This window comes from Amycolatopsis xylanica (assembly GCF_900107045.1).
GTDB lineage: Bacteria > Actinomycetota > Actinomycetes > Mycobacteriales > Pseudonocardiaceae > Amycolatopsis > Amycolatopsis xylanica.
Window position 1 is genome coordinate 457,711 of the sequence record NZ_FNON01000004.1, and the last position, 57,671, is coordinate 515,381.

45 protein-coding genes and 1 pseudogene (2 of these 46 only partly in view) are annotated in these 57,671 nt (G+C 69.8%); 15 read left to right on the forward strand and 31 right to left on the reverse strand.

The annotated features are described in order from the left end of the window. Nucleotides 1-889 carry the final stretch of an ATP-binding protein gene (locus BLV57_RS21040; protein WP_091291954.1) on the forward strand. The gene continues 1,673 nt to the left of window position 1, outside the view, so 889 of the gene's 2,562 nt are visible here — the last part of the coding sequence; its start codon lies beyond the left edge, outside the window; its stop codon occupies nucleotides 887-889. Nucleotides 890-960: 71 nt separating this feature from the next. On the opposite strand, the gene BLV57_RS21045 is transcribed toward BLV57_RS21040, so the two are convergent. The 4 genes from BLV57_RS21045 to BLV57_RS21060 all read right to left on the reverse strand — a co-directional run bounded on the left by BLV57_RS21045 (nucleotide 961) and on the right by BLV57_RS21060 (nucleotide 4,143). Next, nucleotides 961-1,461, reverse strand: a complete 501-nt coding sequence (locus tag BLV57_RS21045; protein WP_091291287.1) for a type VII secretion system-associated protein — start codon at nucleotides 1,459-1,461, stop codon at nucleotides 961-963. Next, complete coding sequence (locus BLV57_RS21050) at nucleotides 1,458-3,107, reverse strand: hypothetical protein (protein WP_091291288.1); 1,650 nt, start codon at nucleotides 3,105-3,107, stop codon at nucleotides 1,458-1,460. The genes BLV57_RS21045 and BLV57_RS21050 overlap by 4 nt, the downstream gene beginning before the upstream one ends. Before the next feature lie 8 nt (nucleotides 3,108-3,115). Beyond that, nucleotides 3,116-3,742, reverse strand: a complete 627-nt coding sequence (locus tag BLV57_RS21055; protein ID WP_091291290.1) for a helix-turn-helix transcriptional regulator — start codon at nucleotides 3,740-3,742, stop codon at nucleotides 3,116-3,118. A gap of 83 nt (nucleotides 3,743-3,825) precedes the next feature. Next, nucleotides 3,826-4,143, reverse strand: a complete 318-nt coding sequence (locus BLV57_RS21060; protein ID WP_091291292.1) for a hypothetical protein — start codon at nucleotides 4,141-4,143, stop codon at nucleotides 3,826-3,828. Nucleotides 4,144-4,521: 378 nt separating this feature from the next. On the opposite strand from BLV57_RS21060, the gene BLV57_RS21065 reads away from it, so the two are divergent. From BLV57_RS21065 to BLV57_RS21085, 5 genes are all read left to right on the forward strand, one after another. Beyond that, the gene (locus BLV57_RS21065) at nucleotides 4,522-6,606 is read left to right on the forward strand and encodes an ATP-binding protein (RefSeq protein WP_245757438.1); all 2,085 of its coding nucleotides are present in this window, start codon (nucleotides 4,522-4,524) and stop codon (nucleotides 6,604-6,606) included. Nucleotides 6,607-6,638: 32 nt separating this feature from the next. Further along, nucleotides 6,639-7,400: a DeoR/GlpR family DNA-binding transcription regulator gene (locus tag BLV57_RS21070; RefSeq protein ID WP_091291294.1), complete on the forward strand. Its 762-nt coding sequence runs from the start codon at nucleotides 6,639-6,641 to the stop codon at nucleotides 7,398-7,400. A gap of 133 nt (nucleotides 7,401-7,533) precedes the next feature. After that, nucleotides 7,534-11,187, forward strand: a complete 3,654-nt coding sequence (locus tag BLV57_RS21075) for an ATP-binding protein (RefSeq protein WP_091291296.1) — start codon at nucleotides 7,534-7,536, stop codon at nucleotides 11,185-11,187. Nucleotides 11,188-11,321: 134 nt separating this feature from the next. Continuing rightward, nucleotides 11,322-12,599 carry an ABC transporter substrate-binding protein gene (locus BLV57_RS21080; protein ID WP_091291299.1) on the forward strand — a complete coding sequence of 426 codons (1,278 nt, stop codon included), beginning with the start codon at nucleotides 11,322-11,324 and terminating at the stop codon, nucleotides 12,597-12,599. 14 nt (nucleotides 12,600-12,613) lie between these two features. Next, on the forward strand, nucleotides 12,614-14,038 hold the full coding sequence (locus tag BLV57_RS21085; protein ID WP_091291301.1) for a GH1 family beta-glucosidase: 1,425 nt from the start codon (nucleotides 12,614-12,616) through the stop codon (nucleotides 14,036-14,038). Here the strand turns inward: BLV57_RS21085 and BLV57_RS21090 are convergent. The 12 genes from BLV57_RS21090 to BLV57_RS21145 form a co-directional block, all read right to left on the reverse strand. Beyond that, nucleotides 13,958-14,785, reverse strand: coding sequence for a carbohydrate ABC transporter permease (locus tag BLV57_RS21090; RefSeq protein WP_176968733.1), 828 nt, complete (start codon nucleotides 14,783-14,785; stop codon nucleotides 13,958-13,960). The genes BLV57_RS21085 and BLV57_RS21090 overlap by 81 nt on opposite strands. 2 nt (nucleotides 14,786-14,787) lie before the next feature. Then, nucleotides 14,788-15,645: a carbohydrate ABC transporter permease gene (locus BLV57_RS21095; RefSeq protein WP_091291958.1), complete on the reverse strand. Its 858-nt coding sequence runs from the start codon at nucleotides 15,643-15,645 to the stop codon at nucleotides 14,788-14,790. Nucleotides 15,646-15,677: 32 nt separating this feature from the next. Beyond that, complete coding sequence (locus BLV57_RS21100) at nucleotides 15,678-16,439, reverse strand: DeoR/GlpR family DNA-binding transcription regulator (RefSeq protein ID WP_091291306.1); 762 nt, start codon at nucleotides 16,437-16,439, stop codon at nucleotides 15,678-15,680. 75 nt (nucleotides 16,440-16,514) lie between these two features. Further along, nucleotides 16,515-16,781, reverse strand: a complete 267-nt coding sequence (locus BLV57_RS21105) for an HPr family phosphocarrier protein (protein WP_091291308.1) — start codon at nucleotides 16,779-16,781, stop codon at nucleotides 16,515-16,517. A 90-nt stretch (nucleotides 16,782-16,871) separates the two neighbouring features. Then, nucleotides 16,872-18,470, reverse strand: coding sequence for a phosphoenolpyruvate--protein phosphotransferase (ptsP, locus tag BLV57_RS21110; RefSeq protein ID WP_091291310.1), 1,599 nt, complete (start codon nucleotides 18,468-18,470; stop codon nucleotides 16,872-16,874). Next, the gene (locus tag BLV57_RS21115) at nucleotides 18,470-19,519 is read right to left on the reverse strand and encodes a zinc-dependent dehydrogenase (RefSeq protein WP_091291312.1); all 1,050 of its coding nucleotides are present in this window, start codon (nucleotides 19,517-19,519) and stop codon (nucleotides 18,470-18,472) included. The genes ptsP and BLV57_RS21115 overlap by 1 nt, the downstream gene beginning before the upstream one ends. Beyond that, nucleotides 19,516-19,965: a PTS mannitol transporter subunit IIA gene (locus BLV57_RS21120; RefSeq protein ID WP_091291314.1), complete on the reverse strand. Its 450-nt coding sequence runs from the start codon at nucleotides 19,963-19,965 to the stop codon at nucleotides 19,516-19,518. Before BLV57_RS21120 ends, BLV57_RS21115 begins: the two co-directional genes overlap by 4 nt. Next, nucleotides 19,955-20,263 carry a PTS lactose transporter subunit IIB gene (locus BLV57_RS21125; protein ID WP_091291316.1) on the reverse strand — a complete coding sequence of 103 codons (309 nt, stop codon included), beginning with the start codon at nucleotides 20,261-20,263 and terminating at the stop codon, nucleotides 19,955-19,957. The genes BLV57_RS21120 and BLV57_RS21125 overlap by 11 nt, the downstream gene beginning before the upstream one ends. Before the next feature lie 14 nt (nucleotides 20,264-20,277). Next, complete coding sequence (gene mtlA, locus BLV57_RS21130; protein WP_091291318.1) at nucleotides 20,278-21,375, reverse strand: mannitol-specific PTS transporter subunit IIC; 1,098 nt, start codon at nucleotides 21,373-21,375, stop codon at nucleotides 20,278-20,280. Nucleotides 21,376-21,406: 31 nt separating this feature from the next. After that, on the reverse strand, nucleotides 21,407-22,321 hold the full coding sequence (gene pfkB / locus BLV57_RS21135) for a 1-phosphofructokinase (protein WP_091291320.1): 915 nt from the start codon (nucleotides 22,319-22,321) through the stop codon (nucleotides 21,407-21,409). Nucleotides 22,322-22,692: 371 nt separating this feature from the next. Then, nucleotides 22,693-24,516, reverse strand: a complete 1,824-nt coding sequence (gene glmS, locus BLV57_RS21140; protein WP_091291321.1) for a glutamine--fructose-6-phosphate transaminase (isomerizing) — start codon at nucleotides 24,514-24,516, stop codon at nucleotides 22,693-22,695. Nucleotides 24,517-24,531: 15 nt separating this feature from the next. Next, nucleotides 24,532-24,801, reverse strand: coding sequence for a hypothetical protein (locus tag BLV57_RS21145; protein WP_091291323.1), 270 nt, complete (start codon nucleotides 24,799-24,801; stop codon nucleotides 24,532-24,534). A 145-nt stretch (nucleotides 24,802-24,946) separates the two neighbouring features. Between BLV57_RS21145 and BLV57_RS21150 the strand changes: the two genes are divergently transcribed. Continuing rightward, on the forward strand, nucleotides 24,947-25,711 hold the full coding sequence (locus BLV57_RS21150; RefSeq protein ID WP_091291960.1) for a DeoR/GlpR family DNA-binding transcription regulator: 765 nt from the start codon (nucleotides 24,947-24,949) through the stop codon (nucleotides 25,709-25,711). 42 nt (nucleotides 25,712-25,753) lie between these two features. Here BLV57_RS21150 and BLV57_RS21155 read toward each other — a convergent pair whose 3' ends face one another. Together BLV57_RS21155 and BLV57_RS21160 are read right to left on the reverse strand one after the other, a co-directional pair. Next, a complete protein-coding gene (locus tag BLV57_RS21155) occupies nucleotides 25,754-26,938 on the reverse strand; it encodes an NAD(P)/FAD-dependent oxidoreductase (protein ID WP_091291325.1) in 1,185 nt (394 codons plus the stop codon). Continuing rightward, a complete protein-coding gene (locus BLV57_RS21160; RefSeq protein WP_091291327.1) occupies nucleotides 26,931-28,058 on the reverse strand; it encodes an MFS transporter in 1,128 nt (375 codons plus the stop codon). Before BLV57_RS21160 ends, BLV57_RS21155 begins: the two co-directional genes overlap by 8 nt. Nucleotides 28,059-28,112: 54 nt before the next feature. On the opposite strand from BLV57_RS21160, the gene BLV57_RS21165 reads away from it, so the two are divergent. Next, the gene (locus tag BLV57_RS21165) at nucleotides 28,113-28,850 is read left to right on the forward strand and encodes an AraC family transcriptional regulator (protein WP_091291329.1); all 738 of its coding nucleotides are present in this window, start codon (nucleotides 28,113-28,115) and stop codon (nucleotides 28,848-28,850) included. Here BLV57_RS21165 and BLV57_RS21170 read toward each other — a convergent pair. Both BLV57_RS21170 and BLV57_RS21175 read right to left on the reverse strand, forming a co-directional pair. Continuing rightward, nucleotides 28,847-30,193, reverse strand: coding sequence for a lamin tail domain-containing protein (locus BLV57_RS21170; RefSeq protein WP_245757439.1), 1,347 nt, complete (start codon nucleotides 30,191-30,193; stop codon nucleotides 28,847-28,849). The two genes, BLV57_RS21165 and BLV57_RS21170, sit on opposite strands and share 4 nt — an antisense overlap. 369 nt (nucleotides 30,194-30,562) lie before the next feature. Continuing rightward, on the reverse strand, nucleotides 30,563-32,074 hold the full coding sequence (locus BLV57_RS21175) for a catalase (protein ID WP_091291331.1): 1,512 nt from the start codon (nucleotides 32,072-32,074) through the stop codon (nucleotides 30,563-30,565). Between the two features lie 189 nt (nucleotides 32,075-32,263). Here BLV57_RS21175 and BLV57_RS21180 point away from each other — a divergent pair, with 189 nt between their 5' ends. The 5 genes from BLV57_RS21180 (at nucleotide 32,264) to BLV57_RS21200 (ending at nucleotide 38,585) form a co-directional block, all read left to right on the forward strand. Then, the gene (locus BLV57_RS21180; RefSeq protein ID WP_091291332.1) at nucleotides 32,264-32,695 is read left to right on the forward strand and encodes a Fur family transcriptional regulator; all 432 of its coding nucleotides are present in this window, start codon (nucleotides 32,264-32,266) and stop codon (nucleotides 32,693-32,695) included. A 26-nt stretch (nucleotides 32,696-32,721) separates the two neighbouring features. After that, nucleotides 32,722-34,935: a catalase/peroxidase HPI gene (katG, locus tag BLV57_RS21185; protein WP_091291334.1), complete on the forward strand. Its 2,214-nt coding sequence runs from the start codon at nucleotides 32,722-32,724 to the stop codon at nucleotides 34,933-34,935. A gap of 526 nt (nucleotides 34,936-35,461) precedes the next feature. After that, the gene (locus BLV57_RS21190; RefSeq protein WP_091291335.1) at nucleotides 35,462-36,217 is read left to right on the forward strand and encodes a flavodoxin-dependent (E)-4-hydroxy-3-methylbut-2-enyl-diphosphate synthase; all 756 of its coding nucleotides are present in this window, start codon (nucleotides 35,462-35,464) and stop codon (nucleotides 36,215-36,217) included. A gap of 47 nt (nucleotides 36,218-36,264) precedes the next feature. Then, complete coding sequence (locus tag BLV57_RS21195) at nucleotides 36,265-37,827, forward strand: molybdopterin-dependent oxidoreductase (RefSeq protein WP_176968734.1); 1,563 nt, start codon at nucleotides 36,265-36,267, stop codon at nucleotides 37,825-37,827. A gap of 86 nt (nucleotides 37,828-37,913) precedes the next feature. Next, nucleotides 37,914-38,585, forward strand: a complete 672-nt coding sequence (locus BLV57_RS21200) for a fasciclin domain-containing protein (protein ID WP_091291337.1) — start codon at nucleotides 37,914-37,916, stop codon at nucleotides 38,583-38,585. Between the two features lie 608 nt (nucleotides 38,586-39,193). On the opposite strand, the gene BLV57_RS21205 is transcribed toward BLV57_RS21200, so the two are convergent. Further along, nucleotides 39,194-40,165 (reverse strand): hypothetical protein, encoded by a 972-nt coding sequence (locus tag BLV57_RS21205; RefSeq protein WP_091291338.1) that lies wholly within the window; start codon nucleotides 40,163-40,165, stop codon nucleotides 39,194-39,196. Between the two features lie 308 nt (nucleotides 40,166-40,473). Between BLV57_RS21205 and BLV57_RS21210 the strand changes: the two genes are divergently transcribed. After that, nucleotides 40,474-41,286, forward strand: coding sequence for a GNAT family N-acetyltransferase (locus BLV57_RS21210; protein ID WP_218134850.1), 813 nt, complete (start codon nucleotides 40,474-40,476; stop codon nucleotides 41,284-41,286). Here BLV57_RS21210 and BLV57_RS21215 read toward each other — a convergent pair. Next, nucleotides 41,283-42,173 (reverse strand): LysR family transcriptional regulator, encoded by an 891-nt coding sequence (locus tag BLV57_RS21215; RefSeq protein ID WP_091291339.1) that lies wholly within the window; start codon nucleotides 42,171-42,173, stop codon nucleotides 41,283-41,285. The two genes, BLV57_RS21210 and BLV57_RS21215, sit on opposite strands and share 4 nt — an antisense overlap. An 81-nt stretch (nucleotides 42,174-42,254) precedes the next feature. Between BLV57_RS21215 and BLV57_RS21220 the strand changes: the two genes are divergently transcribed. Then, entirely contained in the window at nucleotides 42,255-43,235 is a 981-nt protein-coding gene (locus BLV57_RS21220) for a YncE family protein (protein WP_091291340.1), read from the forward strand. Between the two features lie 335 nt (nucleotides 43,236-43,570). Here the strand turns inward: BLV57_RS21220 and BLV57_RS21225 are convergent, their stop codons facing one another. The 9 genes and pseudogenes from BLV57_RS21225 to BLV57_RS21265 all read right to left on the reverse strand — a co-directional run. After that, nucleotides 43,571-46,099: an FtsX-like permease family protein gene (locus tag BLV57_RS21225; RefSeq protein WP_091291341.1), complete on the reverse strand. Its 2,529-nt coding sequence runs from the start codon at nucleotides 46,097-46,099 to the stop codon at nucleotides 43,571-43,573. Beyond that, complete coding sequence (locus BLV57_RS21230) at nucleotides 46,093-46,824, reverse strand: ABC transporter ATP-binding protein (protein ID WP_218134865.1); 732 nt, start codon at nucleotides 46,822-46,824, stop codon at nucleotides 46,093-46,095. The genes BLV57_RS21225 and BLV57_RS21230 overlap by 7 nt, the downstream gene beginning before the upstream one ends. Nucleotides 46,825-46,938: 114 nt before the next feature. Continuing rightward, nucleotides 46,939-48,297, reverse strand: coding sequence for a zinc metalloprotease (locus tag BLV57_RS21235; RefSeq protein WP_091291345.1), 1,359 nt, complete (start codon nucleotides 48,295-48,297; stop codon nucleotides 46,939-46,941). Nucleotides 48,298-48,434: 137 nt separating this feature from the next. Continuing rightward, on the reverse strand, nucleotides 48,435-51,752 hold the full coding sequence (locus BLV57_RS21240; RefSeq protein ID WP_091291347.1) for a serine hydrolase: 3,318 nt from the start codon (nucleotides 51,750-51,752) through the stop codon (nucleotides 48,435-48,437). Nucleotides 51,753-51,791: 39 nt separating this feature from the next. Beyond that, nucleotides 51,792-52,490, reverse strand: a pseudogene (locus BLV57_RS21245) (ABC transporter ATP-binding protein); the annotation flags it as partial. Further along, a complete protein-coding gene (locus tag BLV57_RS21250) occupies nucleotides 52,487-54,328 on the reverse strand; it encodes a dipeptide/oligopeptide/nickel ABC transporter permease/ATP-binding protein (protein WP_091291349.1) in 1,842 nt (613 codons plus the stop codon). The pseudogene BLV57_RS21245 and the gene BLV57_RS21250, both read right to left, overlap by 4 nt. Before the next feature lies 1 nt (nucleotide 54,329). Beyond that, on the reverse strand, nucleotides 54,330-55,277 hold the full coding sequence (locus BLV57_RS21255; RefSeq protein ID WP_091291351.1) for an ABC transporter permease: 948 nt from the start codon (nucleotides 55,275-55,277) through the stop codon (nucleotides 54,330-54,332). Further along, the gene (locus BLV57_RS21260) at nucleotides 55,274-56,851 is read right to left on the reverse strand and encodes an ABC transporter substrate-binding protein (RefSeq protein WP_091291353.1); all 1,578 of its coding nucleotides are present in this window, start codon (nucleotides 56,849-56,851) and stop codon (nucleotides 55,274-55,276) included. The genes BLV57_RS21255 and BLV57_RS21260 overlap by 4 nt, the downstream gene beginning before the upstream one ends. Beyond that, nucleotides 56,848-57,671 carry the 3' portion of a serine hydrolase gene (locus BLV57_RS21265; protein ID WP_091291356.1) on the reverse strand. The gene runs 67 nt beyond the window's last position, so 824 of the gene's 891 nt are visible here — the last part of the coding sequence; its start codon lies beyond the right edge, outside the window; the stop codon is at nucleotides 56,848-56,850. Before BLV57_RS21265 ends, BLV57_RS21260 begins: the two co-directional genes overlap by 4 nt.

The following is a 57,671-nucleotide window of genomic DNA, read 5'->3' on the forward strand; positions in this document are numbered from 1 at the left end:
CGAAGAAGACCTGCGCGATGGCGAACGGTCCATGCTCGCGGCCATGCGCGGCGAATTCCCCCGCGCCGTGGATTTCGCGCGGCGCAGCGTCGCGCATCGCGGTGACGACGCCGGTTCGTCGGCGATGCACCTGTCGACGGTCTCGGTGCTGGTGGCACAAGGCAGGCTGACGGCTGCGCGCGAGCTGCTGACCGCCGCTCGCGCCACCAAGCCGATGCTGGTGCACCTGCTCGACATCGCCGACGCCCGCGTCGACCGCGCGCTCGGCGACCACACCGGCGCCGCAGAACGCCTGCACAGCGCCATTGCGCACGGCCTGGCCGTCGGCACGGACATCGCCTGGTCCGAACTCGCCGACCTGGCACTCGACCGCGGCGACCACGACACGGCCGCCCGCTGTCTCGCCGAACTCGACAAGCTCGCCTCGACCATGCCGACCGGCCGCGTGCTCCTGCACCGTTCGCTGGTGCGCGCCTGCCTCCTGCGCGGCGGAACCGAATGCCTGCGCCGCGCGCACGACCGCGCTCAGCCGTTCGAGACCGCGCTCGTCGTGGAACGCCTGGTCCGCCACGGCGCCGCCGACCCCCGCCTGCTGACGCCGACCTACGAAACCCTCGGCGCGCTGGACGCCCTGCTCTACCGCGCGTGGCTGCGCAACCTGATGCGGGAACACGGCATCGCCGTCCCCGGCCGCCAGGAAACCGTAGCCGAGAACGAACACCTCCTCGCCCTCCTCGCCGCCGAGGGCTTGACCAACAAGCAACTCGCGACCGCGCTGAAGACCAGCGAGAAGAGCGTCGAAGGCCGGCTGAGCAGGTTGTTCTCGCGCACGGGCTACCGCTCACGCATCGAGCTCGCCACCGCCATGCTCAACGGCGACCACATCTAACCCAGGGGCGGGATAAAGCGGGCTTTATCCCGGGACGCTTTTCCCCGGGATAAAGCCCGCTTTATCCCGGTCTACCCAGGCGTATGGGCGGCGGTGCGGAGGGCTTCGGGATTCAGGCGCATTGAGGCGGCGGAGCCTGGGTTGAGGAGGACGTGCGCGCCTGAGGAGGCCAGGTCGGCGAGGGTGACGTCGGTCCAGGCGGGAGCGTCGACGGAAGCGCGGAGCGGGGGTGAGGTGGTGACCAGGAGCGAGGGGATGCCGTCCGGGGCCGGGCGGATCAGCGGGGTGCCGCTCGCGTCGATGGCCAAGGCGAGGTCGACGTCGCGCAGGGTTTCGTAGAGCGCGTCGGTTCCCTGGGCTCCGGTGGCGAGGCGGCGGAGTTCGGCGTCGACCGGGTCGAAGGGTGAGTCCGGTGTGGACGGACGGTAGACCGGGTTCGGCTGGAAGCGGCTGCGGGTGCCGTCGGCGCGGATGAGCCAGGCGCCGATCGCCGTCTCGGCGGGCGGGTCGGGCATCTGCTCAGTCGGCCGCCAAGCCGGATCGACCAGGAGCAGCAACTCATCGGAGGTCATGACGGGACTCCCTGAAACAGGGAAGCCGAGGCAGCCGGGATGCGAGCCACCGGTGCTGAGGTGGCCCAGCGGTCGGCCGTGCGGAGCAGCGTGGCCTTGATCGTCTTGTCGAGTGCGACGCGGTTGTCGGCCACGGCGCCGTCGCGCTCGAACTCGGTCGGGGAAAGCTCGCGCAGCAGCAGCCGGTCCGCGGAAGCTTCGAGCACCTTGAAACCCGTGCCAGGCAAGAAGACCACGCGCCCGTCGACGCCGTCCGGCTCGAGCGAGGCGGTGCGGCGGCCGGTCATCGACCACACCAGCACCTCGACCGAGCCGTCCTGCGTAGCGCACGGCGCGGTCAGCACATGCCAGAAGTCGCCGGAGACGATCACCTGACCATCGCGGTACTCCTCGGCCAGGTTCACCCGCACCACGCAGGCGCCGCGGAACGTCGGCAAATCGGCGCCGCCCTCGTCCGCCAGGTACCGCTCGACCGGATCACCCAGCAACCGCGCGAGCCAGTACAGCTCGATCCCCTCGACGGCTTCGAGCACGGTGACCAGCCGGTCCGCGTAGTCGAACCGGCCGAGCACTTCCTCGGCGAGGTGCCGCAGTCCGGCTTCGTAGAACACGAGACGGCGGTCCGGGTCGACCGGCCGCGCGCGGACCGCGTCGTCGCCGACCTGGTCGGGGCGGATCCACAGCCCGGCGGGCACGACCTCGACCACCGCGTCGGGCGCGCAGCGGTACACCGCGGGCGCGATCTCGGGGAACCCGTCGACCGGGGGCCGGTAGCCGCTCACCACCGGGGTCGCTCCCGGACGGTAGATCGCTTGCTGCGCAAACGTTTTCCAGCCATGCGAACGATCTGCGCGCACGGTGAACACGTCCACCGCGCCCGGCGCGCCGACGGGCACGCCCAGGTAGCAGCAGACCTCCTCGCCGAGCAGGTCGGCCAGCGCCTGCCCGAGGCTCGTCTCCGGCGGCAGCGCGACCGGGCCGTAGCCGACGAACCGCACCTTGGGCCGGTCCGCCTCCGGCACTGCCCGCCAGAATCGCTCGACGTCGTCCAGCCGCAGCTCGTCCGTGCCTTCCTTGCCGAGCACGACCGTGAGCACCTCGGGCTGGCACGGGATCATGCGCATCAGCCGGGCGCGGCCGGGCGTCAGCCACTCCTCGGCGCCGTGCGGCCGGATCCAGACGCCGGCGGGCAACGGCTCAACCACGCCGGTCATCTCCGCGAGCGCGCGTGAATCCCAGTCAGGGCAAGGGAAACGCCTTCCGCCCCAGGAAGCGTCCTTGCCTGGCAGGTACCGCAGCCAGCCACTGCCCGACACGAACAGCCCGCCACCCGCGGTCGGCAGGACCGGGCCGCCGGGCACCAGGACCGCGCAGCCGAGCCGGTCGGCGAGCCAGCGTGCGATCTCGGGTGTGGCCATGAGGAGCCGGATGCCGCGCGGGCGCGGGCCGAGCGCGGCCGCGAGCGCTTCCCCGTCGTCGGCGAGGTCCGCCACGACGAGGTCGTGCTCGTCGTCCGCCGCGAGGGAGTTCGCCAGCGCGCGGGCCTCGGCGCTCATGCCCTCGGGAGCGTGCACGACGAGCGCGTGGCCGACGGCGTCGCAGACCAGCCTGGTCTCGGAACGTTTCTTGCGGAGCGACAGGAACATCCGCGCGCTCAGATCACGCCGGCGCGCACCGCGTAAGCCACCGCGTGGGGACGGTTGCGCAGGTTGAGCCTGCTGGTCACGCCCTGGATGATGTGCTTGACGCTGCGCTCGGAGTAACACAGCTTGTCGGCGATCTCGACGGTGTCCATCCCGTCGGCCATCAGCCGCAGCACGTCGATCTCGCGCGTGGTCAGGCCCGCGGTGTTGAGACCCATCGGGTCGAGCACCTCGCGCTGCAACCGCTCGACGTGCTTGAGCAATTCCCCCAAAAGGGACGGCGGGAGGATGCCGCCGCCGGTCGCGGCGGCGCGGACGGCGTGGGCGAGGCGGTCGGCGGTGGTCGCGGCACGCGGGAGCACGGCCACCACGCCGCATTCGATCGCGGGCAGCAGCTCGGCCTCGCCGATCTGGCTGACCACGAGCACGACCGGCTTGGCCTGCTCGGTCGACAGCCTGCGCAGCTGCAGCACGGTCTCCGGGGTGAGGCGCTCAGTGCCGAACACGAGCACGCCCGCGTCCGCGCGCTTCTCCCAGTCGGCCACGGTGAACGGCCCGAGCTGGCTGGCCAGCCCGGCCGCGGTGATCGGATCCGGCGCGTAGACCGCCACGGTGATGTCCTGCGTTTCCGTGCCCACTGGGATCCCTCCGAAACTCGAAGCGTGCAAGTACGCTGCGTCACAGTCTGGGAAGGCGTTCTTCACGAACCCTCTACGGATTCTCAGCGTGGCGTGAAGACCTGTGTCGAAACCCGCGTGGCCTGCTCGAATGCGGCGATGTACCGCGGCAGCTCGGCCAGCGCCGCACGCAGCCTGCCCGGTTCGGCGACCTCGGCGAAGCGCAGATCGACCGTTTCCTGGTCGAGGCCTGCCACCGCGCCGGGCCCGTCGAGCGCGGCCAGCCTGCCGTGGACGATCGCCTCGGTCCGGCGCAGCTCCGCGACGACGCAGTCGGCCAGCTCGGCGTCCAGTACGAGTCTGCCTTCGACGGCCAGGGCGAGCAGGACGTCCCCGTCGAACTTCTCGCGTGCTTGCTCCACTGGCCCGTCCTCACTTCGGTGTTCGGCCCAGCATTGATCACGCGCACCGGATAACGGCAGCCCAGCGCGGTATTTCTGCCCGTGAACGCGGCGGCCTTGCCCGGTCGACCACGCGCGGTCAGCCGAGCAAACCAACACAAACGGGCCGGTGACCGAAAGTATGCGCTGTCGACCAAACGCTTACCGTGAGCAGTATTCGGAATAATCGCGGAAGATTCGCAGTTCGGCCCAGCTCACGGGGTTTCCCAGGTCAAAGATGACCAATGCCCAAACCAACATGAAACGGTGCCCGATTGGTTGCGAATCCCACAGAAGCGGGTTTAGACTCCGGCGAACCCAAAAGATCCCCTTGGAGCGACGGGTAACAAGGACTGGCCGATGACGGTGAACGAGGGCGATTCCCGCACGGTCCGGCTGCTGGGCGCGGTCACGGCGTGGCACGGGTGCACCGAACTCGCACTCGGCCCGGCCCAGCGCCGCGCGGTCTTCGCCGTGCTCGCCGTGCGCGCCGGGCAGGTCGTCTCCCGCGAAGAACTCATCGAGGCCGTCTGGGGCGAGAACCCGCCGCCCAGCGCCACCGGCAGCGTCTATACCTACATCTCCGCGCTGCGCCGCGCGCTCGGCTCGGCCGACATCCTGAGCACCACTCGCGCCGGATACTGCTTGAACCTGCCCAAGCCGCAGATCGACGTCCATCTCGCCGAGCGTCACCTCGACGAGGCCCGTGCGCACCGGCTCGCCTGCGACGACCAGGCCGAGTCGAACGCGCTCAGCGCGGCTCTCGCGCTCTGGCAAGGCGAAGCGCTCACCGGAATTCCCGGCCCGTACGCCGAAACCCAGCGCGCCAGGCTCGAAGAGATGCGCATGTACGCGCTCGAACGGCACGCCGAAGTGACACTGCGCCTGGGCGGTCACCGCGAACTCGCCGGTGAGCTCGCGCCGCTCGTGCGGCAGCATCCGCTGCACGAAGGCCTGCACCGCATGCACATCACGGCGTTGTACCGATCGGGACGCCAGGCCGAAGCGGCGGAGGCGTTCAGCAACGCCCGCGAGACCATCATCGAGCAGTCCGGCCTCGAGCCGGGCGCGGGACTGCTCGCGCTGAGCCAGCGGATGCGCACCGTGGCTCCCGGTCCCCCGCGGCCGCCGGTTTTCGTCGGCAGGCAAGGGGAACTGGACCGCGTCCGCCAAGCAGACCAGGGTGCGCTGTGGATCGAAGGCGACGCGGGCAGCGGCAAGAGCGCACTGCTCGCCGAAGCACTGGCCAGCCGGGCGAACGTCCGCTGGGCCGCCGGTGACGAACTCTGCCGCCGGACGCCGTTGAGCCTGATCGCCGACTGTCTCGGCGAAACGCAGCACCCCGAGCGGACCGTGACCGACCTCTGCGCCCAAGGCCCGCTGGTACTGGTCTTCGAGGATCTGCAGTGGGCCGACGAGGAGAGTCTGTTCGTCTGGCAGCGCCTGCACCGCCTCACCGGCCACCTGCCACTCCTGCTGATCGGCTCCGCGCGGCCCCGGCCCCATCGGCGTGAGCTGGCCATGCTCCGCGAAAACGCCGAGGTCATCATCCTGTCCGGCTTGGACGAGACCGCGACCGCCGACCTCGCGGACGAGGTGCTCGGGCGGTGCCCCGCCGACGCGACACTCGCGTTCATGCGCACTCACAGCGGCGGCAACCCGGCTTACCTCAGCCATTTGCTCGACGAATACGCGCAAGGCCACGACATCACCGCGCCCGGCGCGATGGACGGCAGGCCCAAGCCCGCCGCGCTCGTCGAGGACCACCTCGCCTCGCTTTCGTTGTCCGCCAAGCGAATGCTGAACTCGGCCGCGTTGTTCGGCGACACGTTCGGCGTCGCCGACCTCACCCACGCGACCGGCATCGAGCTGGCACTGCTCATCGAGTCGGTCGAAGAAGCACTCGACGCGGGCGTGCTCGAAGCAGCCGGTGAACTGCTGCGTTTCCGTGTCCCGCTGGTCCGCGCGGTCTTCTACGCGGCGACCCCGCCCGCCATGCGGGCCATGCTGCACCAGCAGATCGCGGCGACCATGGCCACCTCGGGCGCGCACCCGGAACGGGTCGCCGAGCAGCTGTTCGCGGCGCCCGAGAGTCTTACCAGGGACTGGGTGCCCGAGTGGGTGCTGGCCAATTTGGACGAACTCTCGGCCGACCGCGCGGTCGAGCTGCTGCACCGGATTTCCCAGCAGTGGGGCCTTCCCGAGGAGCTGCGCCTCGCGCTGACCGCCGCGCTGGCCAGGCTCCTGCTGCCGGAAGCGCCGTGCACGCCCCATCGCGGCGCCCAGAATCCAGCGCAGGCAACACCTTCCGTGGTCGCGCGACCGCGCAGAGGTCGCCGCGTCAAGGTGCGGACGTACCCGTTCGGGCAGACAGGATGTCCGCCAGGGCCGGAAGCCCCGCAGCCGCCTCCGCATCGCTTCCTCACCTCGGGCGCGGCTAACTAACCTGAGCGGCACCCGCCGTGAAGGAGTGCCGAATGTACGCCGAGGAACGGCAGCGCGCCATTCTCGAGCAGGCGAGGCTCCATGGCCGCGTCGATGTCTCGTCGCTGGCCGCTTCCTTCGCCATCACGGTCGAGACCGTGCGCCGCGACCTCACGGCGCTCGAACGCGGCGGAATGCTCTGCCGGGTGCACGGCGGTGCCATCCCGATCGAGCGGCACGGGTTCGAGCCCGGCTTCGCCGACCGCGACACGGTCATGACCGCCGAGAAGGACCGCATCGCCGTCGCGGCGCTGAACCACCTGCCCGCGACCGGCGCGGTCTTCCTCGACGCGGGCACGACGACGGGCCGGATGGCCGCGGCGCTGCCCGCCGAACTCGGGCTCACGGTCGTCACGCACTCGCTGACCAACGCGCTGACGCTGGCCGGGCATCCCAACCTGACGCTGATGATCGTCGGCGGCCGGGTCCGCCAGCGCACACTGGCCACAGTGGACAGTTTCGCGCTCGACACCCTGCGCGACACCACGGTCGAGGTCGCGTTCATCGCGGCCGACGGGATTTCGCCCGCGCGCGGGCTCACCACGCCCGACCCGGCCGAGGCGATGATCAAGCGGGCGGCGATCCGTTCGGCCAGGCGGGTGATTCTCGTCGCCGACCATACGAAAGTCGGGAACGACCATTTCGCCAGGTTCGGCGACCTGGCCGACGTCGACACCCTCCTCACCGACACCGGCATCGACCCGCGCCTGGCCCGCGAAATCGCCGCCAAGGGCCCCCAAGTGGTGACGGTCTAAGGGCTTTCACGCCGGTCGCACGACCGTTCAGGCTCCCCCGTTCGAGTGACCGCAGGCCAAGTGGTGGGTGAGCAACCTTCATTCGAGGCGGACGTCCTAAACTGCGGACAAGCAGCCAGAGAATGGAGCCGGCGTGACGAACGGGTCGGACGGCCGGTTACGCGTCGAGCTGCTCGGTCCACCCCGCGCCTGGCTCGGTGACACGGAGCTGCGGCTGGGCCCGGCGAGGCAGCGCGCGGTGTTCGCGACGCTCGCCGCGCGGTGCGGCCAGCCGATCACGCTCGGGGAACTGATCTCGGACGTCTGGGGCGCCGCGGCGCCCGCCAGCGCGACGGGCAGCGTGCACACCTACATCTCGGGCCTGCGTGGCGCGATCCGCGCCGCGGCACCCGGCATCACGCCTCACGATCTGCTCTCCTCGGCCGGATCCAGCTACGCGCTTCGCCTGGACCGGACCGACCTGGACGTGCGGCTGTTCGAGCAGGAGACGGCCGAAGCAAGGCGTCTCAACGGCAAGCAGGATCCCCGGAGCGCCGCCGCGGTGCTGACCACGACGCTCGACCGGTGGCGCGGCGAGGCGTTCTCCGGGGTGCCGGGGCCGTTCGCCGAGCAGGAGCGGGCGCGGCTGGCCGAACTCCAGCTGACCGCGATCGAGCTGCGCGCGCAGCTGATGCTCGGGCTCGGCGGGCATCGCGAACTCGTCGCCGAGCTGGCCGAGCTGGTGCGCAGGCATCCGCTACGCGAGTCGCTGTACGAGCCGCTCATGCGGGCGCTGCACGGCAGCGGACGGCCGACCGAGGCGCTGGCCGTGTACCGCGACGCCCGCCAGGTGCTGGTCGAAGAGCTCGGCGTCGAACCCAGCGCCGCGCTGCGCGAGCTGCACCAGCGGATCCTGGACGGCACGGCGGACGAGCCGCTCACGCCCCGGCAGCCGCCGCTGTCCATCGTGCCGCCGCCGATCGCGAAGGCCATCGAACGCGGCGGGGCCTCCGGGGTCTTCCTCGGGCGGGACCGGGAAGTGGGGCTGCTGCGCGGTTTCGTCACCGAGGTGCTCGCCGGGCGTGGCCGTCCCGTGTGGATCGAGGGCGAGCCGGGCATCGGCAAGTCCGAGCTGCTGGCCGCCGGGCTGGCGAGCGCGGGGCAGCGGGGCTGTCAGCTGGCCTGGACGGCGGCCGATGAGCTGCAGCAACGGTTTCCGCTCAACGTGATCATGGAATGCCTGGACGTGCGGCATGGCTCGGCGGATCCGGCCAAGGCCAAGCTGGCCAGGGAACTGCACGCCGAACCGGCGCACGGCGACCCGATACTCGCCGCGGTCGACCGGCTGCTGGCGCTGGTCGACGAGACCTGCGCGGCCGGTCCGCTGGTGCTGGTGATCGACGATCTGCACTGGGCCGACGAGGCGAGTGTGCTGCTGTGGCAACGGCTCGCGGCCGCCACCCGGCAGTTGCCGTTGCTACTGGTCGCCGCATGCCGCACCGGCCATGGTCGTCACGATCTCACCCAGCTGCGCCGCGGCGTCGAAGCGAGATCCGGTGAGGTCCTCTCGATCGAATCGTTGAGCCAGACCGAGATCCGCGAGGTGTTCGAAGGGATTCTCGGCGCGAGACTGAGTGCGAGCCTGCGGCCGCTGGTGCTGCGCGCGTCCGGGAATCCGCTCTACGCCAGGGAAATCGCCCACGATCTGCTGCGGCGTGACGCCGTGCGCATCGTCGACGGGGTCGCCGAGGTCGCGCTCGACGTCACCGAGAACGCGCCGCGCTCGCTGCTCGCCGCGGTCAGCCGGACGCTGGAGTGTCTCGACCCCGCGACCACTCAAGTGTTGCGCAGCGCTTCGCTGCTCGGCGCGGAGTTCGAGGTGGAAGACGTCGCCGCGATCGCCGGGAAGTCGCCGCTGGAGCTGGTGGCCGCGCTCGAAGAGGCGACCGGCGCAGGGGTCGTCGAGTCCGCGGGCGAGAAGCTGGCGTTCCATCACCCGTTCCAGCGCCAGGCGCTCTACGACGGCATCGCCAAGCCGTTGCGCGCCGCGCTGCACCGGCGTGCGGCCGAGGCGCTGGCCGACCACGGCGCGCCGGTCAAACGGGTCGCCGAGCAGCTCGCGGCCGAGCCGGTCCCGGTCGACGCCTGGGTGGTCCGGTGGCTCGTCGCCAACCACGTCGCGGTGTCCAACCGGGCCCCGCACATCGCGGTCGAACTGCTGCGCCGCGCGCTCGACAGCGCCGTGCCCAGCGGCGCCGAGCGAGGCACGCTCACCGCCGCGCTGGTCCGGGTGCTGTTCCGGCTCGGGCAGGACCCGGAGTCCGAGGCCGTGCACGCCATCCGCGTCGTCCAGGATCCGGCGGACCGCGTCGAGATGCGCCACGTGCTCGCCGCGTTGCAATACCGCCGCGGCGACACGCCCGGCGCGCTCGACACGATGGCCGACGCGATGAACGACCCGGCGCTGCCGGAGAGCTGGCGCACCCGCAATCAGACGCTGCTCGCCAACTTCCGGCGGGGTGACCTGTCCGACCTCGACCAGACCGAGCGGACCGCACTCCGGCTGCACGAGGAGGCGACCGCCGCCGGCGAGCGTTATCCGGCCGCGCACGCGTTGCAGACGCTCTGGCTCGTCCACTCGATCCGCCGGGAACACGACCGCGCGCTGGAGTCGGTCAACGCGGCGCTGGACACCACGGGTGACAGCGCCGAGCTGGCGGCCTTGCGGCTCGACCTGCTCGACAACCGGCTCTTCACGCTGCAGAACCTCGACCGGCTCAGCGACGCGGAGTCGACCTTGCACGCCGGGTACGACCTCGCGGCCAGACATGGCCTGCCGGTCGGCCCGCAGGTGTCGGCGGCGGTGCATTACTACTGGATCGGGCATTGGGACGAGGCGCTCGCCGAGCTGGACTCGGTGACCGAGGACGGCCCCGCGATCACGTTCAACGGCGTCCGCGAGGCGGGCGCCGCCGCGCTGCTGCTGCACGGGGTCGCCGCGCTGATCGCCGGTCACCGCGACCAGCGGGCCGCGGTGCGCGCGCATCTGGAAGCCGCCGAGGCGCACTCCCCCTCGAATCCGTCCGAGCGCGAGAGCTGCGATTTCTACCTCGCGGCGATGGCCATGGCTGCCGAGCAGCGGCATCAGCCCGAGGAGGCGCTGCGCCTGTTCAGCCCGGTGCTGCGGCCCGATTTCGCCAGGATGATGCTGCGGCACCAGTGGCTGCCCGACGTCGTGCGCATCGCGCTCGCGGCCGGAAACCATTACATCGCCCATGAAGCGCTGACCGTCTGCGCCGAGGAGGCGAAGCAGGAGACCGTCCCGGCGCGCGCGGCCGCCGCGGCGGCCCGCTGCCGCGCGCTGATCGACGGTGACCCGGAAGGCGCGCTCGCCGCCGCCGACCACTACCGCACGGTCGGCAGGCCCATCGAGCTGGCGGCGGCGCTGGAGGACGCCGCCGAGCTGCTCGCCCGCGCCGGTCACCTCGACCACGCGGGCCGGTCGCTGACCGAGGCCGCGGAGGTGCTCGGCACCGTCTCGGCCGGCTGGAGCATTCGCCGCGCCGAAGCCAGGCTGCGGCCGTACGGGGTGCTGAACCAGGCGAACAGCCCGAGCACGGGATCCTTGTCGCCCTTGGAGATGCGGATCGCGCGGCTGGTCGCGGCGAAGCTGTCCAACCCGGAGATCGCGGCCGAGCTCAGCCTGCCCCGGCGTACCGTCCAGTCGCTCGTCTCCCGCGTACTGACCAAGTTGCACGCCGACTCCCGGACCATGGTCGGGGACCAGCTTCCCCGTCGTCTCGCTTGATCGTTTATAACGCGAGCGTGGCGCCGAGTGGGCGGACCGGGGTCACTCGGGCACCATCCCTGCCCGAACAGTCAAGAGCCGCTGCCGGAATACCGGGATGAATGCATAATCCGAGCATTGACCGAAGGAGAGTCATGACCCGCCCGAACGGTTTACCGGCGATCGCCGCGGTGCTGACCTGCGCATTGGTGCTCGTGGGCTGTTCAGGCACGGCGGCTGAGCCGAAAACGGACGGCCCGGTCACGCTCACGGTCGCGACATTCGGCGAGTTCGGATATGAAAAGCTTTTCAAGGAGTACGAGAAGGCGCATCCGGGAACGACCGTGGTGAGCCGGGTGGCCGATTTCGAAACACATCACAAACAACTCGCGACCAGCCTCGGCGCCGGGCGCGGTGCGGCGGACGTCGTCGCCATCGAAGAACAGTACATGCCGCAGTTCCGGCAGTCGAAGGACAAATTCGCGGACCTCGGGCAGTTCGGCGCGAAAGACCTCCGGCCGCGGTGGCGGCCGTGGAAATGGGAACAGGGCGCCGTCGGGGACTTCGTCATGGGGCTCGGCACCGATATGGGCAGCCTCGCGATGTGCTACCGCCGCGACCTCTACGAAAAGGCCGGATTGCCGACCGAACGCGACGCCGTCGCCGCGCTGTGGCCGACTTGGGAGCAGTTCGCGCAGGTCGCGGACCGGTTCGCCAGCAAAGTGACCGACGCGAAGTTCGCCGACTCGGCAGGCACTATCTACACCGCCATCATCAACCAGTCCGAAGAGAACTACTTCGCCAAGGCCAACGACTCGTTCGTCGGCGACACCAACCCGGCTATCCACTCGGCGTTCACGCTCGCGGGCGGTATCGGCGCGAAAGGCGAGACCGCGCGGGTCACCCCGTTCACCCAGCCCTGGACCGTGGCGATCAAGCAGAGCCGGTTCGCGACCATCACCTGCCCGGCGTGGATGCTGACCCAGATCCAGGAGGCGGGCGGCCCCGAGCTGGCCGGCAAATGGGACGTCACGTCGATTCCGGGCAAGGGCGGCAACTGGGGTGGCTCGTACCTGACCATCCCCGCGCAGGGCACGCACCAGAAGCAGGCCTACGACCTGGCGTCGTGGCTGACCGCGCCCGAGCAGCAGAAGCGGATCTTCCTCGACAGCGGGCTGCTGCCGAGCGCGCTCGACGCGTACCAGGACGGCGCGGTGCTCTCGCACACCAACGCGTACTTCAGCGGCGCGCCCGTCGGGAAGCTGTTCGCCGCGTCGGCGGAAGCGTTACGGCCGAACTATCGCGGCTTGCGTGACGCGCATGTGCGGCCCACGTTCGGCCATGGGCTCGGGCGGGTCGAAGAAGGCAAGCAGAGCATTGATCAAGCGTGGGATCAGTCGGTCACCGAGGCACGTGCGGCGGCATCGAACTAAGGAATGGGGTCGCGGTGACTTTTCCGCACGGGTTCATCTGGGGCACGGCGACCGCTTCGTATCAGATCGAGGGCGCCACCACGGCCGACGGGCGCGGACCGTCCATTTGGGACACTTTCGCCGCGCAGCCTGGCAAGATACTCGGTGACGCCACAGGCGAGCGGGCTTGTGAGCACTTCCACCGGTACCGCGACGACATCGAGCTGCTGCACGAACTCGGCATGCCGTATTACCGGTTTTCCACGGCCTGGTCCCGGATCATGCCGGACGGCCGCACGATCGAGCCGCGCGGTATCGCGTTCTACGACCGGCTGATCGACCGGTTGCTGGAGCGCGACATCACGCCGATGCTCACGCTCTACCACTGGGATCTCCCGCAGGCGCTGGAAGACGAAGGCGGCTGGCGCAATCGGGACGTGGCGGCGTATTTCGCCGACTACGCGCAGACCGTCCACAAAGCACTCGGCGACCGGGTCCGGCAGTGGACCACGATCAACGAGCCGTTCTGCGCGGCGTTCCTCGGCTACGGCAACGGCCAGCACGCGCCCGGGCTGAAGGACGAAGGCGCCGCGCTCGTCGCCGCGCACCACTTGTTGCTCGCGCACGGTCATGGCGCGCAGGCGTTGCGCGCGAGTGGCGCCGACGAGGTGTCCATCGTGCTCAACTTCTCCCCTGTGCTGACCGAAGTGGACGATGAGGTCCACCGTGAGGCCGCGCGCAAGTTCGACTTCCTGCACAACAGGTTCTTCCTCGACCCGGTGCTCGGCCGCGGCTATCCGCCCGAGCTGCTCGAGGACCTGGCGCACGTCGGCACGCTCGAACCGGCGATCGAGGACGGGGACCTGGAGATCATCGCCCAGCCACTCGACTGGCTGGGCGTCAACTACTACGCGCCGACCCGCTCCACGCCGCTGGCCGACCCGGCCGCCGACAGCAACTGCCCGCTGCCGGGGCTGCGCGGGATGGACGTCATGCCGCCGCAGGGTGAGCTGACCTCGTTCGGCTGGGAACAGCGCCCGGAGTCGTTCACCGACCTGCTGTTGTGGCTGACCGAGCACTGCGACGGCCTGCCGCTGATCGTCGCGGAGAACGGCGCGGCGTTCGCCGACGTGGTCGAGGACGGCCGGGTGCACGACGCCGAGCGGGTCCGGTACTTCGCGAAGCACATCGGCGCCGTGCACAACGCGGTCGCGCGGGGCGCGGACGTCCGCGGTTATCTGGCCTGGTCGCTGCTGGACAACTTCGAGTGGGCCATGGGCTACACGCAACGCTTCGGCCTGGTGCACGTCGATTTCGAGACGCAGCAACGGATCGTCAAGGACAGCGCGCGCTTCTTCGCCGCCGTGGTGGCGGGCAATTCAGCTCCGGAACGCGCCGGCGCGCATGACGCCGTTGACGATGTGCCGGGCCAGCAGGATGAACAGCGCGACGACCGGTAGCACGCCGAGTGTCGCCGCGGTGAGCATGAGCGAGTAGTCCGTGAAGTAGCCACTGGCCAATCTGGACAGTGCGACTTGGACGGTCGGGCTCTGGTTCGGGTCCAGGATGATGAGCGGCCAGAAGAAGTCGTTCCACGCGGTCATGAACGTCAGCATGGCGAGCACCGCGGCCTGCGGCCGGATCGCGGGCGCGGCGACGTGCCAGAACACCCGCAGCGTCGAACAACCGTCCACTTTGGCCGCGTCGATCAGCTCGCCCGGTATCGCCTCTTCGCAGGCTTGCCTCATCCAGAAGACGCTGAAGGCGCCGACCAGGCCCGGCATGATCACCGCCTCCAGCCGCCCGTACCAGCCCAGCTCGCCGACCACGAGGTAGAGCGGGATGACGCCCAGCTGCGCGGGCACCATCGCGGTGCCGATGACGACCAGGAACAGCGAGTCGCGGCCCCGGAATCTCAGCCGGGCGAAGGCGAACCCGGCCAGGCTGGCGAGCACCACGTTCGACACGGCGACCGTGGTCGACACGATCATCGAGTTCTCCAGCGCCAGCCAGAAGTCGACCTTGTCGAACACCTCGCGGATGTTCGCGACGAGGTTACCGCCCGGCACGAGCGGCGGCGTCGCCTCGCCGATGGCCGAGTTGTCCCGGCTGGAGACGACGAAAGACCAGTACAGCGGGAAGATCGAGCCGACGCCGATCGCGAGCAGCAGGCCGTAGACCAGGAAGCCCGGCTTGGCACGTGCCATGGTCACTCACCGCCCCGGAGGCGGCGCACCAGCAGGAAGTTGACCAGTGCGAACCCGGCGGAAAGCAGGAAGAGCACCCAGGCGATGGCGGCCGCGTACCCCGCGTCGAACAGGCCGAACCCGCGCTCGTACAGGTACATCGCCAGGGTCTGGAACTCGCGGTCCGCGCCGCCGGTGCCCGCGATGCCGGTGTCGTCGAACAGCTGCGGCTCGGCGAACAGCTGCAGTCCCCCGATGGTCGAGACCACCACGGTGAACAGGATGGTCGGCCGGATCGCGGGCACGGTGATCGACCAGAACGTCCGCCACCGCGAGGCGCCGTCGATCATCGCGGCGTCGTACCGCTCCTGCGGGACGGACTGCATCGCGGCCAGGTACAGCAGCGCGTTGTAGCCGGTCCAGCGCCACATCACCATGGTGCTGATCGCGACATGCGCGGCGAGCCGGTGCGCGCGCCAGTCGACCGGGTCGAGCCCGACGAGCCCGAGCACCCAGTTGACGACGCCGTAGTCCTTCGCGAAGAGCTGGCCGAAGACCAGCGCGACCGCGACGACCGACACGACGTTGGGCAACAGCACGCTGGCGCGCCACATCGTGCGCGCGCGGAGCGGCCGGTCGAGCAGCGCGGCGAGCCCGAGCGCGGCCAGCAGCTGCGGGACGGTGGAGAGCACGAAGATGCTCACGGTGTTGAACAGCGCGTTGTAGAAATGCGGGTCGGAGGCGAGCGTGACGAAGTTGCCGAAGCCGACGAAACCCTTGTCACCGTTGACGAGATGCCAGTCGTGCAGCGCCACCCAGGCGGTGTAGAGCATCGGGAAGAGGCCGAACACCCCGAAGATCACGAAGAACGGAGCGGTCAGCAGGTACGGGCCGAGCCGATGCCGCAAGACACTCAAACGGTGATCACTTTGATGCCGGTCTGCGCGATCTCGTCGGCCAGCTGCGGATCGACGCCGGTGTCGGTGATCATCGTGTCGATGTCGCTGAGATCGGCGAACCTGGCGAAGTGGTCGTTGCCGATCTTGGTGTGATCGGCGAGCAGCACCGTGCGCCGCGCGGCCGCGATGGCGGCCCGCTTGATCATGGCCTCGGCGGTGTCCGGGGTGGTGAGCCCGCGCTCGATCGAGATGCCGTTGGTGGCGATGAACGCGATGTCGACGTAGGTGTCCTTGAGCGCGTTGAGCGCCCAGCTGTCGACCGCGGCCATCGTGCGGGCCCGCAGCCTGCCGCCGACCAGCATCAGCGTGATGTTCGGGCGGGTGGCCAGCGTGAACGCCGTGGTGAGCGAATGCGTCACGACCGTGAGTTCCCGGTCGGCGGGAATGATCTTCGCGAGCCTGCCGACCGTGGTTCCCGCGTCGAGCAGGATGGCGCCCTCGTTCGGCACCTGTTCGAGCGCGGCCGCGACGATCCGTTCCTTCTCGGCGGTCATCACGGTGTCACGCGTGGCCAGGCCCGGCTCGAAACCCAGCCGTTCCACCGGGATCGCGCCACCGTGCACCCGCCGCAGCACGCCGCTGCGTTCGAGCGCGGTGAGGTCCCGCCGCACGGTCTCACTGGTGATCTCGAAGGTGGCGGCCAACGTCGCCACGTCGACCCGGCCATGCTGGCGAGCCTGCTTGAGAATCGCGCGCTGCCGTTCCTCGGCGTACATCGGTCACCTCCCTCGGCCTCAGGGTGTGACAATAGTTGGAATCGTGTGGCTTCGACAACACAACCGGACATTCGCTCAGGCGTCGAGGTCCTGGGCGAGCAGCGCGGCGATCTCGTTGAGCGCAGGCTCGGCCCCCTCGCCGTCCGCGGACACGACGACCTCTTCGCCGCTGCCGACCCCGAGCGCCATGACGGCCAGGATGCTGTCGGCGGGCACCGGCTTGCCCCCGTCCCGTCCGATGAGGACGGGCACGGCCTGCTTGCCAGCCGCCTCCACCAGCAGCCGGGCGGGCCGCGCGTGCAACCCGACCTTCGACCCGACCACAACACGAACACTAGCCACGACTTGGCCTTTCTTTTTGGGGCCCGGGATAAAGCGGGCTTTATCCCGGGTGCTTTCCCCGGGATAAAGCCCGCTTTATCCCGGGCCTGCTCACGACCTCTGCAAAGCTTCGGCGGCCAGGGCCTGGCACTCGGCCAGGGTGTGACCACGCAGGGCCGCGCGGACCGCCGGGACGGCAGGCGCCGACATCGACAGGCTCGTGACGCCCATGCCCGCGAAGATCGGCGCGAGCCCCGGGTCACTCGCGGCCTCGCCACAGATACCGACCGGCTTGCCCGCCCGGGTCCCCGCGGCGGCGATGCCGGACACCAGGTGCAGCAACGCCGGCTGCCACGGATCGAGCAGCGGGCCGAGTTCGCCGAGCATGCGGTCGGCCGCGAAGGTGTACTGCGACAGGTCGTTCGTGCCGATCGAGACGAAGTCGACCTCGGCCAGTATCGCGCCTGCCAGAATGGCCGCGGCCGGGATCTCGATCATCACGCCGACCCGCGAGATGCCCTGCGCACGCGCCACGCGCGCGAACTCCGCGGCCTCGGCGGGCGTCGCGATCATCGGCGCCATCACCTGGACCTGGGCGTCGTGATCCCGCGCGGCCAAAGCGATCGCCTCGAGCTGGGCTTCGAGCAACGCGGGCTTCCGCGCGCCGATCCGGTACCCGCGCACACCGAGCGCCGGGTTGGGTTCGGAGTCGTCGTTGGCGAACGGGACCGGCTTGTCCGCGCCCGCGTCCAGCGTCCTGATGACCACCGGCCGTCCGCCGAACTCGGCGAACACCTTGCCGTAGGCCGAACGCTGCTCGTCGACCGACGGCGCCTCGGTCCGGTCGAGGAACAGGAACTCCGTCCGGAACAGCCCGACGCCCTCGGCGTCGGCCGAGGGAACGGCCGCGCCGCCCACGTTCAGCAGCAGCTTGACCGGGTGCCCGTCCTTGGTCGAACCAGGCCCGGAGTGCCGCGCGAGTTCCTCGTGGGCCAGCGCGGCCTGCCGCTCGACCTCGGCCACCACCGCGGGATCCGGGTCGCGGACGACCGTGCCCGCGGCGCCGTCGACCAGCACCACGTCGCCGTCGGCGAGACCGGCCGCCGCCGCGCACGCGACCACCGCCGGGATGCCGAGCGCCCGCGCGACGATCGCCGTGTGACTGGTCGGGCCACCCTTCTCGGTGACGATCGCGAGCACCAGCGAAGCGTCCAACGTCACCGTGTCCGCGGGTGCGAGATCGGCGCTGACCAGCACGTACGGCTTGTCCGACACCGGAAGGCCCGGCGGCGCGAGCCCGAGCACCGACGCGATCGCGCGGTCACGCAGGTCGGCGAGATCCGTGGTGCGCTCGGCGAGATAACCGCCGATCGCCGCCAGCTTTTCGATCTGCGCGTCGAACGAGTCGCGCAACGCCCAAGCCGCCGGTGAACCCGCCTCGACAGCTGCCCTGACCCCGTCCTCGATGGCCGGGTCGGCCGCCATCGCCGACTGGACCTCCAGGATGTCCCGTGCCTCGCCGGTCAACGGCGCGGCACGGCGCTTGAGGTCCTCCGAGACCGCGATCAGCGCCGCGACCGCCCGTGCCAGCTCGGTCGGGGCGTCGTCGACGCCGTCCCACCGCTCCGGCAACGACGGCGGCGCGCTCATCCGCGCCACCGGCCCGGACACCGTGCCGGGACTCGCCGGGCTGCCGGTCAGCTCGTCCATCAGCTCAGTCCGGGCTCGATGGTGACCTTGATGGCGTCGCCGCTGCTGACGATGTCGATGGCCTCGAGCACGCCGTCCAGCGGGAGCCGGTGGGTGATCAGGTCGGACACCGGCACCGCGCCGGTCGCGATCAGCTCCAGCGCCTGCTTGTTGTGCGCCGGGCTGGAGCCGTTGGCGCCGTAGATGGTCAGCTCGCGGTAGTGCACGAGGTTCGAGTCGCAGGCGATGATCGGGTTGTCCTTCGGCAGGCCGCCGAAGAAGCTGATCCGGCCACGCCGCGCCGCCATCCGCAGCGCGTCCTCCTGGGTCTTGCCCGCGGCGGCCGCGGTGATGATCAGGTCGGCGCCCCGGCCCTCGGTCAGCGCGAGCACCTGCTCGACCGAGTCCACTTCGGACGCGCAGATCGCCGCGTCCGGCTTGACCAGGTCGGCGGCCATGTCGAGCCTGCCTCGGTTGAGGTCGACCAGGTACACCGCGCCTGCGCCCTTGGCACGGGCGAGCCGCACGTGCAGACACCCGATCGGCCCGGCGCCGACGACCACGACCACGTCGCCCTCTTCGACTCCGGCGAAGTTCTGTCCATTGAGGACACAGGCGAGCGGCTCGGCGACGGACGCCTCCGCGTAGCCGACGTTGTCCGGGATGCGGTTGAGGCCATCCACCTTCAGCACGTTGCGCGGCACGATCATGTACTCGGCGAACCCGCCGTCGAAGTGGTAGCCCATCGACAGCTGGTTCGGGCAGATCGTCTGGTACCCGCGCAGGCATTCGGCGCATTCACCACACGGGATCGCCGCGATGACCTGCACGCGGTCGCCGGGAGCCCAGCCACTGACCTCGGCGCCGACCTCCACGATCTCGCCGGCGATCTCGTGACCGATCACGCGCGGCGGGTCGATGTGGTGATGCCCGTGGCGGAAGATCTTCAGGTCGGTGCCACAGGTCGAGGTGTTGTGCACCCTGATCTTGATCTCTTCAGGACCGGGCACCGGTTCGGGCGCCTCCTCGATCCGGATGTCACCGGGAGCGTAGAAGCGGGCGACCTTCACTGATTTTTCTCCTCACCAAGGGAATCCAGCAGCCGGATGACCGTCTCGGCGTCGGCCGCCGAGCGGAGTTCCGCCGCTTTGTCGTCGTCCAGCAGGACGTGGGCCAGCGCCGAAAGGATGCCGACCTGTTCGGACCCGTTCGCCGCGATGCCGACGCACAGGCGGACGTCGTGCCCGCCCCAGTCGACACCGTCGGGGAACTGCAGTACCGCGAGCGAAGTGCGCTTCACGAACTCGCGCGAAGCGTCGGTGCCATGCGGGATGGCGACCTGAGCGCCGATGAACGTCGACACCGACTGCTCGCGTTCGTGCATCGCGGGCAGGTACTCCGCCGACACCGCGCCGATTTCGAGCAGCACCTGGCCGACCTGGTCGATCGCGTCCTCACGGGACGTCGCCGAGCAGCCGAGCCGGATGCCTTCCGCCGCCAGGGTTTCAGTCGGCAAGGGAACCGCCTCCGGAGATGGCCGCCTCGACGCGGTCGAACAGCGGATCGCCGAGGAAGCTCTGGAAGCCGAGCACGACGGCGTCACCGGAAGCCTTGCGAGCGCGGGAAACCAGGCCTTCCTGGCAGAGCACGAGCTGCGCGTCGGCGGGGATCTCGTCGACCGGGGTGTGCTCCACCTTGACCTTGTACGGCTTGAGCCGCTTGGCCAGCTGGGAGGCGACCATCACGCTGCTGCCCATCCCGGCGTCGCAGGCGATGATGACCTTCTTGATGTCACTGCCTTCGATGCTGCTCATCGGTGAACTCCCTTTCAGGCGACGGATCCGCCGTTGGCGACCTGCTGGTTGGTTTCCTCTTCGGCGGCGCCGCGGCCGAACTTCAGCAGCACGGCGCTGACCATGAACGACACGGCGGCGGCGATCGCCACGCCGAGGATCACCCCGAAGAAGCCGCCCTTCGGCGTCACCGCGAGCACGGCGATGATGCTGCCCGGCGACGGCGTCGCGGTGAGCCCGGCGCCGGTGATGCTGAAGACGAGCACGCCCGCCGCGCCACCGGCGATGGCCGCGAGGATCAGGCGCGGCGCGGCCAGGATGTACGGGAAGTAGATCTCGTGGATGCCGCCGAGGAACTGGATCAGCATCGCGCCGGGTGCGGTGGCCCGCGCGGTCTTGGCACCGAACAGCGTCAGCGCCAGCAGGATGCCGAAGCCGGGGCCGGGGTTCGGCTCGATCAGGAACGCGATCGACTTGCCCTGCTCCAGCGCCTGCTGCACGCCGAGCGGGCTGAGCACGCCGTGGTTGATCGCGTTGTTGAGGAACAGCACCTTCGCCGGTTCGACGATGATCGAGACCAGCGGCAGCAGGTTCGCCTCGACCAGCGTCCGCACGCCGGACCCGAGTGCCTTGGTGATGCCCTGCACCACCGGGCCGATGGCGACCATGCCGAGAATGGCCATCGCGCCGCCGATGATGCCCGCGCTGAAATTGTTGACCAGCATCTTGAAGCCGGGGTGGGCCTTCGAGCCGACCTTGTCGTCCCAGAGCTTCAGCAGATACGCGGTGAGCGGGCCGATCGCCATGGCGCCGAGGAACATCGGGATGTCCGCGCCGACCACGATGCCGATGGTGGCCACCGCGCCGACGACGCCGCCGCGATGCCCGTGCACCAGCCGCCCGCCGGTGAAGCCGATCAGCACCGGCAGCAGGATCTTGATCATCGGCTCGACCAGCAGCGCGAACTTCGCGTTCGGCAGCCAGCCCGACGGGATGAACAGCGCGGTGATCAGGCCCCACGCGATGAACGCGCCGATATTGGGCATGACCATGCCGGCGAGATGACCGCCGAAGCGCTGAACCGTGACCCTGGCCTGCTGCGCCCTGGACGGCGCGGTTTCCGATTTAGTCATCGTTGACTTCCCGCTTTTCTAGGAGTCTGTTCTAGGAATCGATGCGCGCGACGCGCACGACACGGCCCTTGATGTCTTCGACGCCCGGCATCGTGCTGCCGGGCAGTGAAACGGCGGCGGCACCCCAGGCGACGGCCTCGGAAAGCGCCTCCGGCCCTTGCCCGCCCGCGGACAGGAAACCGGCGAGCAGCGCGTCACCGGCTCCGACGGAACTGCGTACCTCGGCGGCGGCTTCGGCGTGCCAGACGCCTTCGCCGTCGACCAGCACCGCGCCTTCACCGCCGAGGCTGGCGAGCACCGCGCCGGCGCCGCGCTCGCGCAGTTCGTGCGCGGCGGCGACGACGTCGGCCATGGCGGGGAGTTCGCGCCCGACAGCCTCCTCCAGTTCGTGGAGGTTCGGCTTGATCAGCGCGGGTTGGGCGGCGACCGCCGCGACGAGCGCGGGACCGCTGGTGTCGACGGCCACGCGGACGCCTTCGCCGGTCAGCCTGGCGACCAGGTCGGCGTAGAAGTCCACCGGCGCGCCCGGCGGGAGGCTGCCCGCGAGCACGACCCAGGTGGCGTCGGCGATGTTGGCCAGCGCGGCGTCCCGGATGGCCTCGGCGTCGGCCGGGGTCAGCGACGGACCGGCCTCGTTGAGCTTCGTGACGGTACCGTCCGGCTCCACCACGCTGACGTTGCAGCGCACCGACCCCGTTGTCGGCACCCGCACCACGTCCACGCTGTCGGCGGTCAGCAGCGCGACGAGCTGGGCGCCCTCGGCTCCGCCGACCGGCACCACCGCACGCGTCTTGACGCCGTTGCGGACCAGCGCCCTGGCCACGTTGACGCCCTTGCCACCCGGGTGGACCTGCGTCCGCGACGCCCGGTGCAACTCGCCCCGCACCAGCCGGTCCACCTCGATGGTCCGGTCCACGCTGGGGTTCGCCGTCACGGTCACGAACACGCGTACACCACCTCACACTCACACCGGATGTTGGTTTGAGTGATTTTGCATGGTTCTACGTGGGTTTACAACCCCAGTTGCCCAAACGGCCGGTCCGGATGTCCCTTCGGACACACCGAACCGGCCGTTCACCTGCGGTTTAGCTGTTAAGTTGAGCAACCAGACAAAGATAAATCAACATGTTCGGACATCCAGATCACCGCTCCCGGATCCCGGGCGGGCGGGCGTTCACTCCTTGAGCCCTACCTGGTGATCTTCGCGATCGTGGGCTCGGCTTGGGCGTGGGGGTCGTGAGTGTTCCGACCGGTTCTAACCGGCCAAAACGCTCACGACCCCGGCTCACGACGAGCGACTTCGCCGGACATCGAGGCTTACTCGACGGTGACGCTCTTCGCCAGGTTCCGGGGCTTGTCGAGGTCGCGGCCGAGCTTGCGAGCGACGTGGTACGCGAACATCTGCAGCGGGACACCCAGCAGGATCGGGTCCAGCTCCGGCTCGCACGCGGGCACGCGGATGACCGCGTCCGCCAAGTTCTCGGGCAGGTCCGTGTTGGTGACCACGATGACCGGCCCGCCCCTGGCCTTGATCTGCTCGACCGTGCCGATGTTCTTGGTGACCAGGTCGTCGCCGGGCACGATCACGACCGACGGCATGGTCGCGTCGATCAGCGCGAGCGGGCCGTGCTTGAGCTCCGCGGCTTGATAAGCCTCAGCGTGGATGTACGAGATCTCCTTGAGCTTCTGAGCGCCTTCGCGCGCGACCGGCCAGGCACGGACACGGCCGATGTAGAACATGTGCTCGGCGTCGGCGTACCGGCCGGCGATCTCGGCGATCTCCGCGTCCAGCTTGAGGATCTCCATGAGCAGCGACGGCAGCTTGGCCAGCGCGTCGACGATCCGCTTGCCGTTGGCCACCGAAAGGTCGCGCACGCGGCCGAGCGCGAGTGCGAGCATCGCGAACGAGACGCCCATGTTGGTGACGGCCTTCGTCGACGCGACCGAGACCTCGGGGCCCGCGTGCAGCAGCATGCCGCGGCCGCATTCGCGCGCGATCGCGCTGCCGGTCACGTTGACGATGCCGATCACCCGGCCGCCCTTGCGCTTGAGCTCGCGGATGGCCGACAGCGTGTCGGAGGTTTCGCCGGACTGGCTGACCGCGACGTAGAGCGTGTCGGTCTCGATGACCGGATTGCGGTAACGGAACTCGGACGCGGCCTCTGCGTCGGCCGGGATCCGCGCGAACTCCTCGACGAGGTTCGCGCCGACCTGCGCCGCGTAGTACGCCGAGCCGCAGCCGAGGAACTTGACGCGGCGGAAGGAGCGCAGCTCGGTCGGGTCGAGGTCGAGGCCGCCGAGGTGCGCGGTGGCGAAGCGCTCGTCGAGCCTGCCGAGCAGGGCGCGGCGGACGGCGTCGGGCTGCTCGTTGATCTCCTTGAGCAGGTAGCTGTCGAAGCCGCCGAGCTGGTAGTCCTCGTCGATGACCTCGACCGTGGTCGGCGTCTTGACCGTGCGCTCGGCCTTGAGGGTCCTGGTGCGGAACTCGCTCGCGGTCAGCGTGGCCAGCTCGCCGTCGTCGAGGTAGACCACGCGCTGGGTGTGCCGGACGATCGCGGCCACGTCGGAGGCGACGAACATCTCGCCGTCGCCGATGCCGAGCACGATCGGGCTGCCGTTGCGGGCGACGACCAGCTCGTCGGGGTTCTTGCTGTCGAACACGACCAGGCCGTACGCGCCGTCGACGCGCAGCAGCGTCTTGCGTACGGCGTCCTCGAGCGAGACCGCGCCGTCGAGCGCGGCGGCGATCATGTGCGCGAGCGCCTCGCTGTCGGTCTCGCTGGCGAGCGCGACACCGTCGGCGACCAGCTCGGCGCGCAGGCGCTCGGAGTTCTCGATGATCCCGTTGTGCACCACCGCGATGCGGCCCGACGTGTCGGTGTGCGGGTGCGCGTTGGCGTCGTTGGGCTCACCGTGCGTGGCCCAGCGGGTGTGCGCGATGCCCGCGGTGCCGGTCAGGCCGTCGTCGACGAGGTCACGCAGCTCGTCGACGCGCACGGCCGCCTTGACGACCTTGAGCCTGCCCTTGGCGACCACCGCGAGACCCGCCGAGTCGTAGCCGCGGTACTCCAGCCTGCGCAGACCCTCCAGCAGGATCGGAACGGCCGCCCGCGGCCCGATGTACCCGACGATTCCACACATACGTTGACTCCTTGGTTAGCCGTAGACGATCCGGCGCAGCTGCCGCTCGGTCGGCGGCACCGGCGCGACCGGCCTGCCCGCGAGCTCGCGGGCGATCTCAGGCCAGATCTGCGGGTTCTTGCGCCCGCGGCGGCGCAGTTCGGCATGCCGCCTGCGCACGAACTGCTCCGTGGTCTCGCTGAAGTACGCGACCACGTCCGCGACGACGCGCGCCGCCGTCTCCGCGGGCAGGCCCGCCGACATGGCGATGTAGCGCGTCAGCTCCGCGTGCGGTGCCGGATCCATCAGGCCACCTTGGCACCGCGGGATTCACTGGGCCAAATTTCTTGCCCGATTTCGGGCAAGAGTGAGTTCCGGCGCACACCGGTGGACGAACGGACAGTTTCCCACATAAACTCACACAGACGGACTCTTGATCACGGGGGTGCAGGTGTACGCACAGGAGCGGCAGCAACTCATCCTCGACCGCGCCCGCCTCAACGGCAGGGTCGACGTCGCCGCGCTGGCCGAAGAGTTCGCCGTCACCATGGAGACCATCCGCCGCGACCTCACGGTCCTCGAGCAGCACGGCGTGCTCCGCCGGGTCCACGGCGGCGCGATCCCGGCCGAACGTCTCGGCTTCGAGGCCGCCGTCGAAACCCGCGAAGGCGTGATGACGTCCGAAAAGGACCGCATCGCCAAGGCCGCGCTGGAGCAACTCCCCGCCGGGGGCGGCACGATCCTCCTCGACGCGGGCACGACGACGGCCCGTCTCGCGGCCCTGTTGCCGCCCGACTGCGAGATGACGGTCGTGACGCATTCGGTCGGCATCGCGATGACGCTGGCGACGCGGGCGAACCTGACGGTGATGCTGGTCGGCGGTCGTCTCCGCGGGCGGACCTTGGCCTCGGTCGACGCGTGGGCGTTGCACGCGCTGAGCGACACCTACGTCGACGTGGCTTTCCTTGGCACGAACGGCTTTTCGGTCGCCCGCGGCCTGACGACGCCGGACTCGGCCGAGGCGATGGTCAAGCGCGCGGCCATCTCCGCGGCGCGCCGCTGCGTGCTCCTTGCCGACCACACGAAGGCGGGCAACGACCAGTTCGCCCGCTTTGGCACCTTGGCCGACTTGGACATCCTCATCACGGACTCGGCGCTCGACACCGACCTGGCCACGGAGATCGCGGCCGCGGGCCCCCAGGTCATCACGGTGTAAGGGGTCGTGAGTGTTTTAGCCGGTTAGAACCGGCCGGAACACTCACGAGCCCTTGGGGACCCAGGTGTGGTCGGGGTCGGCGGCGGCGAGGATGGCCTCGCGGTCGCCCGTGGGCGGGTAGATGCGCTGCTCGTTGATCGTGCGCTTGAGGGTTTTCGCGTCGGGGCCGGTGAGCACGACCGTCCGCTCCCAGCCCGTGCTGAGCAGCGCGCCCGCCGGGCCGAGGTCGAGGCAGGTCGCGTACGGCTCGGCGGTGAACGGGGTGACCGGCAACCCGAGCAACTCCGCCGCCGCGTTGTGGCCCGCGCGCTTGCCGAGCGGGATCGCGTGCTGGCAACTCGGCAGCGTGACGTGGCCGTCGCCGGTCTCGGCGGCCGCGACGTCGCCCGCCGCGAACACCGACGGGGCTTCGGGCACGCGCAGGTGCCGGTCGACGTGCAGCCTGCCCAGCGCGTCGAGACTGCCGCCGACCTTCGCCGCGAGCGGGCTCGCGGCCACGCCCGCCGTCCAGACCACCGTGTGCGCCTCGATGACCGCGCCGTCGCTCAGCATCACCGCACCCGGCGTGACCCGCCGGATGCCGGTGCCGAGCAGCACCTCGACGCCGAGCGAGCCCAGCGCGGCCGAGATCACCTCGCGTGGCCCCGAGCCGAGCCGGGGCGACAGCCGGTCGGCCAGCTCGACCAGGCACACCTTGACCGGCTCTCCCCCGGCGACGGCCTTCAGGCGCGACACCAGCTCGCAGGCGACCTCGACGCCGGTGAACCCGGACCCGGCCACCACCGCCGTGTACTCGCCGGACGAAAGCTCACGCAGGTGCGCGTCGAGTGCGGTCGCGCCGCCGAGAGTGTCGACGTCATGCACGAGTTCCGCGCCCTCGAAGACCGGGCGCCGCACATCGCTCCCGGTCGCCACCACGAGGCGCCGGAAGGGTTCCCACTCGCTGCGGCCGTCCGCGAACACCAGCTCGACGCACTGGTCGGCGAGATTCACGCCGGTCACCGCCGCCTGTTCGCGCCGGACACCCAGGGGGCCGAGCACGTCGTCCAGCGGGACCCGCATCCGCGCGGGATCGGCTTCGTACAAGCGGGGCCTGATCACCAGGTCCGGCCCGGTCGACACGAGCAGCACGTCGAGCGGCAGCCGGGCCTCGGCGGCCAGGCGCGACGCGGCCATCGCGCTCCACAGCCCGGCGAAGCCGCCTCCGGCGATCACGAGGTCAGCCATGGTGTTGCAGTTCCTTTCGGTGGACACGTTCGGGCAGAGTGCGGCTGAGCAGCCAGGCCGCCGCGGGCAACACGGTCAGGCAGGCCAGCGCGACGCGCAACGAAGTCGCCTCGGCCAGCGCGGCGACGGCCATCGCGAACACCCCGCCCGCCGACACCGCGAGCCCGAGTGTCACGCCGCTCGCGGTCGCCGCCCGGCTCGGCAGGTAGTCCTGGCCGAGCGTGATGTGCAGCGAGAACGGCACGTACAGCGCCAGCCCGGCGAGGAACACCAGCACGTAGACCGCCAGCCCCGGCACGAGCGCGACGCCGGGTACGAGGAAAGTCGCTGCGGCGTAAGCGATCCGCAGGGTGCGCACCCGGCCCCACCGCCGCGCCAGCCGTCCGCCCAGCACGGTGCCGACCGCACCGCCCGCGAACAGCGCGCCGATCGTGACGGCCGCCGAGCCGCCCGGACGTTGCGCGACGAACAGCCCGACGAAGGTGCTCAGTCCGATGTAGACGATGGACCGGAAGACCGTCACCGCGGTCAGGCGCAGGAACGAAGGCCAATCGTTCGCGGCTCGCGTCTCGGCCGACACGGGAGCCCGTTTCCCTTGGCGCAGCAAGGGTACGGTCACCGCGATGCCGAGCAAGGCGGGCAGCACGAGCACCGGCGTCGCGGCAAGTCCGCCCCACGCCAGCACCGGTGCGGCGAGCAGCGGCGCGGCGGCGAAGCCGAGATTGCCACCGAGCGAGAACCAGCTCACGTCACCTGTCGCCCGTGCCAGCCGCGCCGCCTCCGGGTGATACGCGGCCACCCCGATCCCGGACACCGCGATCACCAGCAGCGTCGCGAAGTACGAGTCGACGAGTCCGACCAGGCACGCGCCGAGCCCGGCCATCGCCATGCCAGCCGGGATGAGCCACGGGACGCGCAGCCGGTCCGACGCGAGCCCGAACAGCGGCTGGGTGAGCGCGGACAGCGCGGTCGCCGCGAGCACGAACCCGGAGACCGCCGAGTAGTCGTAATTCCGTTCCAGCACAAGGAAAGGCAGCAGCACCGGGATGAGGCCCTGATACAGGTCGACCGTGGCGTGCCCGGCCGAGACCAGGACCGTCGGCAGTCGTCCGTTGCTCATGACGAGCAGCTTGCCGCCACCACAGCTGGCCGACTTCCACTATTCTGTCAAACTATGTCGGATTCCCGCCATCAGCCCGCCGCGCCGACCGCGCTCCGGCGGCTGATGAGCGGCGCCCGGATCGACCGGCACCGCCACGACGATCACCAGATCGTGTACGCCGCCAGTGGTGTCCTGTCCGTCAGCACCGACAGCGGCACCTGGATCGCGCCGGCCACGCGCGCGATCTGGATTCCGGCCGGGACATCGCACGAGCACCGCGCCTACGGGCGGACCGACCTGCATCTGGTCGGCTTGCCCGCGTCCGACAACCCGCTGGAGCTGGACACCCCGGCCGTGCTGTCCGTCGGCCCGCTGCTGCGCGAGCTGATCATCGCCTACACCACGGAGCCGTCGGACGGCAGCGCGGAACGCGCACGGATCCGCGCCGTGCTGCTCGATCGGCTCCGGCACTCCCCGCAGCAGCCGCTCCGGCTGCCGACCGCGCGAGACGGCAGGCTGGCCGCCGTCTGCGCCGCGCTCGACGCCGATCCGGCGGACAACCGCTCACTCGCCGAACTCGGCGCCGAAGCCGGCGCCAGCGAGCGGACCCTGTCGCGGCTGTTCCGCGCCGAGTTCGCGATGACGTTCCCGCAGTGGCGAACCCAGCTGCGGCTGCATCACGCGTTGGTGCTGCTGGCCGAAGACCACCCCGTCACCACCGTGGCGCACCGCTGCGGCTGGGCCTCGCCGAGCGCCTTCATCGATGTGTTCAGGCAGGCCTTCGGCCACACACCCGGCCGGAACCGTTAGCAGGCAAGGGTTCCGGCGCGCAACGCGTGACCGCCGTCGTTGCCGTCGTCAGCCCAGAGGACCTGCTTGCTCCCCGCCACGCAGGACGGTGAAATGGCGAAGCCCTCGTTGTTGTAGTCCGGCATCCCGCTCGGCCGCTCATAGACGGCGGTCGCGGCGAAGCGGCCCTGCGCGTCGATGTCGAGCGTCGCGGTGCGGCCGTGGCAGGTGTCATCGCAGGCCGCCCAGAGGTGCCCGGTCGCCGCGTCGAACTCGAGATCCATGACCGCCGCGAACCCGGTCGAGATCGTGGCGACGCGGGTGAAACCGCCGCCGGACTGGGTGAGCGCGTAGGCGTAGACCGTGCCATTGGCTTCCAGGCCCGCGAAGTACAAGCCACTGCCGCGGCCGGGGTAGCTGCCCGGGTTGTAGGCGGCGTTGGTGTGTTCGTCGCGGAACCCGTGCGCGGTAAGGAAAGTGTCCGGAATCCAGGAGATGCCTTCGAGCCCGCTGTTCGCCGCGACGGACGGCAGGTCCCCGGTGAGGTTCCACTCCGCGGTCGCGGTGAGCGTGCTCGCGGTGGAGTTCGGGTCGAAGCGCAGGATCTTCAGCGCGCTGACGGTGTCATTGCCGTTGTCACGCTCGGTCGCCGCGAACAGCCCGTCCGGCGTGACGACCACGCCTTCCGCGTCCGGGTCGCCCTTGCCGTTGGCGAAGCGGAGCGGCTTGGCGGACTCGGCACGCCACGCCGACCCGTTGGGCACCAGGCGATAGAGCGTGCCAGGACCGTTCTTCACCGCCCACACCACCCCGGCGCTCTCGAACGAGAGCCCGCTCAGGTTGGCGCCGAAGGCATTCGCGCCGTCCGCGACGCTGACCGCCGTGCCGCCGGGCCAGGCAGCGGTGACCACGGGGCAGGCGTTCGGCGCGCCCTTGGTCGGCGCGGTGGTCGTCTTGAACGCCCCGGTTCCGTTGGGACAGCGGCCATACGTGGTGCTCGCGTGCGAGGACCAGCTGTACGAGTCGACGAGCGTCGACCCACCCGGCAGGTACAGCCGCGCCGAATCGACGCTGCCCAGCCCGTACGCCGACTCGACGTCGAACGCCTTGTGAGCGCCCGGAGCCAGCGAGGTCCCCGACGGGATCGTGAAGACGTGCGCGTCGTCGTTGTCCTTGAGCACCCAGCCGGAGAGGTCGGCCGTGGTGGCGTCGAGGTTGACCAGCTCGACCCAGTCCCCCGGCGAGCCGCCGCTGGACTCGACCTCGTTGATCCGCACCTGCGCGGCCGCTTGCGCCACGGACGGCGCGACGGCCAATCCCAGCACGATCGCGGACAACGTCGCAAGGATGACTTTTCCACGCAAGATGGCACTCCTGTTCGCCGGGCGTCCCGGGAAGCCTTCCCCACTCCGGCGACCCACAGCTGAACACCCGGCCAACAACACGGGGTCGTGAGTGTTCCGACCGGTTCTAATCGGCGAAAACACTCACGACCCCCTCAACCGCAGCGCGCCCGCACGCGCGTGGCCACCGCCTGCGGGTCGTGAGCGTTGCGGGCGGTTAGAACCGCCCGCAACGCTCACGACCCCCTTCGCGCCGCTCCCCGAGTGCCGACTACGCACCGAGGGCCCCTCTCGCCGCACGGGCCAGACCGGGATAAAGCCCGCTAAATCCCGGGCCAGCGGGGTCGTGAGTGTTCCGGCCGGTTAGAACCGGCCGGAACACTCACGAGGTCAGGCCTTGTCCTGCATGCTGGAGCGCGCCGGGTTGCCCTGGTTCGCCGCCTTCGGATCCTTCTCGTCCTGCTTGGCGCGGACGCCGGATTCGATGCTGTCGCCCAGGTTCTTGTCGACGTTGCGCCAGTACTCGAAGGCCCGGTGCAGCACCGGCTCGCTCACCCCGTTGAGCAGATGGCCGACGATGTTGTCCACCAGGCGTTCCCGCTCCGCGTCGCCGAGCACCTCGCGGACCATCGTGCCCGCCTGGCCCCAGTCGTCGTCCTGCTCCCGCAGCGTGTACGCCGTCCGCACCATCTCACCGTCGGCATGCCAGCCCACGGGTTGACGCTCAGGATCGGCACGCGGGCCGCCCTTGGAGTTCGGCGCGTACACCGGGTCGGAGACGTTGGTGTAGCGCATCGCGCCGTCCTTGCTGTAGCTGTGCACGGGCGACTTGGACGCGTTGACCGGGAGCTGCTTGTAGTTGGCGCCGATGCGGTAGCGGTGGGCGTCGGCGTAGGCGAACATGCGGCCCAGCAACATCTTGTCCGGGCTCGCGCCGATGCCGGGCACCAGGTTGTTCGGCTCGAACGCGGCCTGCTCGATCTCGGTGTGGTGATCGGTCGGGTTGCGGTCGAGGGTCAGCTTGCCGACCTCGATGAGCGGATAGTCCCCGTGCGGCCACACCTTCGTCAGGTCGAAGGGGTTGAACCGGTACGTCTTGGCGTCGTCGAACGGCATGACCTGGACGTGCAGGGTCCAGCTCGGGTGCTCGCCGCGGTCGATGGCCTCGAACAGGTCGCGGGTGTGGTAGTCGGTGTCGGCGGACGCCATCTGGTCGGCCTCGTCCTGGGTGAAGAACTCCACGCCCTGGTCGGTCTTGAAGTGGTACTTCACCCAGAACCGCTCACCACCGGCGTTGCCCCAGAGGTAGGTGTGTGAGCTGTAGCCGTTCATGTGGCGCCAGGTCCGCGGGATGCCGCGGTCGCCCATCAGCCAGGTCACCTGGTGCGCGGACTCCGGCGACAGCGTCCAGAAGTCCCACTGCATGTCGTGGTCGCGCAGGTTGTTGTCGGCGCGACGCTTCTGCGAGCGGATGAAATGCTGGAACTTCAACGGGTCGCGGATGAAGAACACCGGCGTGTTGTTGCCGACCATGTCGTAAACGCCTTCGCTGGTATAGAACTTCAGCGCGAAGCCGCGCGGGTCGCGCCAGGTGTCGGGGCTGCCGCGCTCGCCGGCCACCGTGGAGAACCGGGCGAGGACCTCGGTCGTGGTGCCGGGCTGGAACACGGCGGCCTTGGTGTAGGCGCTGACATCGGCGGTCACCTCGAACCGGCCGAACGCGCCGCTGCCCTTGGCGTGCGGCTGGCGCTCCGGCACCCGTTCGCGGTTGAACTGGGCCATCTGCTCGATGAGGTAGTGGTCGTGGAGCAGGATCGGGCCGTCGGGACCGATCGTGAGCGAATGCTCGTCGCTCTCGACCGGGATGCCCGCGTCCGTGGTGGTGTGGTCAGGTCGCGTCATGCTCGGTCGACTACCCGGCGAAACCGGCCTTCACACCTCGGCTCACCCGACGGAGGGGGTCGTGAGTGTTCCGGCCGGTTAGCACCGGCCACCCCACTCACGACCTCTGACCAGCGGAAACGCGACCAAGATCACCCGGCCGGGGGCTAAGACTTGATTCGTTCAAGAAAACAGGGCAGACTTCGTCACGTGCCCACCACCGCGGACTTCGAGCGCATGTTGCGTGGGGCCGCGCTCCGCGTGACCCGCCCTCGCCTGTCCGTCCTGCACGCGGTGCACGCCCATCCGCACGCCGACACGGATTCCATCATCAGTGCCGTCCGCGCGGATCTCGCCGAAGTGTCCCACCAGGCCGTCTACGACGTGCTGCGGGCGCTGACCACCGCGGGGCTCGTGCGGCGCATCCAGCCGCTCGGCTCCGTGGCGCGCTATGAGGCGCGGGTCGGGGACAACCACCACCATGCCGTGTGCCGGTCGTGCGGCGCGATCACCGATGTCGATTGCGCGGTCGGCCACGCACCCTGCCTGTCCGCCTCCGATGATCACGGGTTCGTGATCGACGAGGCCGAGGTCATCTACTGGGGCCTGTGCCCGAGTTGCTCCTCCGCGCCCAGTTCCTGAACACCCCTTATTCCGGAAGGATTTCTGTGTCTGACAGTCCTGACGCCGTTGTCGGCGAGATGAACGTGGAGAGCGCGGGCGGGTGCCCGGTCGCACACGGGCGCATCCAGCACCCGACCGAGGGCGGCAGCAACCGCGACTGGTGGCCGAACCAGCTCAACCTGAAGATCCTTCGTAAGCACCCGGCCGTCGCCAACCCCATGGGCGAGGACTTCGACTACGCCGCCGAGTTCAACTCGCTCGACCTCGACGCGCTGGCCGCGGACGTCGACGCGGTGATGACGAACTCGCAGGAATGGTGGCCGGCGGACTTCGGCCACTACGGCCCCTTCATGATCCGCATGGCGTGGCACAGCGCCGGCACCTACCGCATCGAGGACGGCCGCGGCGGCGCGGGCGCGGGCATGCAGCGCTTCGCCCCGCTGAACAGCTGGCCGGACAACGGAAACCTCGACAAGGCACGGCGCCTGCTGTGGCCGGTCAAGAAGAAGTACGGCCGCAAGATCTCGTGGGCCGACCTGATGATCTTCGCCGGTAACCGCGCGCTGGAGACCATGGGCTTCAAGACCTTCGGCTTCGCCGGTGGCCGCGCCGACGTGTGGGAGCCGGACGAGGACGTCTACTGGGGCCCGGAGACCACCTGGCTCGGCGACGAGCGCTACTCGGGTGACCGCGAGCTCGAGAGCCCGCTGGGCGCGGTCCAGATGGGCCTCATCTACGTCAACCCCGAGGGCCCCAACGGGAACCCCGACCCGCTGGCCGCCGCGCGCGACATCCGCGAGACCTTCCGCCGCATGGCGATGAACGACGAGGAGACCGTCGCGCTGATCGCGGGCGGTCACACCTTCGGCAAGACCCACGGCGCGGCGAACCCCGACGAGTACGTCGGCGCCGAGCCCGAGGGCGCGCCGCTGGAGGAGCAGGGCTTCGGCTGGAAGAACAGCTTCGGCAGCGGCAAGGGCCGCGACGCCATCACCAGTGGTCTCGAGGTCACCTGGACCTCCACCCCGACCCGGTGGAGCAACCAGTTCTTCGAGAACCTGTTCAAGTACGAGTGGGAGCTGACCTCCAGCCCGGCGGGCGCCCACCAGTGGGTCGCCAAGGACGGCGCCGGCGCGAACACCATCCCCGACCCCGAGGACGGCTCGCTCGTCCGGCCGCCGACGATGCTCACGACCGACCTGTCGCTGCGCGTCGACCCGGTCTACGAGCAGATCTCGCGCCGCTTCCTGGAGAACCCGGACCAGTTCGCCGACGCGTTCGCCCGCGCCTGGTACAAGCTGACGCACCGCGACATGGGCCCGATCCAGCGCTACCTCGGCCCGCTGGTGCCGCAGGAGACCCTGATCTGGCAGGACCCGATCCCCGCGGTCGACCACGAGCTGATCGACGCGGCCGACATCGCCTCGCTCAAGGAGCAGATCCTCGCTTCGGGCCTGTCGGTCTCGCAGCTGGTCTCCGCGGCGTGGGCGTCGGCTTCGACGTTCCGCGGCAGTGACAAGCGCGGTGGCGCCAACGGCGGCCGCATCCGTCTCGAGCCGCAGCGCGACTGGGAGGTCAACGACCCCGAGTCGCTGGCGACCGTGCTCCGCACGCTCGAAGGGATCCAGTCGTCCTTCGGCAAGAAGGTCTCGATCGCCGACCTGATCGTGCTCGGTGGCACCGCCGCCGTGGAGAAGGCGGCCAAGGCCGCGGGCCACGACGTCACGGTCCCGTTCACCCCGGGCCGCACGGACGCTTCGCAGGAGCAGACGGACGTCGAGTCCTTCGCCGCGCTGGAGCCGACCTCGGACGGCTTCCGCAACTACCGCGGCAAGGGTCACCGGCTCCCGGCCGAGTACCTGCTGATCGACCGCGCGAACCTGCTCACGCTGAGCGCGCCGGAGATGACCGTCCTCGTCGGCGGCCTGCGCGTGCTGGGCGCGAACACCAAGGGCTCCACGGTGGGCGTGCTCACCGAGACGCCGGAGACGCTGACCAACGACTTCTTCTCGAACCTGCTCGACATGGGCATCGAGTGGAAGCCGACCTCGGCCGACGCCGAGTCCTTCGAGGGCCGCGACACCGCGACCGGCGAGGTCAAGTGGACCGGCAGCCGGGTGGACCTCGTGTTCGGCTCGAACTCCGAGCTGCGCGCGCTCGCCGAGGTCTACGCGAGCGATGACGCCAAGGAGAAGTTCGTGACGGACTTCGTGGCGGCGTGGGTCAAGGTCATGGACCTCGACCGCTACGACGTCTGATCCTGTTAGGACAGTCGTAGGACAGGTCCAGCCCCCGGCCGCTTCGACGGCCGGGGGCTGGACTTCTTTCTGAGCGCGACAGCCCTGCTCGCGCCTGGCCGCCGCCCGGTCGGGCCGGGCGCTGCGAGGACCGCGCTGCCACGCACAATCGTCGCCTACGCCCTTCGCCGGTCACCAACGGGTGACAACGAAGGCGGCGGAATGGAAACGCCCGGTTCGCCCAGAAAACGCACTCGAGCCGCACAAATGTTGATATTCCGCGCTCACTAATGGAGCAAGAAAACGACAGTTGATCGTTTCTCGGGGCCTGAAATCAGCCGAGCGGGAAAATGCCGCTACCCATGGTGTGCCCTGTCCGCTGTTCGAGTGAAGAAAGTGGCGTCCACCAGCACTCTTGTGGGACTTCAGGTTACCCGGCGACGGTGTTAACGTCACCGTCGCCGAAACGGGGAGGTTCAGCGGTGACTGTCGAAGTGGAAATGGGACCGGCGGGTGAGACTATCCTTTTAGGACAGCCGGTGGGCCGATGACGGCCGCGCTACGCCGGGCTTCCCGTCAGGTCATGGTCGGCGGGCTGCCCGTCGGCGGCGGCGCACCGGTCGCGGTCCAGGCCAAGGTGATCTCCTCGGCGGAGGCACTGGGCCAGATCGAGACGCTCGCGGACGCCGGGTGCGCGCTGGTGCGGGTCGCGGTGTCCTCGGCCGACGGCGCGGGCGCGCTGCCCTCGATCGTGGCCGGATCGCCGCTCCCGGTCGTCGCGGACGCGGGCTTCCAGCGCTGGCGGCTGCTGTCCGCGCTCGACGCCTCCTGCGCCGCGGTGCGGGTGAATCCCGGCGACATCGAGGAATTCGCCGAAACGGTGGAGGGCCTGGTCACGGCGGGAATCCCGGTCCACGTCGGTGTCACCGCGCGAGCGCTCGACTGGCGGCTGGTGGCGGAATACGGCCGTGCCACCCCGGAGGCGCTGGCCGAGGCCGCCGCCCAGACCTGCGCATTGTTCGAGGCGCACGACTTCCGCGATCTCACGGTCTCGGTGCACCACACCGATCCGCTGGTGATGGCGTCGGCGTATCGGCAACTCGCGCGCCGTGTCGACTACCCGCTGCACCTCGAAGTCGCGGGCGACGCGACGACGGCCGCGCGGCGCCGCCAGCTCCGGTTGGTCTTCGGCTTCCTGCTCAAGGAAGGAATCGGGGACAGCGTCCGGGTCTCGCTCTCGGGCTCGCCGGTCGAGGAGGTACGCGCGGCCCAGCGGATTCTGGCCGAGCTGCACGTCACCTGATCGGCCTAGCGACCAATACGGGGTGCCCGGCGCGCCGAATGCCCCGCATGACCCACCAGCGAACCGAAAGCGCGCCGCCCCGGCTGCGCTTGTTCTCCGCCGCCGCGACCGGGGTGCTCGCGCTGGCGGCCGCGCTCGCCGCCGGGCATCTGGTGGCGGGCTTCATCAACGTCAGCGCGTCGCCCTATCTGGCGGTGGGCAACGGCGCGATCGACCTCACACCCGTCGAGCTGAAGGATTTCGCGGTCCGCACGTTCGGCACCTACGACAAGCTGGTGCTGCTCGGCGGCATGGCGCTGACCATGATCGGGGTCGCGGCGCTCGCCGGGGTGCTGTCGGCGCGCTCGACGGCGCCCGGTGTGACCGTGATCGTCCTTTTCGGACTTGTCGGCGGTGTCGCGGTGTACTCGCGGCCGAACCTCGGCACGGTCGCGCTGCTCGCTCCGCTGGCGAGCGTGGTGACCGGTGTGGCCGTATTCCTTTTCCTGCATGGTAAAGCACCGAGGATCTACCGTCAGACCGAGTCCGGTGAGAAGGCCGGGAACTCGCGGCGTGCGTTCCTGATCAGCGGCGCGGGCGTGGTGGCGGGCGCCGGTGTCGCCGGGCTGGGCGGGCAGTTCATCAGCTCGACCCGCGACGCGACCGCGTCACGGGAAGCCGTCGGCAAGCTCGTGCCCGCGCGTTCGGCGCCCGCGATCCCGGCCGACGCCGACTTCGCGAAGCTCGGCACGCCCGCCTTCCTCACGCCGAACCAGCGGTTCTACCGCGTCGACACCGCGTTGACCGTGCCGCAGGTGCGGACGGAGGACTGGAGCCTGCGCCTGCACGGCATGGTCGGCAAGGAGATGCGGTACAGCTACGACGACATCCGCGACCGGCCGCTGGTGGAGCGCACGATCACGATGACCTGTGTGTCCAATGAGGTCGGTGGCGACTATGTGTCCACTGCGAACTTCATCGGCGTCGACCTGGCCGACCTGCTCGACGAAGCGGGCATCCAGCCCGGCGCGGAACAGCTTTTCTGCACCAGCGTCGACGGCTGGACCTCCGGCACGCCGGTCGCCGCCGCACGGGACCGCACGCGCGGCGCGATGCTCGCGATCGGCATGAACGGCGAGCCGCTGCCGCTCGAACACGGCTTCCCCGCTCGTTTGGTCACGCCCGGTCTTTACGGGTACGTTTCGGCCACGAAATGGGTGGTCGACATCGAGGTCACCACCTGGAAATCACGGCAGTCGTATTGGCTCAAACGCGGCTGGGCCGAGCAGGCGCCGATCAAAACCGAATCGCGCATCGACTCACATCGCGGCTTCGCCACGGTCACGGCCGGGACGGTCCGGCTTTCCGGGGTGGCGTGGGCGCAGCACACGGGGATCGCGAAGGTGGAGGTCAAGGTCGACCAAGGCCCTTGGCAGGAAACCACTTTGTCGCACGAGGTCAACATCAACACCTGGCGGATGTGGTGGACCGAGGTGCAGATCCCGAAGGGCGTCCACCAGGTTTTCTGCCGCGCCACCGACAAATCCGGCTACACCCAGACCGACGCCCGCGCGGGCACCGTACCGGACGGCGCGACCGGCTGGCACAGCGCCACCCTGACGGGCGCCTGAAAAGAAATTTCGAAAAGGACCAATCCGGGTCCGACCGGGCGCCGAATCCCCTGCGAGAGCACCACCAATCACCGAATGAGGCACTCATGAACAAGCTCCGTACCGCTGGCATCGGTATCACCGCCATCGCAGCGCTCGCGCTGACCGCGTGCAGTGGCAGCGACACGGCTTCCAACAGCGGCAACTCCAGCGCACCGGCCCCCGCCCCGTCGTCGTCGATGGCCGCGCCGTCCTCGTCCGCGGCCGCGTCCGGCGTCACCACCAACGCCGACGTCTTCGGCCCCGCGTGTTCCCAGCTCCCGCAAGGAAACGCGCCCGGCTCCCTCGACTCCATGGGCCCGCAGCCGGTCGCCTCGGCCGCGTCGACCAACCCCCTGCTCACCAAGCTGGTCGCCGCCGTCAAGGCCACCAACCTCGTCGACACGCTCAACAGCGCCGAAGCCATCACGGTCTTCGCGCCCGCCGACCCCGCGTTCGCCGCGCTCGGTGACGCCAAGTTCGCCGAGCTGGCAGGCAAGCCGGACCAGCTCGCCCCGATCCTGCAGTACCACGTCGTCGGCAAGCGTTACGACGCCAAGGGCCTGGCCGCGGCCGGTTCCCTGACCTCGCTCGACACCAAGGCCGGCACGCTGAAGATCGAGGGCAGCGGCGACAACCTGACCGTCAACGGCGCGAAGATCCTGTGCGGCAACATCCCCACGAAGAACGCGACCGTCTTCGTGATCGACAAGGTCCTCACCCCCGGCACCAACAAGTAAGTTCGGCCGGTTCGGCTTAGCCGCGAGTGGTGACTTTGCTGCGTTGGCTGCAGCAGAGTCACCACTCGCTCTCGTTTCTCTTACCTGCGCGGGGGGTCGTGAGGGTTGCGGGGGGTTCTCTTTGCGCGCAAGGCTAAATGTGGTGTGTCTGCGCGTCTGGGTGAGGGCCTCCCCCACCCAGTTCGATTTGGTGAGGGCCTCCCCCACCCAGTCCGGCTGGGTGAGGGCCTCCCTCACCAAATCGGGCGCGCGCAAGGGGCCTGCGTGGGTGGGTCGTGAGTGTTCCGGCCGGTTCTAACCGGCCGGAACACTCACGACCCCCAGCCCACAAGTCAAGCCGGTTGACTGTGGGGGATTTGCGGCGTTGAACGACCCATTTCCTACTCAGTCAACCGGCCTGACCTTCCCCGCAGGTGGCTAGCCGCGGCGAACGGAAGAATCTGGCCGCACAACGTCCAGATTCGTCCACTCGCGAACATCAACTCGCCACCAGACCACGCCACGTCTGACTTTCCAGCCAAAGAGAACCGACCGGAACGCTCACGACCCCAGCAACCCATCGAACTCGGCCAAGCCCACACCGGCCAGCCCACCACACGCCATCCTCGCTACCCGGACGCGACAGTCACGAACCCCGTGTGACGGTGGTGCGTAGCGATCAGCTGCTCGACGAAGACGGCCTGCTCCAGCACCTGCGCACGCAGGTCGATGTCGTGCGGCAGCCAAGGAATCCGCCGCAGCGCGACCGCGCCGAGCGCGGCCAGCGCGACCCGGCAGGCCGCGTCGGCGCCACGAGCCGTCCGCGGCGCTTGGTAAAGGCAGTACGCGCCGAGCGCCCAGAGCCTGCTCGCGGTATCGATGTCGCTGTCCGCCGCGGCGTTCAACGCGTCCGCGAGCGCGGAGGCCGCCGCCTCGTTGATCGCCTCGGAGTCGGCGGGCGGGGCGCTGACCGCGTACATCGCATTGCCGCCGGTCTCGGCTTTCCCTGTCTCGCCGCGTAACGCCGCGCTGCGGCTGACCAGGTCCGCCACGTCCGCGGCGGCCGCGCGGCGGAGCAGCGCACCTCCGGCGATGATGGCTCCATTGTGGAGGGTGAGCTGGTTGCGCAAGGTGTCACGGCAGGATTCCGCCTCCGCGAACCGGGTGGCGGCGTAGCGGCCGAACAGGCCGAGTGTGTGGTAGGCCGGGGTGGCGAGGCCGCCAAAGTAGGTGCCGGTCGGCTCGTGCCAGATGGCGCCTTCCCTGGCTTTGCCGACGTGGCCGATGCGCCGGTACCTGGCCGTGGTCAACGGCAGGCGGTACCGCGGGAGCCCGGTCTCCCCCGATTGCTCGGCGACCCGGTAGCGCCACGCGGTCGCGGCGTTCAGCGCGCCTTCGATCAGGCACGGGGTGGCGGGCGCGGGGGCGCCCAGGATCATGGCGGCGATGGTCCGCGCGGCGGCGGCCTGGTAGCGGGCGAACTCGCGGATTCCCGCCACCGCAACGGGATCGTTGGTGCGGATCGCGGTGGCGGGCGCCGGGAACACCGACGCGGTGATCCCCGCCGCGGACGGGATGGCCACGGCATGCGGATGAGCCATGGCAAGATCCTGCTTTCAGGTTGGGCGTTTCACGGTGGACGAGGTCCGGAATGGTGCGGTGTGGTGTTTTCTGGCGACTCTCGTCCTCATCACGAACGCGCGCATTTCACCCTAACCGCCCAGTGCGACAGGAACGTTCCATGATCACCTGTCGTCATCCGAATAGGTGACCAAAAATTCGCCCTGTGCGTTTTTTGTGCGGGTTTTGTGTGTGCTCTTTCGGCGGTTTTTCAATTCTGCTGGAAAATCCGGTTTCGCCGTGGCCCGGTCTCCGGCACAGTAGGCACGCCACCGACGAAGGGAAAGCCGTGCCGCTGTTCTGCGACATCGCGCTCGCCGAGCGCATCGAGCGAGCCGAGGCCCGGCTCATGGCCGAAGCCTGCGAGGCCGCTCACCGGCGACGGGGCGACGGGCGCGGCTTCGTGCTGCCGGTCGCCGGCGGCAGTGCGAGCTTCGCCGAGCCGGACTCGCCGTTCAACAAGGTCGCGGGGCTCGGCTTCGGCGGCGTCCCCGTGCTCGACGAGGTCGAGGCCGCGTTCGCCGAGCACGGCTCCCCCGTCCAGGTCGAACTCTCCCAGCTCGCCGATCCGGCCGTCGGCGAGCAGCTGACCACGCACGGGTACCGGCTCGTCTCGTTCGAGAACGTCCTCGGTCTCGCGCTCGGCCCGCCACGCGACCGCGTCACCCCGGACGGCGTCGAGGTCCGGCGAACCGACGATGTCGGACTGTGGCTGGCGGTCGTCGCCGACAGTTTCGCCGAGGCCGACAGCCAAGGCGTCGCCTCCCATGAGGCCTTCCCACGCGAGACCATCGAGAACGCCATGCGCGACTTCGCGGCCGTCGGGGTCCGGCGCTACCTCGCGCTCCGGAACGGCCAAGTGGCCGGCGGCGGCGGATTCCGGGTCACCGACGGGATCGCGCAGCTGACCGGGGCGGCGACCCTGCCAGCCCATCGGCGGCACGGCGTGCAGACCGCGTTGCTTTCGACCAGGCTCGCCGACGCCGAGGGCTGCGATCTCGCCGTCGTCACCACTCAGCCGGGCTCGAAGTCGCAGGAGAACGTGCAGCGCCAAGGGTTCGATCTGCTCTACACCCGCGCGATCCTCATCAAGGACGTCTAGTCGGCCAGCACGGCGCGGACGCGCTCGCGGAGCCAGCGGTGGGCTCGGTCGGCGTCGTTGCGGGGGTGCCAGGCCATGCCGACGACGATCGGCGGGAGGTCGAGCGGGATCTCGATCGTGCGCAGGCCGAGCGCCTCGACCCAGTCCGCGCCGATCCGGCACGCGGCGAGGCAGACGACGTCGGTGTCGCGGGCCAGGAACATCGAGGCCGAGTAGGTGGGGACCACCGCGACCACGCGCCTGGTCAGGCCGAGATCGTCGAGACGGTCGTCGATGGGACCACGGGTGCGGCCGCGGCGGGACACCACGACGTGGTCGGCGTCGGCGAAGCGGCGGGCGGTGACCTTGCCTTTCGCCAGCGGGTGCGACGCGCGCACGACGCCGGTCATCGTCGAAGTGCTCAGCGTTTCGGTCAAGATCTCGGGGTCGACGTGATCGATGACGCCGAGTTCGAGGTCGATCGCGCCCTCGCGCAAGGCCGGTGTGTCCTCCATGGACTCCGGACGGAACCGCAACGTGATACCCGGCGCATGGCGGCGGATGTCGCTGAGCAGCGGGGCAGCGACCATGGACAGCAAAGCGTCGCTGGTCTGGATGGCGAACGAGCGTTCCACTGTGGACGGATCAAGATCCTGCGGTGGCGCGAAAACCGCCCGCGCGCGTTCGACGAGAGCGCGTACCTCGGGCCGCAGCTCCTGCGCCCGCGGCGTCGGCACGAGCGTCCGGCCCGCGCGTACCAGCAGCGGATCGTCGAGCACGCGGCGAAGCCTGGCCAGCGTCCGGCTCATCGCGGGCGCCGAAGTGTGCAGCGCGTCGGCCGCCGCGGTGACGCTGTTCTCGCGCAGCAACGCGTCCAGCGCGACGACCAGGTTCATGTCCAGCTCCATGTCGCCGATTATCACAGGTGCAACTACTCATTGACAACGTTGCACTGGTGATAATCCGGGATCGCTCCTAGCTTCGAAGACATGACAACACTCGCCATTGCCTGCCAGCGCGACGCGACCCTCGTCTTCCTCGACACCGAAACCGGAGAACGCCTTGAGACGCTCGACATCGCACCCGAGCCGCACGAAGCCTGCTTCGACGCCGAGCGCGGGCTCATCTACGTCAGCCACACGTACAAGTCGGGCTGGTACTTCCAGAACTCCGGCCGCGCCAGCCTGATCAGCGTGATCGACGCCGAAACCCGCAAGGTGATCGACGTCATCGACATCGCGCCCGACCACGGCCCCCACGACCTCCAGTGGGACGCGGCCACCGACAACCTCTACGTCGCCGTCGAGTCCGGCGAAGGCCGCACCGGCGCGATCCTCATGATCGACCCGGCCACCCGCAAGATCCTCGACCGCATTCCGGTCGACGCCCACGGCCCGCACTGGTTCGCGATCACCCCGGACAGCGCCAAGCTCTACACGGCCAACAAGGAGACCCCGTTCGTCTCGGTGGTCGACCTCGTCGGGGGCACGATGACCGCCCGCGTCGAGGTCCCGAGCACCGAAGGCATCGCGGCGCTGGACGACCGGGTCATCGTCGCGGGCCCGGTCTTCAGCGGCGCGGACCGCACCGAGGCGAACGGCCTGTTCGTGATCGACACGGCCAAGGACGTGGTGACCCGGTTCGTCGAGACCGAGGAGCCGGTCACGGCCGTGCACGCGACCGCGTCCGGCAGGCTCCTGGTCTCCGAGGTGCCCGCCTCGGCGGGACCGGAGGGGCTCGTCATGCGTGACGGGATGCTGCGGATCTACGACTCCGGCTCACTCGAACTGCTGAAGCGGCTTCCGATCGGGGCGGGTGCGCTGAGCATCCGGTCGACGGCGGATGGCGCGCTCGCCTTCGTCGCGAACTCGGGTTCGGGGACCGTCACGGTGATCGACGTCAACGGCCTGTCCGTGCTCAACACCTTCGCGGCCGACGGCGGCGCCCACGGCATGGCCGTCGTGGCCTAAAGGGGTCGTGAGTGTTCCGGCCGGTTAGAACCGGCCGGAACACTCACGACCTCAGTCTGGGTGCCGCGCGGGAAACGCAAACTCGCGTGCGCAGTGGGCAAAAATCCGTATGCGACAGGCAAACATGTGTACGGGAAGGGCAAAGGTGCTGTGCGAGTGGTAACTCCGCTGCGTCTAACGGAGCAGAGGTACCACTCGCGCAGGCTTTCACGCTTGACCTACTGCGTTGGGTTCGGCAGGGGAACGCCTCGCCCGCGACTGCCACCGGAGACCAGGGGTCGTGAGTGTTTTGGCCGGTTAGAACCGGCCGGAACACTCACGACCCCGATGGCGGGCTACTCCTTGATGCCGATCGCTTCGACGGGCTTGAGGCGGAGGGCGAGGCGGGCCGGGATTTCGGTGGCGGCCAAGCCCAGGACCGTCACGATGCCGATCAGTCCGAAGTAGAGCGCCGGTGGGACGTAAGGCATCGGGGAGCCGCTGAGCGCGATGCTGATCGGGACCAGCGTCGCGGCCGCCACCGCGGAGCCTAGGATGATCGACGAGACCACCACCAGCGCGCTTTCCCAGCGGGTCGTGCGGAGGACCTGCTTGCGGGTGGCGCCGACCAGGCGGAGCAGCGCGAACTCGCGGCGGCGGGCGCCGGTGGCCATGACCAGCGTGTTGACCACGGCGATGCCGGTGTAGAGCATGATGATCCCGACCACCAGCAGGTTGATCCACATGTTGGCGCGCAAGGCACCGGTCCGCGCTGCCTCGACCGACGCGCCGTCGGCGACCACGAGATCCGGGAACTGAGCCTTCAGGACCGGCAGCGCCGAGGCGTCGGCCTTGATCAGCACCTGGTCGTCACGCTGGCTGTTCGTGTGACCGGCCACCAAAGCCCGGTCGACCACGATCTTGCCCAGCCCTTGCTCACGCTCGAAGATGCTGACCACCCGCACCTCCACCAGCGTGGCGTCGCCCAGGCGCAGCTTGACCGAGCCGCCCAGCGACACGTCCAAAGAGGACGCGGTCGCCGCGGACACCGCGATGTCGTTGCCGCGCACCTTCGTCAGGTCGCCCTGGGACGGCCGCAGGTCCAGGGTCTTCCCGAGGTCACCCGGGCTGACCACCATCGTGTCGATCGCGTCGTTCATCGACTCGGTGCCCGGGGGAAGCTCCTCCTTCAGCTGGGTCTGGCGCAGTGACGTGACCGACGAAACGCCAGGGACAGCGGCGATCTCGGCCGGGACCGAGGCCGGGATGCCTTGGGGCGCGGTCAAAACGTAGTCCGCCGTGATGCTCGTCTTGCCGCTCTCCTCGGCCACCCGGACCTGCGTGGTCTGGACGAACATCGCCACACAGCCGAAGCCGATCGCCAGCACCAGCGGCACGATCGAACCCGCCAGCCTGCCCACGTTGGTGGTGCTGTTCGCACTCGCCAGGTAGCCGCCGACCCGGTAGCGGCGCATCAGCGGCGCCGCGAGGAAGGCGATCACCTTGGCCACGACCGGCCCGAGCACGGCGATCGCGATGATCAACAGGATCGCCACGCCGCTGGCGGCGCCCGCCGCCGCGACCCCGCTCAGGAACGCGGATGCGATCAGCAGCGCGACACTGCCCGCCGCCAGTACCAAGCCGGTGAAGAGCCTGCCCTTGCCGATCAGGGTGCGCCCGGTGGCGGCGTCGCCGAGTGCCTCGGTCGGACGGATCTTGGCCGCGCGGCGGACCGCGCTCAGGCCGGCGAGCACCGCCGCGACGACGAGGGCCGAGACCACGGCCACCGCCGGAAGCGGGCCGTTGACCAGCTCGACCTCACGAGGCACCATGCCGAAGCCCTGGAACATCTCCAGCAGCCACTTGCCGACCGGGAACCCGGGCAGGCAGCCCACCACCGCGGCGAGCAGGCCGAGCACGAAGGCCTCGCCGCTGACCATCTGGCGGAGCTGGCGCGGCGTGGTGCCGATCGCGCGGAGCAGCGCCATCTCGCGCTGGCGTTGCTGGACCGAAAGCGCGAGCGTGCTGGAGACCACGAAGACCGCGATCATCAGCGCGATGCCGCCGAACGACCCCGCGAGAGCCAGCAGCAGCGCCAGCGCGTTGCCGTCGTCGATGAACTCGCCCGCGCCGCGGTCGGTGCCGGTGCGGACCTCGAAACCATGTGCCGGCAACGCTTTCTCGAGGGACTCCTGGAGCGCGTCCACCGAAGTGCCCGGCTTGGCGAGCACGCCGAACGCGTCCACCCGGCCGCCGGTCGCGGCCAGTTCCGTGGCACGGTCCGGGGTGAAGAACACCGTGGCCTGCTTGGCGAACTCGCCGCCGGACGGCTCGGCCACACCGGAGACCCGATACGGCGCCGGGGCGTCGTTGACCTGGACGTCGACGGTGTCGCCGACCTTCAGCCCCGCACGCTGGCCGACCACGATCTCGTTGGGACGCTGCGGAGCCTTGCCCGATTTCAGCTCGAACGGCGTGAGCTGCGCGCTGTCCCAGCCGTGCCCGAGCACCGGGGCGCCCGGCGTCTGCTTGCCCAGGGTCACGGGGAACGACACGTCCGGCACGACCGCGCGGACGCCGGGCACGGCCGCGAGCTTCGCGGCGAGCGCCGGGTCGAGGCGGATGCGTTCCTTCAGCTGATCCGGCGAGTCGGGGGTGTCGGGTTCGAAGCGGTCCTTCTTCGGCTTCTCGGTGTGGAAGGACTGGTCGGCGGTGACGACCACCTCGGTGCCGCGGTAGCGCTCGGTCGGCACACCGCCGGCGATGCCGGTCTGCAGCAGCAGGCCGCACGCGGTGATCAGGGTGGACGCGACCAGCAAGGTCAGGAAGGCCGCGGCGAACGCGCCCTTGCGCGCCCGCAGTGTCTTCATCGCGAGGCTCAGCATCGGACGGCCCCCTGCTCGGCCAGGTGGGTCATCCGGTCGGCGACGGCGGCCGCGGTCGGGTGATCGAGGTGGCCGACGAGCCTGCCGTCGGCCAGGAACACCACGCGGTCGGCGTAGGATGCGGCGACCGGGTCGTGGGTGACCATGATCACGGTCTGCTGGTGCTGGTCGACGACGCGGCGCAGCAGCGACAGCACCTCACCGCCGGTCGTGGTGTCCAGCGCGCCGGTCGGCTCGTCTCCGAAGACGACGTCCGGCCTGGTCACCAGCGCGCGGGCGATGGCGACGCGCTGCTGCTGGCCACCCGACAGCTCGCCGGGCCGGTGGTGCAGCCGGTCGGTGAGGCCGACCTCGGCCACGACCTGCTTGAACCAGCCCTGGTCGGCCTTGGTGCCCGCGAGCCGCGCGGGCAGCAGGATGTTGTCGCGCACGGTCAGCGAGCCGATCAGGTTGAACGCCTGGAAGACGAACCCGATCCGCGCGCGGCGCAGCTCGGTGAGCTTGCGCTCGTTCAGCTTGGCGAGATCGACGTCACCCAGCTGGACGGAGCCTGCGTCGGGCCGGTCGAGCCCGGCCGCGCAGTGCAGGAAGGTGCTCTTGCCGGACCCGGACGGGCCCATCACCGCCGTGAAGGTGCCCGGCGGGAACAGGGAGGAGACGTCGCGAAGCGCGTGGACCGCGTTGGCGCCCTTCCCGTACGTCTTGCTGACACCTGCGATGCGAATCACGCGAATCTCTCCTGTGGTCGGTCCCGAATCCTCTGCCCAGAAGGCTAGGAAGGATCCGGGACGACCACAGTGGACGAGCCAGGCGGCTCGATGGTGGTGCTGGCACCACCATCAGACCGGGCGGATCTCCCAGTGATGCGGTGCGAGGTAGGGCTGGGTCATCTTGCAGAGCGCGTCCCACACGGACATCGCGTGGAAGGGAAGCACGGTCATGCCGTCGCTCATCATGCTCGAGGTGTGCGAGGGGAAGTTCGGCGCCGCGAGGCCCGCCAGCTGGCAGAGCTTGAGGTATTCGGCCTTCACCGTCGCCTTGGCGCGGTCCTCCGGCTTGGCGTTCGGCGAGTTCGGCGGATCCTCGTACTCGTCGGGCAGCCCCAGCATGTGGCCGAACTCGTGCACGGAGACGTTGTACTGGAGGTCGTTGAGCTCGCTCTGCTCCAGCTCCTCGTCGATCCGGATGGTGAGCGTGACCGCCTCGGGGATCGGCGAGCCCAGCTGGATCGTGTTCCCGTCGGGAAGCTTCTGCAGGAACTCCACCACGCGTCTGGCCTGCGCGTCCCAGTCCTCCCGTTTCTCCACGATCTTGTTCCCCGGCGGGGAAATGATGATCGGCACCGGACGGGTCCCCGGCATCCGGCGGCCCGCGATCTTGGAGAAATCGGTGAGCTTGTCGGCGAGGATGGTGGGGATCTCACCGTCGAATCCCAGGAACAGGGCGCTCATCATCGCCTCGATGGTGGTGTCCTCATTGTCGCGCCGCACCCGCAAGGGCAGGTGGAAAATGTTCCACATGGATTCCAACACCGCTTGAAGCCGTCTTCGCTCATGCATGGTGATGATCTGCGCCGCGAGGACATGGGCGAAGTCGTCCAGATGGAAATCCAGGAGATCCAATTGATCCCTGGCTTGCGGATTACCGGTGATCACCTGCTTGAGCGACAGGAAGCCCCGGCATTCACGCAGGTAGATCGGGCGTCCTTTCTGCACCTTGGCCGGGTCTTCCTTCGGCCGGGACAACGCCAGCGTGAAGTGACTTTGGCCTGGCGGAACGATCTCCACCCGGAACCGGCAGGTGACCGGTGGCAGGTCCGTCCAGCCAGGCCGCCTGCAGCGGAAGGTCCATTTGCCGTTCCAGTACGCGGGCACGCGGTTCTTGAACTTCGCCGCCAGCGCCTGCTGTTCGGCCTGCGGGACGTCGCCTGCGCCGATGTCGATCTTCATGATGATCTCCATGACACCGGCGTGCTGGTCGTACTGGCAGTCGAACCGTCCGCGTCCCAGTGACGAGACGAAGTTCTGCCGAGTGAAAACCGAGCCGTTGAACCTGGTGCGATCAAAGCATCCGGTCGGCGCGCCGTCGAAAACAGGAATCGGAACCATGTCCCCGCCGTGCGCGCACGCCGGTTTCGCGGCCGGCGGCAGCTGATCAAAGGTTCCGGTGCAGACCGTGCACGAGTAGCGATTCGTCATTGAGGCCTCCTCCGCCGGAGACACGGTACGTGGAATCGGAGTACTCGCGACGGCCGATCCCCGGAACGGAGCAACTCGCGTACCCGCTCGGCCTAGCAAGGGTTCGCGGGTGCCGTGGCACCCGCGAACCCTTGCGGTCAAGCGACTTTCGGCGTCGCCCTGACACCGAGGTGCACGTACGGCTCCCCCGTCGGGAGCGCGTAGAACACCACCGGCATCCAGGACCGCGTGCCCGGCTCGCGGGTGACGTAGAGACCGTCGGAGACCGGCACCAGATCGGTGACCACCACAGGATCTGGCACCAGCGCGGCCAGTGGCCCGGTGGCGGTGCGGCGCATCCGCACGACGTCACCTTCCGGGTAGACCTCGAGTGTGACCGAAGCCCTTTCGTAGACGCCGAAATGCCGTGATGAGTCCACTGTGGATGGTGTGACGGGTGGCTCCAGCTGTGCGGGCATCGTGACGCCTGCCAGTTCGGCGAAAATCTCACCGTACAGCTCACGGTAGAGGTCCGAGGCGCCTTCACCATTGGTGAGGAGGGTGACCGCCAGGCCTTGCGACGGCAGGATCCGCAGGAACGCCGACTGCCCGATCGTGTTGCCGTCGTGGCCGTAGAGCGGCTCGCCGCCCCAGTCGAACCGGATCCAGCCGAGACCCCACGAGTCGCCGATGCTGTGCTTGTCGGGCAACTCGACCTGCTTCTCGATCATCAGCGCGACCGAGTCCTCGCTCAGCACCTGGGTGCCGTCGGGCGCCTTGCCGCCGTTCAAGTGCAGGCGCGCGAACGCCAGCACGTCCTGGACCGAGGCGGTGATCAGCCCCGCCGGGCCCACCGAACGGGGCAGTCCCCACGCGGGCCCTGGCCGGATCTCCCCGTCCACCTTGACGTGGCCCATCGCGGCGCGGAACATCAGCGCCTCTTCCGGCAGCGTGGTCGCGCTCTTCATGCCGAGCGGTGCGAAGATCCGCTCGCTCATCGCCTGATCCCAGGTCTTGCCGGTGAGCTTCTCGATCAGCCTGCCCATCAGCACGAAACCCGAGTTGCAGTAGGAGAAGGTCGCGCCGAGCGGATGCATCTGCGCGGTGTCTTCGAGCAGCTCGACGAACTTCTCCAGGCAGTCGTCGCCGCGGCCGGTGTCGGTGAACACGTCGCCGTCGATGCCGCTGGTGTGCGTGAGCAGATGCCGCAGGGTGACCTGCTTGGTCACGTCGGGGTCGGCCAGCCGCAGCTCGGGCAGCACGTCGACGATCGGCGCGTCGAGCCCGATCAGGCCCTCGTCGACCAGCTGCATGGCGACGGTCGAGGTCCAGACCTTGCTGATCGACCCGATCTGGAACACCGAGTCCGGGGTCGCCTCGACGCCGGTGGCCGTGTTCAGCACGCCTGTGCTCAGGCAGATCGGCTCACCGTCACGCTGAATCCCCAGTGCCGCACCGGGAACGCCGTGCTTGCGCGCCAGCGCGGTCAGCCGCCGCTGCCAGTGCGCCGCGTCGATCGGGCGGCGCACCGTGGCGCCGGGCGCGACCGCGTACCGCTGGACCCACTCGGCGATCCGGCGGTTGAAGTCGATCCGGTGCGACGGGCGACCGTCCAAAATGAACAGATGCGAGCCGCCGGGGTAGCGCACCAGCTCGGTCGGCACGTCCCGCTCACGCAGCGCGGCGAACCACTGCTCGGCCTGCCCGACCGGGCAGCGGTGGTCCTCCTCGCCCTGCACGATCAGCGTCGGCGTGCGCACCTGCTCGACCCCGTCGAACGGCGACGAGCGCCGGTAGAGTTCGCGGTCTTCCCACGGGTTCGCGCCGATTTCGGTGACGGCCATGAAGCGCCCGAAGTCGGAGGTTCCGGCCACGCTGGTCAGGTCGCTGACCACGCCGCCCGCGACCGCGGCGGCGAACCGGTTGTCGCGGCTCGTCAGGTAGCAGGTCATGTAGCCGCCGTAGCTGTACCCGGACACGGTCAGGCGCTTCGGGTCCGCGACGCCCTCGGCGACGAGATCGTCGAGTGGCTCGAGGAAGTCCTTCACGTCGGCCGTGCCCCATTGCCCGACCGCGCCGGTGAAGAACGACTCGCCGTAACCGTCGCTGCCACGCGGGTTGAGCAGCAGCACCGCCCAGCCGCGCGCGGCCAGCTCCTGGTGGTAGAGGTGGATCGCGTCGGCGACACCGCTCCAGGCGTTGTGCGGTCCGCCGTGGATGTCCAGCAGCAGCGGTTGCGGCCCTTCGATCGAGGGGTCGCGCACCAGCCAGCCGTGCACGGTCGTGCCGTCGGAGATGGCGAATTCCCGTTCCTGCGGAACGAAAAGCTCGACACCCTCAGGTGCAGAACCGTGCGAGGTGAGCAGGGTGATCGTGCGGTCGGTCAGGTCGACGGCGACGATCTCGCCATAGGACTCCGGCGTGGCCAGCACGGCGACCGCGGTGGTGCCCGCGGTGTCCAAACCGGACACCGAGGTCGTCGCGTCGCCGAGAATCCGGCGTGGTGCGGCATCGGTGGTCGTGTAGAGGTGGGTGTGCCCGCGGTCGCGCACGCAGAACAGCACCGAGCCGTCCTCGAGCGCACGCGGCAGCGCTCCGGGGTAGCCGGGGCCGCCCGGCATCAGGTTGCGGTCGAGCGGTGCGGTCACGCTGACGGCCTCGCCGCCGTCGAGCGGCACCCGGAGGAGTTCGGTGTGCCCGGTCTCCGTGGTGCGGGCGCCGACGACCAGCAACGCGGCGCCGTCGGCGGTCCAGCTCACCACGCCGCACTGCCCGGTGCCGGACCCGATCAGGCGCGGGTCGTCGGAGCCGTCGGCGGCCACCACGTACGCGGCGGAGCGGAACGTGAGGTCGGCGTCGTCGTCCATCGAGGCGGCGAACGCGAGCCGCTTTCCATCCGGTGACCAGGCGGGGTCGCTCGCGTGCCAGTCCCCTTCGGTGACCTGCCGGACGTCGCCCGACGCGACGTCGACGACGTGCAGGTGCGTGCGGATGGTCCGCACCAGCCCGGCGCCGTCGGCCTTGAATCCGAGCTTCTCGACAACCACCGGGGCGGACGCTCGCCGCTCGCGGGCGGCGTCGTCCTCGCCCTCGGCCGCGGCCAGGTCGATCGGCGCGGTGAAGGCGATCTTCGTGCCGTCCGGGCTCCACACCGGCGTGCCCGCGCCGAGTGGCAGCTTGGTCAGCTGCTCCGGTTCGCCGCTCGACGCGGGCAACAGCCATACGTTCCCCTCGCGCAGGAACGCGATTTTGGCGCCATCCGGGGAAAACGCGGGGGCCAGATCGGCCTTGCCCGTGGTCAGCCGGACGGCGTCGCCGCCGTCGATCCCGACCTGCCAGAGCGTGTGGACGGTGGCGTCGGCTTCGCGATCGGCGGTGCGGAGCACGTACACGACGCGGCTGCCGTCGGGCGCGATCGCCGGCTGCTGGGGAAAGGCGAGCGCGTAGAGGTCATCAGTGGTCAGGCGCCGGGTCATACGGCTGTCTCCTTAAGCGACGGTCGGGATGTGGTTGTCCAGAAGTTCTCGCGTGTACTCGTGCTGGGGGTCGGTGAGCACCTGCTCGGCGGGGCCCGCCTCGACGATGCGGCCCTGGTACATCACGGCGACGAAATCGCTGACATACCTGACTACCGCGAGGTTATGCGAAATGAAGAGCATGGAGAGGCCCAAGCGCCGCTGCAGCTCTCGGACCAGGTTGAGCACCGCGCCCTGCACGGAGACGTCGAGCGCCGAGGTGATTTCGTCGGCGATCAACGCCTTGGGGTTGCCTGCGAGCGCACGGGCCAGCGCGATCCGCTGCCGCTGCCCGCCGGAAAAGTGGGCCGGGAGCTGCCCGGCCCGGTCGGGGTCGAGCCCGACCAGATCGAGCAGCCTGGCCACCTCGGCCGCCTTGCCCGGTGCCCGCCGGGGCATCGCCTCGGCGATGGCGTCGCCGATGCGCATCCGGGGATTCAGCGAGGAATACGGGTCCTGGAACACCATCCGGACCGGCTGTGGCCTGGGCAGTTTCCGTACGTCGACACCGTCGAGCAGCACCGCGCCCGCGCTGGGCGCGACCAGTCCGACGGCGGTCCGCGACAGCGTCGACTTGCCGGACCCTGACTCGCCGACCAGGCCGACGACCTGACCGGACGGGACGGTCAGGCTGACTTCGTCGACCACGGCCAGCTCGCCGTAGCGCACGCTCACGGCGTCGAACTTCAGCTCGCTCATACCGAACCTCCCACCCAGCAGGCGACCTTGTGTCCATTCCCGGTGAGCACCGGATCCTCGGTTCGGCAGCGGTCTTCGGCCAGTGGGCAGCGGTCGGCGAACGCGCAGCCCTCGGGCATCCGGCCGGGCTCCGGCGGGCGGCCGGGAATCACCATCAGCGGGGCGTCCCGATCTGTCGTCAAGTCGACACTGGTGGCCAGCAGTGCCCGTGTGTACGGATGCCGCGCGTTGCCCGGCAGCCCGGCGGTCGGCAGGTCCTCGACGACCCGTCCCGCGTACATCACCAGCACGCGTTCGCAGGTCTGCGACACCACCGCGATGTCGTGGCTGATCAGCAGGATCGCCGCGCCCTCCTCCCGGCGCGTGCGGGTGAGCAGCCGCAGCACCTCACGCTGGACGGTGACGTCGAGCGCGGTGGTCGGCTCGTCGGCCACGATCAGTTTCGGCTTGCCCATCAGGCCCATGGCGATCATGGCCCGCTGGCGCATGCCGCCGGAGAACTGGTGCGGGAACTGCCGGGACCGCCGCACGGCGTCCGGGATCCGCACGGCCGCGAGCCGGTCCACCGCGCGGGCGAGCGCGTCCTTGCGCGTGAACCCTTGGTGCTGCTGGGAAACCTCGGCCAGCTGCCAGCCGATCCGCCGGGTCGGGTTGAACGAGGACATCGGGTCCTGGAACACCATCGCCAGCGAGGTGCCGAGCACCCTGTCCAAAGTGGACTCCAGTGGTGTCCCGTCGAACTCGAGCCGGTCGGCCGTCACCTTGGCGGGCGCCTCGAGCAGGCGAGAGACCGCCAGCGCGGTCAGGCTCTTGCCCGAGCCCGACTCGCCGACCACGCCCACCGCTTCCCCGGCCTGAACCGAGAAACTCACGCCGCGCACCGGCTCCGTCCAGCCGTCCTGCCTCGGGAAGGCCACCCGCAGGTTCTCGACCACGAGCACCGGGTTCTCCCCCGCCACGACGGCCGGGGCTGGCGCGTGCGGCTCCGGCGGCTCGCCCGCCTTGCGCTTCGAGGTCAGCGTGCGCAACCCGACCACGGCGGCCACGGTCTCACCGGCGAGGTTGAACGCCAGCCCGGCCAGCACCACCGCGACGCCGGGGGCGAGCGCGGCGGCCGGGTTCACGTAGACGCCGTCGAGACCTTCGCGCAGCAGCCTGCCCCAGTCGTAGTCCGGCGCCTGCACGCCGATGCCGAGGAAGGACAGCCCGGAGAACGCGAGCAGCGCCGAACCGGCGCCGATAGTCGCGTTCACCACCAGCGGCTCGGCGATGTTCGGCAGCACGTGCCTGGTCAGCAGCCGCAGCCTGCCCACACCGGAAACCCTTGCCGCGGCGACGAAATCCCGCCCGGCGATACCGGCGGAGAGCGTCTGCACGAGCCTGGCGAACCCGGGAGCCATGGCGAACGCGATCGCCACGACCGCGCCCTGCGTGCCGACGCCGATGATCGCCGCGAGGAACAGCGCCAGCAGCAGCCCCGGGAACGCGACCGCGATGTTGACCGCCGAGACCAGCAGCCGGGCGGCCCGCCGCGGCAGCACGGTCGGCAGCATGCCGAGCACGAGACCGGCCAGCAGGCCGATCACGGTCACGAGCAGTGCCAGCGCGACCGAGATCCTGGTCGCCACCAGCGTGCGATAGAGAATGTCGCGGCCGAGCGCGTCGGTGCCGAACGGGTGTGCTCCCGACGGCGCCTGGGCGATCGCGTCGGTGTCGACGACCGAGGCCGCGTCTCCCCAGATCATCGGCGCGACCACGGCCAGCGCGACCATGACGGCCAGCAGCACCGCCGCGCACGCGCCGACCGGGGTCCGCGCCGCGTCCCGGATCCGGTTCATCTCAGGCCTCCCGAATCGTCGAACGCGGATCGAGCACCGCGAGCAGCACGTCGACCAGCAGGTTCACCAGCAGCACACCGGCGCCGTAGACCAGCACGATCCCCTGCACCAGCGGATAGTCCTTACCGACGATCGAAGCCACGATCGTCGACCCGAGCCCCGGCCAGGCGAACACGTTCTCCACCAGCACCGTCCCGGCGACCATGCCGGTCAGCATGAGCCCGCCGAGCGTCAGCGAAGCGGTCAGCGCGTTGGGCAGCGCGTGGTGCGCGTACACCTTCCACGCCGGCAGCCGCTTCGCTCGCGCCGTGCGGACGAAGTCGTTGTCCAGCACCGAAAGCACCTCGACCCGGACGATCCGCGAGAGCACGGCGGCCGGCGCGATCGCCAGCGCCAGCACCGGCAGCACGTACGACGCGGCGTCCGCGCTGCCCGCCACCGGGAACCAGCCGAAGCCGACGGCGAGCACCGCGACCAGCCCGACCGCCAGCAGGAACTCCGGGATCGCGGCCAGCACGACGCTCACCGAGGTGAACGCCAGCTCGCCACCGCGGCGCCTGCCGCCGCGGGTGAGCACCGCGAACAGCACGCCGAGCGGCACCGCCACCACCACGACCAGCGCGAACGCCAGCACGGACAGCTGCAGGGTGGCGGGCAGCCGGTCGCCGATCACGTCGGCGACCGGCTGGCCGCTGGCCATCGAGGTGCCGAACTCGCCGGTGAACAGCCCGCGCAGGTAGTGCACGTACTGCAGCCACAGCGGATCGTCGAGCCCGAGCGCCGCCCGCCGGGCCCGGATCAGCTCGGCGGGGGCGCCCATGCCGAGCGACGCGCGGACCGGGTCGCCCGGCACCAGGTGGATCATCGCGAACGCGGCGGTGGCCAGCACCCACAGCGACACGGCGAACCGCCCGACGCGCCGGGCGGTGAAGCCCGGCCAGGTGGTCATGACGCGTACATCCGGATCGACGACGGGGTGATGCTGGCCTGGCTGACCACGAACTTCGCGCCGCTGCCGAAGTACGGGACGACGGCATTGGTGTAGGGCACCACGTCGAGCTTCTTGAACAGCGCGGTCTCGGCAGCCAGCCAAGTCGGGCAGCCCGCCTCGCCCGGCGACGCCGCGGCCTCGGTGACCATGCGGTCGTAGTCGGGGTTCTTGATGTGCGCGAAGTTGGTCCCGTCCGGCGCGGACGGGCCGGACATGAACGGCACGGCCATGCTCGGCAGCGTCAGCCCGATCGGGCCGAGCGAGACCTCCCATTCGCCGGTGCCGAAAAGCAGCGTCGAAAGCCCGGGGCTGTCGACGGCCTTGAGCGTCACGTCGGCGCCGATCGCCTTCCACGCCTGCTGGAACAGTTCGGCCGTCGGCGCCATGGTCGGGCCGAGCTGCGTGCCATAGAGGACCGTCATGGCGAGCTTCTTGCCGCCCTTGGCGCGGATGCCGTCCGGTCCGGCCTTCCAGCCTGCGGCGTCCAATGTGGACTTCGCGGCCGCCTGGTCGAACGCGGGGAGTGTCCCCTTGACGCTGTCGCCCGCGCAGACCGCGGGTTCGGCGGTGACCAGGCCCTGCGCGGGTTTGCCGCTGCCCGCGGTCAGCACCTTGGCGAGCTGCGGGAGGTCGAGTGCCTGGGTCAGCGCGCGGCGCACCGCCTCGTCACTGCCCGGCCTGCCCTCGGCCTGGTTGTAGAAGATCTCGCCCATCGCCGTGGTGAAGTCGGCGTGGAAGAGCTTGCGCGCCTCCAGCCGCTGGCGGTCGGGCCCCGGCATGGCCGCGGCGTTGAGCTCACCGGAGAGCAACAGGTTGGCCGCGGTGGTGAGGTTCGAGATCACCCGGAGGTTCACCTTGTCCGGCAGGCCCGGCTCGGCCTTCCACTGGCCGGGTCCCCAGGTGTACTCCTTGCGGCGGGTCAGCGTGTAGTGGTCGTTCGGCACGAGCTCGGACATGGCGAACATGCCGGTGCCGCTTTCCCCCTTCGCGAGGAGCTTGCGGTCCTTCAACCCCTTGTCGCACACGATCGCCAGGCTGCCGACGTTGCGGAGCAGGAAGGCGTCCTTCGCGCCGCTGGTCACCACGACCGTGCGGCTCGCCTCATCGGCCGTGGCCTTGGTGCCGGGGGTGATCATGACGCCGAGCATCGGCGACTTGTTCGCCGGGTCGCCGACGAAGCCGATGTTCGCGGCGACCGTGGCCGCGGTCAGCGGCGAGCCGTCGGAGCAGGTGATGCCGGGGCGCAGGGTGAACGACGCGGTGGTGGTCGTCGCGTCCCACTTCTCGGCGAGGCTCGGGATGGGCTTCCCGTCCGCGTCGACGTCGATCAGGGTGTCGTAAAGGAACCGGGCGACCTGGCCGGTCACCGAGAGCACGCTCATGTGCGGGTCGAGGTTGCCGGGATCGGAGCCGAGGCCGAAGCTGAACGTCTTGCCGTCCACCGGCTTCTGGTTCGCGGTGTCACCGGAACCGGTACCGCAGGCGCTGACGAGCGCCACCACCGCGACCACCGCGGCGCAGGTACGGATCATCGGGTTGCTCCGATCAAGTGGTCGACGGCGAGGCGGGCGGCCTTGCCGATGGAGGCGTCGACCGCGGGCAGGCGGAAGGCGAGTGACTCGGCGCGGGTGAACACGGCGACCGCGAACCGGCGGCCGTCCGGAAAGGACACGACGCCTGCTTCGTTGCGGACGGCGGGCAGAGTGCCGGTCTTCGCGGCGACCTGGACCTCGTCGCCGAACCCGGACGAGAGCCGGTGTGGCCAGACCTGCTTGGCCATGATCGAGCGGACCCGTTCGCACGCCGCGGGTTCGGCGGCCTCGTCGGTCCAGATCGCTTCGAGCAGCCGGGCGATTTCCCTGGGGGTGGAGGAGGTCGTGCGCGCGGGGTCGAGCACGGCGAGCTTCCAGATCTGCTCGGGCGTGGCGGCCATGAGCACCTCTTCTTCGTCGGCGTTCTCGTCTGCGCCGAGGTCCGCGAGGATCGACTTGCCGAGGTCCTCGCAGCAGCCGAGGATCCTGGTCCGGCCGAGCCCGAGGTCGGCGAGCACCTGGTCGACGGCTTCCTGCCCGACGCGGTGGAACACCACGTCGGTGGCCGCGTTGTCGCTGATGGTCAGCATGAGCAGCGCGAGGTCACGCCAGCTCATCTCGACGTCGTCGGCGCAGCCCGCGGTGCCGATGCCGCCGACGCGGTACCGCGCGCCGACCTTGGTGCGCGCGGTCTCGTCGAGGCGTCCGGCGACGACCTCCCTGGCGTAGGCGACACCGACCGGGATCTTGAGCACGGACGCCAGCACCACCTGGTCGTCCCCGCCGACGGAGACCTCGGCGTGGCCGCCGATTTCCCTGG

Coding starts and splice junctions, on each gene's coding strand:
- BLV57_RS21045 (WP_091291287.1), bottom strand. CDS start 1,461: ATGACCTCCGATGAGTTGCTGCTCCTGGTCGATCCGGCTTGGCGGCCG.
- BLV57_RS21050 (WP_091291288.1), bottom strand. CDS start 3,107: ATGTTCCTGTCGCTCCGCAAGAAACGTTCCGAGACCAGGCTGGTCTGC.
- BLV57_RS21065 (WP_245757438.1), top strand. CDS start 4,522: ATGACGGTGAACGAGGGCGATTCCCGCACGGTCCGGCTGCTGGGCGCG.
- BLV57_RS21070 (WP_091291294.1), top strand. CDS start 6,639: ATGTACGCCGAGGAACGGCAGCGCGCCATTCTCGAGCAGGCGAGGCTC.
- BLV57_RS21080 (WP_091291299.1), top strand. CDS start 11,322: ATGACCCGCCCGAACGGTTTACCGGCGATCGCCGCGGTGCTGACCTGC.
- BLV57_RS21090 (WP_176968733.1), bottom strand. CDS start 14,785: ATGGCACGTGCCAAGCCGGGCTTCCTGGTCTACGGCCTGCTGCTCGCG.
- BLV57_RS21100 (WP_091291306.1), bottom strand. CDS start 16,439: ATGTACGCCGAGGAACGGCAGCGCGCGATTCTCAAGCAGGCTCGCCAG.
- ptsP (WP_091291310.1), bottom strand. CDS start 18,470: ATGGACGAGCTGACCGGCAGCCCGGCGAGTCCCGGCACGGTGTCCGGG.
- BLV57_RS21125 (WP_091291316.1), bottom strand. CDS start 20,263: ATGAGCAGCATCGAAGGCAGTGACATCAAGAAGGTCATCATCGCCTGC.
- mtlA (WP_091291318.1), bottom strand. CDS start 21,375: ATGACTAAATCGGAAACCGCGCCGTCCAGGGCGCAGCAGGCCAGGGTC.
- glmS (WP_091291321.1), bottom strand. CDS start 24,516: ATGTGTGGAATCGTCGGGTACATCGGGCCGCGGGCGGCCGTTCCGATC.
- BLV57_RS21145 (WP_091291323.1), bottom strand. CDS start 24,801: ATGGATCCGGCACCGCACGCGGAGCTGACGCGCTACATCGCCATGTCG.
- BLV57_RS21155 (WP_091291325.1), bottom strand. CDS start 26,938: ATGGCTGACCTCGTGATCGCCGGAGGCGGCTTCGCCGGGCTGTGGAGC.
- BLV57_RS21160 (WP_091291327.1), bottom strand. CDS start 28,058: ATGAGCAACGGACGACTGCCGACGGTCCTGGTCTCGGCCGGGCACGCC.
- BLV57_RS21165 (WP_091291329.1), top strand. CDS start 28,113: ATGTCGGATTCCCGCCATCAGCCCGCCGCGCCGACCGCGCTCCGGCGG.
- BLV57_RS21175 (WP_091291331.1), bottom strand. CDS start 32,074: ATGACGCGACCTGACCACACCACCACGGACGCGGGCATCCCGGTCGAG.
- BLV57_RS21190 (WP_091291335.1), top strand. CDS start 35,462: ATGACGGCCGCGCTACGCCGGGCTTCCCGTCAGGTCATGGTCGGCGGG.
- BLV57_RS21195 (WP_176968734.1), top strand. CDS start 36,265: ATGACCCACCAGCGAACCGAAAGCGCGCCGCCCCGGCTGCGCTTGTTC.
- BLV57_RS21200 (WP_091291337.1), top strand. CDS start 37,914: ATGAACAAGCTCCGTACCGCTGGCATCGGTATCACCGCCATCGCAGCG.
- BLV57_RS21205 (WP_091291338.1), bottom strand. CDS start 40,165: ATGGCTCATCCGCATGCCGTGGCCATCCCGTCCGCGGCGGGGATCACC.
- BLV57_RS21215 (WP_091291339.1), bottom strand. CDS start 42,173: ATGGAGCTGGACATGAACCTGGTCGTCGCGCTGGACGCGTTGCTGCGC.
- BLV57_RS21220 (WP_091291340.1), top strand. CDS start 42,255: ATGACAACACTCGCCATTGCCTGCCAGCGCGACGCGACCCTCGTCTTC.
- BLV57_RS21225 (WP_091291341.1), bottom strand. CDS start 46,099: ATGCTGAGCCTCGCGATGAAGACACTGCGGGCGCGCAAGGGCGCGTTC.
- BLV57_RS21235 (WP_091291345.1), bottom strand. CDS start 48,297: ATGACGAATCGCTACTCGTGCACGGTCTGCACCGGAACCTTTGATCAG.
- BLV57_RS21240 (WP_091291347.1), bottom strand. CDS start 51,752: ATGACCCGGCGCCTGACCACTGATGACCTCTACGCGCTCGCCTTTCCC.
- BLV57_RS21250 (WP_091291349.1), bottom strand. CDS start 54,328: ATGAACCGGATCCGGGACGCGGCGCGGACCCCGGTCGGCGCGTGCGCG.
- BLV57_RS21255 (WP_091291351.1), bottom strand. CDS start 55,277: ATGACCACCTGGCCGGGCTTCACCGCCCGGCGCGTCGGGCGGTTCGCC.
- BLV57_RS21260 (WP_091291353.1), bottom strand. CDS start 56,851: ATGATCCGTACCTGCGCCGCGGTGGTCGCGGTGGTGGCGCTCGTCAGC.